General features: G+C 66.1%; 50 protein-coding genes (2 of these 50 running past the window's edge). 17 read left to right on the top strand and 33 right to left on the bottom strand.

Going from position 1 to position 56876, the window contains the following annotated elements:
- Positions 1 to 1359 carry the 3' portion of a caspase family protein gene (locus ACFO5X_RS06620; RefSeq protein ID WP_380716490.1) on the top strand. 234 nt of this gene lie to the left of the window's left edge, so 1359 of the gene's 1593 nt are visible here — the last part of the coding sequence; its start codon lies off the left edge, out of view; its stop codon occupies positions 1357 to 1359.
- A 51-nt stretch (positions 1360 to 1410) separates the two neighbouring features.
- On the opposite strand, the gene ACFO5X_RS06625 is transcribed toward ACFO5X_RS06620, so the two are convergent.
- Positions 1411 to 1995, bottom strand: coding sequence for an HNH endonuclease (locus ACFO5X_RS06625; protein ID WP_380716491.1), 585 nt, complete (start codon positions 1993 to 1995; stop codon positions 1411 to 1413).
- Between the two features lie 231 nt (positions 1996 to 2226).
- Between ACFO5X_RS06625 and ACFO5X_RS06630 the strand changes: the two genes are divergently transcribed.
- Positions 2227 to 2778: a pseudouridine synthase gene (locus tag ACFO5X_RS06630; protein WP_380716492.1), complete on the top strand. Its 552-nt coding sequence runs from the start codon at positions 2227 to 2229 to the stop codon at positions 2776 to 2778.
- A 12-nt stretch (positions 2779 to 2790) separates the two neighbouring features.
- A complete protein-coding gene (locus ACFO5X_RS06635; RefSeq protein WP_380716493.1) occupies positions 2791 to 3213 on the top strand; it encodes a VOC family protein in 423 nt (140 codons plus the stop codon).
- On the opposite strand, the gene ACFO5X_RS06640 is transcribed toward ACFO5X_RS06635, so the two are convergent.
- The 3 genes from ACFO5X_RS06640 to ACFO5X_RS06650 form a co-directional block, all read right to left on the bottom strand.
- Complete coding sequence (locus tag ACFO5X_RS06640) at positions 3210 to 3509, bottom strand: putative quinol monooxygenase (protein WP_380716494.1); 300 nt, start codon at positions 3507 to 3509, stop codon at positions 3210 to 3212. The genes ACFO5X_RS06635 and ACFO5X_RS06640 overlap by 4 nt on opposite strands.
- An 80-nt stretch (positions 3510 to 3589) precedes the next feature.
- On the bottom strand, positions 3590 to 4255 hold the full coding sequence (locus ACFO5X_RS06645) for an alpha/beta hydrolase (protein ID WP_380716495.1): 666 nt from the start codon (positions 4253 to 4255) through the stop codon (positions 3590 to 3592).
- Positions 4252 to 4911, bottom strand: a complete 660-nt coding sequence (locus tag ACFO5X_RS06650; RefSeq protein ID WP_380716496.1) for a DNA-3-methyladenine glycosylase family protein — start codon at positions 4909 to 4911, stop codon at positions 4252 to 4254. Before ACFO5X_RS06650 ends, ACFO5X_RS06645 begins: the two co-directional genes overlap by 4 nt.
- Positions 4912 to 4988: 77 nt before the next feature.
- Here ACFO5X_RS06650 and ACFO5X_RS06655 point away from each other — a divergent pair, with 77 nt between their 5' ends.
- Positions 4989 to 6224 (top strand): MFS transporter, encoded by a 1236-nt coding sequence (locus ACFO5X_RS06655; protein WP_380716497.1) that lies wholly within the window; start codon positions 4989 to 4991, stop codon positions 6222 to 6224.
- A 41-nt stretch (positions 6225 to 6265) separates the two neighbouring features.
- Here the strand turns inward: ACFO5X_RS06655 and ACFO5X_RS06660 are convergent, their stop codons facing one another.
- The 3 genes from ACFO5X_RS06660 to ACFO5X_RS06670 all read right to left on the bottom strand — a co-directional run bounded on the left by ACFO5X_RS06660 (position 6266) and on the right by ACFO5X_RS06670 (position 10741).
- Complete coding sequence (locus ACFO5X_RS06660) at positions 6266 to 8686, bottom strand: GcvT family protein (RefSeq protein ID WP_380716498.1); 2421 nt, start codon at positions 8684 to 8686, stop codon at positions 6266 to 6268.
- A gap of 104 nt (positions 8687 to 8790) precedes the next feature.
- Entirely contained in the window at positions 8791 to 10059 is a 1269-nt protein-coding gene (locus ACFO5X_RS06665; protein WP_380716499.1) for a DUF2254 domain-containing protein, read from the bottom strand.
- Between the two features lie 121 nt (positions 10060 to 10180).
- Entirely contained in the window at positions 10181 to 10741 is a 561-nt protein-coding gene (locus ACFO5X_RS06670; protein ID WP_380716500.1) for an NADPH-dependent FMN reductase, read from the bottom strand.
- Between the two features lie 269 nt (positions 10742 to 11010).
- Between ACFO5X_RS06670 and ACFO5X_RS06675 the strand changes: the two genes are divergently transcribed.
- Positions 11011 to 13419, top strand: coding sequence for a GcvT family protein (locus ACFO5X_RS06675; RefSeq protein ID WP_380716501.1), 2409 nt, complete (start codon positions 11011 to 11013; stop codon positions 13417 to 13419).
- A 52-nt stretch (positions 13420 to 13471) separates the two neighbouring features.
- Positions 13472 to 14071, top strand: a complete 600-nt coding sequence (locus tag ACFO5X_RS06680; protein WP_380716502.1) for a nucleotidyltransferase family protein — start codon at positions 13472 to 13474, stop codon at positions 14069 to 14071.
- Positions 14072 to 14160: 89 nt separating this feature from the next.
- On the opposite strand, the gene ACFO5X_RS06685 is transcribed toward ACFO5X_RS06680, so the two are convergent.
- On the bottom strand, positions 14161 to 16668 hold the full coding sequence (locus ACFO5X_RS06685; protein WP_380716503.1) for a Hint domain-containing protein: 2508 nt from the start codon (positions 16666 to 16668) through the stop codon (positions 14161 to 14163).
- 499 nt (positions 16669 to 17167) lie between these two features.
- Positions 17168 to 18040, bottom strand: coding sequence for a glycosyltransferase family 2 protein (locus tag ACFO5X_RS06690; protein ID WP_380716505.1), 873 nt, complete (start codon positions 18038 to 18040; stop codon positions 17168 to 17170).
- Between the two features lie 90 nt (positions 18041 to 18130).
- Between ACFO5X_RS06690 and ACFO5X_RS06695 the strand changes: the two genes are divergently transcribed.
- The gene (locus tag ACFO5X_RS06695; RefSeq protein WP_380716506.1) at positions 18131 to 18928 is read left to right on the top strand and encodes a hypothetical protein; all 798 of its coding nucleotides are present in this window, start codon (positions 18131 to 18133) and stop codon (positions 18926 to 18928) included.
- Here the strand turns inward: ACFO5X_RS06695 and ACFO5X_RS06700 are convergent.
- Complete coding sequence (locus ACFO5X_RS06700) at positions 18907 to 19887, bottom strand: class I SAM-dependent methyltransferase (protein ID WP_380716507.1); 981 nt, start codon at positions 19885 to 19887, stop codon at positions 18907 to 18909. The two genes, ACFO5X_RS06695 and ACFO5X_RS06700, sit on opposite strands and share 22 nt — an antisense overlap.
- 376 nt (positions 19888 to 20263) lie before the next feature.
- On the opposite strand from ACFO5X_RS06700, the gene ACFO5X_RS06705 reads away from it, so the two are divergent.
- The 4 genes from ACFO5X_RS06705 to ACFO5X_RS06720 all read left to right on the top strand — a co-directional run bounded on the left by ACFO5X_RS06705 (position 20264) and on the right by ACFO5X_RS06720 (position 22720).
- Positions 20264 to 20794, top strand: coding sequence for a hypothetical protein (locus tag ACFO5X_RS06705; protein WP_380716508.1), 531 nt, complete (start codon positions 20264 to 20266; stop codon positions 20792 to 20794).
- A gap of 63 nt (positions 20795 to 20857) precedes the next feature.
- Complete coding sequence (locus ACFO5X_RS06710) at positions 20858 to 21262, top strand: PaaI family thioesterase (protein ID WP_380716509.1); 405 nt, start codon at positions 20858 to 20860, stop codon at positions 21260 to 21262.
- A gap of 35 nt (positions 21263 to 21297) precedes the next feature.
- Positions 21298 to 21960 carry a DNA-3-methyladenine glycosylase I gene (locus ACFO5X_RS06715; RefSeq protein WP_380716510.1) on the top strand — a complete coding sequence of 221 codons (663 nt, stop codon included), beginning with the start codon at positions 21298 to 21300 and terminating at the stop codon, positions 21958 to 21960.
- A gap of 70 nt (positions 21961 to 22030) precedes the next feature.
- Complete coding sequence (locus ACFO5X_RS06720) at positions 22031 to 22720, top strand: eCIS core domain-containing protein (protein ID WP_380716511.1); 690 nt, start codon at positions 22031 to 22033, stop codon at positions 22718 to 22720.
- A 4-nt stretch (positions 22721 to 22724) separates the two neighbouring features.
- On the opposite strand, the gene ACFO5X_RS06725 is transcribed toward ACFO5X_RS06720, so the two are convergent.
- Together ACFO5X_RS06725 and ACFO5X_RS06730 are read right to left on the bottom strand one after the other, a co-directional pair.
- Positions 22725 to 23123 (bottom strand): c-type cytochrome, encoded by a 399-nt coding sequence (locus tag ACFO5X_RS06725; protein WP_380716512.1) that lies wholly within the window; start codon positions 23121 to 23123, stop codon positions 22725 to 22727.
- A gap of 15 nt (positions 23124 to 23138) precedes the next feature.
- Positions 23139 to 23543, bottom strand: coding sequence for a c-type cytochrome (locus tag ACFO5X_RS06730; RefSeq protein WP_380716513.1), 405 nt, complete (start codon positions 23541 to 23543; stop codon positions 23139 to 23141).
- Positions 23544 to 23695: 152 nt separating this feature from the next.
- Here ACFO5X_RS06730 and ACFO5X_RS06735 point away from each other — a divergent pair, with 152 nt between their 5' ends.
- A complete protein-coding gene (locus tag ACFO5X_RS06735; RefSeq protein ID WP_380716514.1) occupies positions 23696 to 24892 on the top strand; it encodes a UbiH/UbiF family hydroxylase in 1197 nt (398 codons plus the stop codon).
- Between the two features lie 13 nt (positions 24893 to 24905).
- Here ACFO5X_RS06735 and ACFO5X_RS06740 read toward each other — a convergent pair whose 3' ends face one another.
- The 4 genes from ACFO5X_RS06740 to ACFO5X_RS06755 all read right to left on the bottom strand — a co-directional run bounded on the left by ACFO5X_RS06740 (position 24906) and on the right by ACFO5X_RS06755 (position 27782).
- On the bottom strand, positions 24906 to 26030 hold the full coding sequence (locus tag ACFO5X_RS06740; RefSeq protein ID WP_380716515.1) for an aminotransferase class V-fold PLP-dependent enzyme: 1125 nt from the start codon (positions 26028 to 26030) through the stop codon (positions 24906 to 24908).
- A gap of 87 nt (positions 26031 to 26117) precedes the next feature.
- Positions 26118 to 26810, bottom strand: a complete 693-nt coding sequence (locus ACFO5X_RS06745; RefSeq protein WP_380716516.1) for a glutathione S-transferase family protein — start codon at positions 26808 to 26810, stop codon at positions 26118 to 26120.
- 64 nt (positions 26811 to 26874) lie between these two features.
- Positions 26875 to 27330, bottom strand: a complete 456-nt coding sequence (locus ACFO5X_RS06750; protein WP_380716517.1) for an Lrp/AsnC family transcriptional regulator — start codon at positions 27328 to 27330, stop codon at positions 26875 to 26877.
- Positions 27327 to 27782, bottom strand: a complete 456-nt coding sequence (locus tag ACFO5X_RS06755) for an Lrp/AsnC family transcriptional regulator (RefSeq protein ID WP_380716518.1) — start codon at positions 27780 to 27782, stop codon at positions 27327 to 27329. Before ACFO5X_RS06755 ends, ACFO5X_RS06750 begins: the two co-directional genes overlap by 4 nt.
- Positions 27783 to 28018: 236 nt before the next feature.
- On the opposite strand from ACFO5X_RS06755, the gene ACFO5X_RS06760 reads away from it, so the two are divergent.
- From ACFO5X_RS06760 to ACFO5X_RS06770, 3 genes are all read left to right on the top strand, one after another.
- Positions 28019 to 29188, top strand: a complete 1170-nt coding sequence (locus ACFO5X_RS06760) for a Hint domain-containing protein (protein WP_380716519.1) — start codon at positions 28019 to 28021, stop codon at positions 29186 to 29188.
- A gap of 138 nt (positions 29189 to 29326) precedes the next feature.
- A complete protein-coding gene (ilvC, locus tag ACFO5X_RS06765; protein WP_380716520.1) occupies positions 29327 to 30349 on the top strand; it encodes a ketol-acid reductoisomerase in 1023 nt (340 codons plus the stop codon).
- 132 nt (positions 30350 to 30481) lie between these two features.
- Complete coding sequence (locus ACFO5X_RS06770) at positions 30482 to 31411, top strand: DMT family transporter (RefSeq protein ID WP_380716521.1); 930 nt, start codon at positions 30482 to 30484, stop codon at positions 31409 to 31411.
- Positions 31412 to 31511: 100 nt separating this feature from the next.
- Here the strand turns inward: ACFO5X_RS06770 and glmM are convergent, their stop codons facing one another.
- From glmM to ACFO5X_RS06815, 9 genes are all read right to left on the bottom strand, one after another.
- On the bottom strand, positions 31512 to 32858 hold the full coding sequence (gene glmM / locus ACFO5X_RS06775) for a phosphoglucosamine mutase (RefSeq protein WP_380716522.1): 1347 nt from the start codon (positions 32856 to 32858) through the stop codon (positions 31512 to 31514).
- Between the two features lie 3 nt (positions 32859 to 32861).
- Positions 32862 to 33857, bottom strand: a complete 996-nt coding sequence (folP, locus tag ACFO5X_RS06780) for a dihydropteroate synthase (RefSeq protein ID WP_380716523.1) — start codon at positions 33855 to 33857, stop codon at positions 32862 to 32864.
- Complete coding sequence (locus tag ACFO5X_RS06785) at positions 33854 to 34771, bottom strand: dihydroneopterin aldolase (RefSeq protein ID WP_380716524.1); 918 nt, start codon at positions 34769 to 34771, stop codon at positions 33854 to 33856. The genes folP and ACFO5X_RS06785 overlap by 4 nt, the downstream gene beginning before the upstream one ends.
- An 88-nt stretch (positions 34772 to 34859) precedes the next feature.
- Complete coding sequence (locus ACFO5X_RS06790; protein WP_380716525.1) at positions 34860 to 36227, bottom strand: multicopper oxidase family protein; 1368 nt, start codon at positions 36225 to 36227, stop codon at positions 34860 to 34862.
- A 183-nt stretch (positions 36228 to 36410) separates the two neighbouring features.
- Positions 36411 to 37058 carry a cell wall hydrolase gene (locus ACFO5X_RS06795; protein ID WP_380716527.1) on the bottom strand — a complete coding sequence of 216 codons (648 nt, stop codon included), beginning with the start codon at positions 37056 to 37058 and terminating at the stop codon, positions 36411 to 36413.
- Between the two features lie 130 nt (positions 37059 to 37188).
- Complete coding sequence (locus tag ACFO5X_RS06800; RefSeq protein ID WP_380716528.1) at positions 37189 to 39810, bottom strand: putative PEP-binding protein; 2622 nt, start codon at positions 39808 to 39810, stop codon at positions 37189 to 37191.
- 51 nt (positions 39811 to 39861) lie between these two features.
- On the bottom strand, positions 39862 to 41943 hold the full coding sequence (gene glyS / locus ACFO5X_RS06805) for a glycine--tRNA ligase subunit beta (protein ID WP_380716529.1): 2082 nt from the start codon (positions 41941 to 41943) through the stop codon (positions 39862 to 39864).
- Positions 41924 to 42484: a DUF6446 family protein gene (locus ACFO5X_RS06810; RefSeq protein WP_380716531.1), complete on the bottom strand. Its 561-nt coding sequence runs from the start codon at positions 42482 to 42484 to the stop codon at positions 41924 to 41926. The genes glyS and ACFO5X_RS06810 overlap by 20 nt, the downstream gene beginning before the upstream one ends.
- Positions 42481 to 43410, bottom strand: coding sequence for a glycine--tRNA ligase subunit alpha (locus ACFO5X_RS06815; protein WP_380716532.1), 930 nt, complete (start codon positions 43408 to 43410; stop codon positions 42481 to 42483). Before ACFO5X_RS06815 ends, ACFO5X_RS06810 begins: the two co-directional genes overlap by 4 nt.
- Before the next feature lie 195 nt (positions 43411 to 43605).
- Between ACFO5X_RS06815 and ACFO5X_RS06820 the strand changes: the two genes are divergently transcribed.
- A complete protein-coding gene (locus tag ACFO5X_RS06820; protein ID WP_380716533.1) occupies positions 43606 to 45423 on the top strand; it encodes a serine protease in 1818 nt (605 codons plus the stop codon).
- Positions 45424 to 45491: 68 nt separating this feature from the next.
- Here the strand turns inward: ACFO5X_RS06820 and ACFO5X_RS06825 are convergent, their stop codons facing one another.
- The 8 genes from ACFO5X_RS06825 to ACFO5X_RS06860 all read right to left on the bottom strand — a co-directional run bounded on the left by ACFO5X_RS06825 (position 45492) and on the right by ACFO5X_RS06860 (position 56608).
- Positions 45492 to 47087 carry a sensor histidine kinase gene (locus ACFO5X_RS06825; RefSeq protein WP_380716534.1) on the bottom strand — a complete coding sequence of 532 codons (1596 nt, stop codon included), beginning with the start codon at positions 47085 to 47087 and terminating at the stop codon, positions 45492 to 45494.
- Positions 47088 to 47257: 170 nt separating this feature from the next.
- On the bottom strand, positions 47258 to 50260 hold the full coding sequence (ileS, locus tag ACFO5X_RS06830) for an isoleucine--tRNA ligase (protein ID WP_380716535.1): 3003 nt from the start codon (positions 50258 to 50260) through the stop codon (positions 47258 to 47260).
- 254 nt (positions 50261 to 50514) lie between these two features.
- Complete coding sequence (locus ACFO5X_RS06835) at positions 50515 to 51816, bottom strand: calcium-binding protein (RefSeq protein ID WP_380716536.1); 1302 nt, start codon at positions 51814 to 51816, stop codon at positions 50515 to 50517.
- 117 nt (positions 51817 to 51933) lie between these two features.
- On the bottom strand, positions 51934 to 52932 hold the full coding sequence (locus tag ACFO5X_RS06840) for a YcjF family protein (protein WP_380716537.1): 999 nt from the start codon (positions 52930 to 52932) through the stop codon (positions 51934 to 51936).
- A complete protein-coding gene (locus ACFO5X_RS06845; RefSeq protein ID WP_380716538.1) occupies positions 52929 to 53369 on the bottom strand; it encodes a GNAT family N-acetyltransferase in 441 nt (146 codons plus the stop codon). The genes ACFO5X_RS06840 and ACFO5X_RS06845 overlap by 4 nt, the downstream gene beginning before the upstream one ends.
- Positions 53366 to 54760, bottom strand: a complete 1395-nt coding sequence (locus tag ACFO5X_RS06850) for a YcjX family GTP-binding protein (RefSeq protein WP_380716539.1) — start codon at positions 54758 to 54760, stop codon at positions 53366 to 53368. Before ACFO5X_RS06850 ends, ACFO5X_RS06845 begins: the two co-directional genes overlap by 4 nt.
- A gap of 94 nt (positions 54761 to 54854) precedes the next feature.
- Positions 54855 to 55496: a hypothetical protein gene (locus ACFO5X_RS06855; protein ID WP_380716540.1), complete on the bottom strand. Its 642-nt coding sequence runs from the start codon at positions 55494 to 55496 to the stop codon at positions 54855 to 54857.
- 125 nt (positions 55497 to 55621) lie between these two features.
- Positions 55622 to 56608, bottom strand: a complete 987-nt coding sequence (locus ACFO5X_RS06860) for a 2-dehydropantoate 2-reductase (protein ID WP_380716541.1) — start codon at positions 56606 to 56608, stop codon at positions 55622 to 55624.
- Between the two features lie 93 nt (positions 56609 to 56701).
- On the opposite strand from ACFO5X_RS06860, the gene truA reads away from it, so the two are divergent.
- Positions 56702 to 56876 carry the 5' end (the start) of a tRNA pseudouridine(38-40) synthase TruA gene (gene truA / locus ACFO5X_RS06865; protein ID WP_380716542.1) on the top strand. Its footprint extends 596 nt past the window's final position, so only the first 175 of its 771 coding nucleotides appear in the window; the start codon lies at positions 56702 to 56704; its stop codon lies off the right edge, out of view.

Here is a 56876-nt window from a genome sequence, read left to right on the forward strand (position 1 = left end):
GAATTCGCGCGCCTGTCCATCGACGCCGACCTGACCCTGTTCTTCTACGCCGGGCACGGCATGGCGGTGAACGGCGTCAACTACCTGATTCCCGTCGACGCCCGGATGGAAGACGCCACCGCGCTCGATTGGGAGGCGGTCTCGGTCGACTTCATCACCAAGCAGATGCAGCGGTCGGACGGCGTCAGCCTGATCTTCCTCGACGCCTGCCGCAACAACCCGCTGGCCCGCACCCTGACGCGTTCGATGGGCAAGCTGGCACGCTCGACCGATGTGTCCAACGGCCTCGCCCGCATGGACATCTCGAACCCGGGCCGCGGCATGGCCGTCGCCTTCGCCACCTCGCCGGGCGAGGTCGCGCTGGACGGCGAAGGCAAGCACTCGCCCTTCACCGAGGCGCTGCTGGCCAATATCGCCGCGCCCAACCGCGACATCACCGAGGTGATGAGCCGCGTGACAGGCCAGGTCTACGACACCACCAAGCAGGCCCAGCGGCCCTGGCTGAACTCGTCCCTCACCGGCCGCGTGATCCTGAACCCGGTCGGCAACCCCGAAGTTGCGCCGTCCGAACAGATCGCACTTGGCACCGAGGAGACACCCGCCGCCACCGGCGGTACCGACCTCGCCGCCCAACGGATGCTGTTCCAGATGGCCCGTGACAGCAATCGGATCGAGGATTATCAGGCCTATATCACCACATTTCCCGAAGGGCTTTTCGTGACGATGGCGAAGAACTCCATCGAAACGCTCGAGAAGGAAAAGATGCAGACCCAGGTGGCCAGCCTGACTCCCCAGGGCACGGTGGTCCCCTATGTCCAGCAGCCCCAGGCCGTGCAGCCGCAGGTCCAGGCCACCGGTCCGGTGCTCTTCGCGGTGCCAACTCCGCAGACGATTGCCCCGCAAGGCACCGTGATGACCCGCGCGATCGACCCGACAGCGCCTCAGGTCACCCCCGAGATGCGCACCCAGCCGGCCAGCGAGTTCACCGAGCAGGCAATGGGCATGAACGGCATCCTGCGGCGTGAGGTGCAGGCCCGCCTGAACCTCGCGGGGTTCAACGTGGGTACGCCCGACGGCTCGTTCGGCCCCCGCACCCGCAGCGGCATCCAGGGCTGGCAGGCCAGCATCGGCCTGGTGCCCTCAGGCTATCTGAACCACCTCCAGTACAGCTATCTCGCCGCCGTTACGGCGCAGCAATATGCCGTCTGGGCCGCCGCCAATCCGCCCCGTCAGGCCAGCTCGGGCGGCGGTGGCTCGACCACCGTGCGCCGCACCAACACCACCACCAGCAACGGCAACGGTGCGGCCATCGGCGCCTTCCTCGGCGGAATGGCCGCCGGCATGGCGATCAAGCGTTGAACCTGCCTCGAGCAGCAGAAAGGGCGCGGCCCCGGCCGCGCCCTTTTCCGTTCAGGCTTCCAGCTCGGCGTCCCAGTAAAGGAAGTCCATCCAGCTTTCGTGCAGATGGTTCGGCGGGAATTTGCGCCCCATGTTGCGCAGATCCTCGGCCGAAGGCTGCCGCGGGGGCTGGCGCAGGTGCATCCCGGCGCGGGACAGCGATTTGGAACCCTTCTTGAGATTGCAGGGCGAGCAGGCGGCGACGACGTTCTGCCAGCTTGTCACGCCCCCGGCGCTGCGCGGCACCACGTGGTCGAAGGTCAGATCGCCCTTCGCGCCGCAATACTGACAGCGGAATTCATCGCGCAGGAACAGGTTGAACCGGGTGAAGGCCGCACGTTTCTGCGGCTTCACATAGTCCTTGAGCACGACGACCGAGGGAATGCGGATCGTGGTCGAGGGACTGTGAACAACCTCGTCATATTCCGCGACGATCACCACCCGGTCGAGCCAGGCGGCCTTCACGGCTTCCTGCCAGGGCCAGAGCGACAGTGGGTAATAACTCAGGGGCCGGTAGTCCGCGTTGAGGACCAGTGCCGGATGATGTTTCAATACGCCGGGCTCGCGCACGAATTCTGTTCGGAAGTCGCCGATCATGACTGTTGCCGCCGTCTTTCCTTCTGCCCTGAGGCCGGAAGGCTGCAAACGATTTCGTCAGCAGCCCGACTCGGAATTGTTAATGACTATATATCGCGTTCGAGACCTGACAAGCTTTCTGTCGCCACAACATCTCGACCCTCGTTTAGGCCCTGCGTGTAACGCACAAATGACGAGCATGCGCGCGGCACCGGGCTTTTCAAGCGCCGGGAGATTGTCTAGGCGAGGCATATGGCCCGGCTGATCCGCTTCAACAAACCCTTCGACGTGCTGCCGCAATTCACCGATGGCGAGGGGCGGCGGACATTGGCCGACTTCATTGTCGCCAAGGGCGTCTATCCCGCAGGGCGGCTGGATCGCGACAGCGAAGGGCTCATGCTGCTGACCGACGACGGGAAACTGCAGGCGCGAATTGCCGACCCGCGGCACAAGCTGGCCAAGACATACTGGGTGCAGGTCGAGGGCATTCCAGCGGACTCGGCGCTTGACGCCCTGCGTGGTGGCGTCACGCTCAAGGACGGACCGACCCTGCCCGCCGAGGTGGAGATGATGGAGCCCCCCGACATCTGGCCGCGCGACCCGCCGATCCGCGTGCGCAAGACCGTGCCCGACAGCTGGCTGTGCCTGCGCCTGCGGGAAGGCCGCAACCGGCAGGTGCGCCGCATGACCGCCGCTGTCGGCCACCCCACCCTGCGGCTGGTGCGCTATGCCATCGGTTCCGTCACGCTGGACGGTCTCGCGCCCGGTCACTGGGCTCCGCTCGACCCTGCCAGCCTGCGCTGATAGGCTGTTGCCATGACACAGATTTCCCCCGTTCCCCGCGCGCTGCTCGAAGCGGCGCTTTACGTCGACGATCTTGATGCGGCCGAGGCGTTTTACGGCACCCTGCTGGGCCTCGAGCAAATCCGGCGCGTGGCCGACAGGCACGTGTTCTACCGCGTCGGCGGCGCTGTCCTGCTGATCTTCAATCCGGCCCGCACGTCCCAGCCGTCGGACAACCCCGCCCTGCCCGTCCCGACGCATGGCGCGCAGGGCCCGGGGCACCTGTGTTTTGCGATGGAACGCGACGAGATCGAGGCACTTCGCCAGCGTCTGGAGACCTCGGGCGTTTCGACCGAGGCCGCCTTCGACTGGCCGAACGGCGCCCATTCACTCTATGTCCGCGACCCGGCCGGCAATTCGATCGAATTCGCCGAGCCGCGCCTCTGGAGCCTCTAGAGGCTGGTCATCGGTCCCGGCTCGAACATCTTGATGTCACGGCCAAAGGCGCCAATGGCGGCCAGCTTGTCGCGATAGACGCCGATATGGGCGGACTTGCCATGCGCCTTGAGGCAATCGACGTCGTCCCACTCCTCGTAGACGCGGAATGTCGTCGGCTCTTCCACGCTCTGCCAGAAGGCATAAACGCGGCAGCCCTTTTCCTGCCGGGTTGCAACGGCGACCTCGGCCGCGGCGGCCTTCATGCCCTCGATTCCCTCGGGCGGCACCTGCATGGTTCCGGTGACGATCAGCATCGACTTCTCCCCCCTCCTGTTCGGCGCCACCCTGTCGCGGCATCGGCCTGACGTCAACGTGCGCCGTCAGGCCGCGACGGTCAGAACCCGACCTTGTCGCGCAGGAAGGCCAACGCGACGCCCAGCCCATCGGGTGCGATACCGTGGCCCGTGCCCTTCATCACATGGGCGAACACCTCGGTGAAGCCCGCCTCCTGCAAGGCTTCTGCCGCCTGCGGCAGGGATTGCGGCGGCACAACCTCGTCCTGATCGCCGTGCACCAGCAGCACAGGCATGCGGCTGCGCGTCTCATCCGCCAGCGTTTCCGGGCTCAGCATCCGGCCCGAGAAGGCGACGACGCCGGCCAGCGGATCCTCCCGGCGCGGTGCGACGTATAGGCTCATCATCGTGCCCTGGGAAAAGCCGAACAGGGCGACCTGTTCCGGCAGCAGATCCTCATCGACCATCAGCGCGTCGAGAAAGGCGTTCAGGTCGTCAGCCGCAGCCGAAAGCCCCCGCGCGGCCTCTTCTTCCGACGACCCGTCAAGCCAGGGAATGGGGAACCACTGGAACCCGAAGGGCGCGCCGGGGATCGACTCGGGCGCGTCGGGCGACACGAACAGCGTGTCGGGCAGATGCTCGCCCAACGCGTCGGCCAGGCCCAGCAGGTCGGCCCCGTTGGCGCCATATCCGTGCACGAAGACCACCATCGAGCGGGTGCTGCCCGACAGAGGTTCCTTGCGTCCGGCGTTCAGAACTCGTGTCATGTGATCCCTTCCCTGTTCTTTGCCACGCGGTAATAGGCCCAGAGGATGCGCGCCGCAACCGAGCGCCACGGGCTCCAGTCCTCGGCCATCGTGCGGAAGGCGCGTTCGCGGGGGCGGTCGTCGAGCCCGAACAGCAGGCGGGCCGATTCCTGCAGCGCCAGATCGCCCGGCGCAAAGACATCGGCGCGGCCAAGCGAGAACATGGCATAGACCTCGGCGGTCCATACGCCGATGCCGGGCACGGCCGTCAGACGCGTGATCACTTCACCGGTCGGCGCGTCGCGCAGGGCATCATAGTCGAGCCCCGCTCCGGCCAGCGCCAGCGCATAGCGGATTTTCTGACGGCTGAGGCCCACCGCCCGCAGCCCGTCTTCCCCCGCGGCGACGACGCCGTCCGGACGGTCCAGCCCCGCCGCCTCGATCCGCCCCCAGATGGCTGCGGCCGAGGCGACGCTGACCTGCTGGCTGACGATCGCGCTCAGCAAGGGGGCGAAACCGTCGGGCCGCAGACGCAGCGGCAGCGGACCGGTTTCCGCAAGTGCGGCGGCAAATCGCGGCTCGCGTCCGGCCAGCCAGGCGGCGCCCTCGACCAGGCAGTCGGGGCCATGGATCAGTCGGCCAACTGCGGTCGAAGGGAGGGATGCGGCAAGGGTCATGGGGCCGGACAGTATCGTTGCGTCCGCCCCACGCAAGCCGCTTGTGCGCCCAAATGTTAGGCGCTACGGCTTGCGCCATGACTTCGCTCTCCGACTCCCCCGCCGCCGCTCACGACGACACCCGCGCCAGACGCAATGTCTGGGTTCTGGTGCTGGCACAGGCGGTTCTGGGCGCCCAAATGCCGATGATCTTCACCGCCGGCGGGCTGGCAGGGATGTCTCTGGCCACCAACCACTGTCTCGCCACCTTGCCGATCTCGCTGATCGTGCTCGGGTCGATGCTGACGGCGACCCCGCTGTCGGCCGCAATGCAGCGCTGGGGCCGCAAGACCGGTTTCTTCATTGGCGCGACCGGGGGCATGATGGGGGGCGCTCTGGGCGCGCTGGGGCTCTATCTCGGGTCCTTCCCGGTCTTCCTGCTCGGCTCGCTGTTCACCGGCGTCTACATGAGCGCGCATGGCTTCTACCGCTTTGCCGCCGCCGATACCGCGTCCGAGGCGTTCCGGCCCAAAGCGATTTCCTATGTCATGGCGGGCGGGTTGCTGTCGGCGCTGATCGGACCGCAGATCTTCAAGGTGACGGCCGAAGCCTTCGTGGTGCCTTTCCTCGGCACCTATTTCGCGGTGATCGGCTTCAACCTGATCGGCTTCCTGCTGTTTCCGCTGCTCGACATTCCCAAGCCGGTGAAGCCGACCGCGGCCTCGGATGCCGGGCGGACGAGATGGCAGATGCTGAAGACTCCGCGGGTCGCAGTGGCTGTGATCTGTGCGATGGTCTCCTACGCGCTGATGAACCTCGTCATGACCTCCACGCCGCTGGCGGTGGTCGGCTGCGGGTTCGAGAAGGGCGATGCCGCGAATATCGTGACCGGGCACGTTCTGGCGATGTATACGCCCTCGTTCTTCACCGGCCATCTGATCGCACGTTTCGGGGTCGAGAAAATCATGGGCATCGGCCTGGCCATCCTGGCCGGCGCGGGGGCCGTGGCGCTTCAGGGGGTCGAGCTCGAGAATTTCTTCGTCGCCCTGATCCTGCTCGGAATCGGCTGGAACTTCGGCTTCATCGGCGCCACGACGATGCTGGCCGGCGCCCATGCTCCGTCCGAGCGGGGACGGATGCAGGGTCTGAACGACCTCTTGGTCTTCGGCGGCGTGACCGTCGCCTCGCTGGCCTCGGGAGGGTTGATGAACTGCTCGGGCGGCTCGGCGGTTGAGGGCTGGACGGCGGTGAACCTCGCGATGGTTCCGGCGCTGGTACTGGCCGGCGGCGCGCTGATCTGGCTGGTGATGCAGCCGAAGGAACGCACCGTCTGACGGATAGGAAGGCGGCGCATCCCAAGAACGCCGCCAACCGGTCAGGCCCGCAGCCGCGCGCCCGAGGGGTCGAAGGGCGGCTCGCTCAGGATCACCGCGCGGTGCGGGCGGCCCAGAACCATGACATCCACCCGGTCCCCCGGCCCCGCGCCCTTGACGTAGCCAAGAGCCAGCGACATCCCGACCGAATAGCCGTAGGCACCAGAGGTGACGCGGCCAACGCCCTGACCATCTTTGAAGATCGGCTCGCCCCCGGTCGCATCGGCCTTCGAGGCGGCGGTATCGCCCTCGTCCAGCGCCAGCACGACCAGATGCTCGCGGGCCTCCTTCGCCATGTTCGCCGCGACGGCCTCCTTATTCAGGAAGTCCTTGTCGAGCTTCACGAGACGATCCAGCCCGACCTCCTGCGGCCAGTATTCCGGCGAATATTCGCGGCTCCAAGAACCATAGCCCTTTTCGATGCGCAGGCTCATCAGGGCGCGGCTGCCCACCGGCCCCGCCCCGAAGGCGCGGCCGGTGTCCAGAAGCGCATCGAAAAGGCGCAGCTGATCGCCCGCGGCGCAATGCAGCTCCCAACCCAGATCGCCGGTGAAAGACACCCGCAGCGCCACGCAATCGACCCCGGCGAGTTCGATCCGGCGAGAGGCCATGAAGGGGAAATCGGCGGTCTCGAGCGAAGCGTTGGTCAGCCGTTGCAGCAACTCGCGCGATTTCGGCCCAGCGACGTTGAAGCCGCAATGGGTATCGGTGAGGCTTTCGAAGGTCGTCCCCTCCGGCAGCGGCAGGGCCCGGAAGAACCGCTGGTGATACCGCTCGGCCATGCCCGAGCCGATGATCCAGAACTCCTCGGGCCCGAGGCGGGTCACGGTAAAGTCGCCCGCGATCCCACCGCGCTTGCCGATCAGCGGGGTCAGGCAGGATTTGCCGACCGCCTTGGGCATCCGGTTGGCGAAAAGCGCGTTCAGCCAGTCTTCGGCCCCCGCACCCGCCACGCGGTATTTGGCGAAGTTCGAAATGTCGATGATCCCGGCATTGTCGCGCAGCATCCGGCATTCGCGGCCCACCGGCTCCCACCAGTTCTGGCGGGTGAAGCCGTTGGTATCCACCGTGCCGGGGGTGTCCGAGAACCAGGCCGGGTGTTCCCAGCCGAAGTTCAGGCCAAAGACCGCGCCCATATCCTTTTGCCGCTGATAGGCAGGGCGGGTGCGCACGGGGCGGCCCGCCGGGCGTTCCTCGTTCGGGAAGTGGATGGCGAAGCGGTGGGTATAGACCTCCTGCACCTTGGCCTTGGTGAACGCCTTGTCGGCCCAGGTGCCGAAACGGGCCATGTCCCAGGGGAACATGTCATACAGCGTCTCGCCCTCGACCATCCATTGCGCCGCGAGCAGGCCCATCCCGCCGGATTGCGAGAAGCCGGGGATGATGCCGTTGCAGCAGAAGTAGTTCCGCAATTCCGGCACCGGCCCAAAGAGCACGTTGGAATCCGGCGACCAGATCATCGGGCCGTTGATGACCCGCTTGATCCCCGCCTGCCCCACCACCGGCACGCGGTCGATGGCGCGCATCATGTTCGGCTCGATCCTTTCAAGATCGTCGGCGAAAAGCTCGTGCCCGAAGCCCGGCGGTGTGCCGTCCTCGGCCCAGAAGCGCATGTCGCGCTCGTAGGCGCCGACCAGCAGGCCCTTGCCTTCCTGGCGCAGGTAATATTCGCCGTCGCGGTCGGCGACCGAGGGCAGCCGGCGGTCCATCGCGGCGATCTCGGGGATGGTCTCGGTGACGAAATACTGGTGTTCCGTCGGTTGCAAAGGCAGCTCGATCCCCGCCATCGCAGCGACTTCGCGGCCCCAGAGACCGGCGGCATTGACGACCCATTGCGTGTGGATGTCGCCCTTGTCGGTGCGGACGATCCACGTGCCATCGGGCTGCTGTTCGGTCCCCGTCACCGGGGTGAAGCGGTGAATTTCGGCCCCCATCGCCCGCGCCCCGGCGGCATAGGCATTCGTCACGCCCGAGGGGTCGACGTTCCCGCCATCCGGTTCCCACATGATGCAGCGGATGCCGTCGAAGTTGACCAAAGGGTGCAGCTTTTCGGCCTCGTCGCGCGAGACCTCGTGGAAATTCATCTTGTAGAGCTTGGCCTTGGCGGCCTGGAGGCGCAGCTGATGTTCACGCGCCTCGGTCTGGGCGAGATAGAGCGATCCGGGCTGGAACACGCCGCAGCCCTGCCCCGTCTCCTTCTCCAGCTCTTTATACAGACCCATCGTGTAGTGCTGGATCCGGCTGATGTTCGTCGAATCGTGCAGCCCGTGGATATTCGCCGCCGCGTGCCAGGTGGAGCCGGAGGTGAGTTCCGACCGCTCGAGCAGCACCACGTCGCGCCAGCCGAGCTGGGCGAGGTGGTAGAGGATCGAACAGCCGATCACGCCGCCTCCGATCACGACGGCCTGGGCATGGGTTTTCAACGCGCTAATCCCTTGTGACGGTTTTCCCGTCAACCATGCACATCGCGACAAGACCGCGGCATGGCAAAAGCCGACATCGGGCGGCTTGCCTGCGGCATCACGGATCAGCCAAGGCGGCAGGCTGCGGCAAGGCGCATACGGTCCGACTCGGCCTCAAGCGCCGCATTCGCGCGCGCCATGGCATCGGCGGCCATCCGGCGCGCGGATTCGGCAATCACCGGGTGCGCGTGACGCACCAGGCCTTCGAGACGCTTTTGAAGGGCGATCTGCACCTCGACCAGACCCGCGCCATCGCGCGCGATGGGCACGAAGGCATCGACGATCAGATCCGCCGGATCGAGAGGCGGCAGCCAGAGGTTCTGATATTCGGGCGGCCCCGCATCTTCGCCGGGGTGAAAATGCCCCAGAACCCGGGTGATGGTGCCCAGCACATCGATGGCCGTACCGGGATCGTTGATGCCGGGCGACAGCGCCTTCGATCCGATCTCGCTCAGCATGATCAGGCAGAACCGCGGGTCCTGATCGGGTGTACGCACCCGGCCGATGGTGATCGCGGCGGCGATGTCTTCCATCAGTTGGTCATCGCCGCCGGCAACGTGGCCGATCACATCGCCCTTGTGCACGAAACGGCCGGCAGGAGCGATCAGATAGACATTCGCATCTGCCCGCGCGGCACTGGCGTTGATGCGCGGCTCGTAGATCGCCTGGACATAGCCGGTGTCCTGCGCGCGCAGGTCACGCGCACCGTCCGGGATCACCGTTTCGACCGTGAGCGGCTGGGCGCCCTGACAGGGCCGCCGCGCGCGCGCCTTGAAGGCCGTCGCGGCCTCCTCTTCGATGGCGCTGGTGGTCTGGATCAGACTGCCCCAGGTCTGAAGATGCAGAATCCACCGTATCATCATCCCGACGATCAGGAGGATCACCAACAGCGTCATGCCGAACAGCACGACAACCCCCGCCTCGCCGAAATAGGGCGTGGACAGCAGGATCAGCGAGGCCAGAGAGTAGATATAGGCCCCGATGAAGGTGGCCAGCACCGTCTGCGTGGGCGAGTCCCGAAGCATCACCCGATGCGCGCGGGGGGTCCATTGCGTGGACGCCGACCGATGGATGGTGACAATCACGCTGAGCGAGAAGGTCGTGACCGCCAGCATCGCATTCGCGATGATGGTCAGCAGCCCGACGAGCGAGTCCGCCCCGATCGATTGACTGAAGCCATCGGGAATAAGATGCGCGAAGAGCTTGGCCGCAACTGCCGCAACCAGACTGAGCGCGGCAATCAGGATCACCCGAACCCACAGCTTGCGCGCGACCTCACGCGCCTTGCGCGCCAGGACCACGGCCATGGCGGACAATTCGCCAATGAAATTCATCGCTGCATTCTCCGCTCTGTCACCGCCCCTGCGCGAAACATGGGGCGGACAGCACGAAACGTCCATCCGCAACCATGGGTGCGGCCGACGTTTTCACATCTGAAACCGCCGGCCACTCGCATCAGCCGCGCATCGGCTTCAGGGCCTTGGCCCATTTCGCGAGTTCCGCGAACATGCCTGCGGCGCCATCCGCCATTTCCTTGTTCGGTGTGAAGGTGCCGTCTTCGATGAATTTCGGGAAGAAAGGCACAGGCACCACGCCCGGCAGGGCAACCATGCTCAGATTGACCATCAGCATCCGCAGTTCCTGCGCCGAGCGAAGTCCGCCGGAAACGCCGCCATAGCTGACAAGCCCGGCCGGCTTGTATTTCCACTCCTGCGACAGGCACTGAAGCGCGTTGACCAGCGAGGCGGGAGGGAAAAAGTCATATTCCGGCGTGACAAAGACGAAGGCGTCGGCGTCGTCGATGATCGCGCTCCACCGCTTGGTGTGGTCCTTGGTGTATTCCTTCTTGGCCGGATGGTTCGGCTCGTCCAGAAGCGGCAGTCCGATATCGGCCAGATCGACCGTTTCGACTTCGAAACCGTCCTGCTTCCTGGCCGCCTCGGTGACCCATTTTCCCACGGTCGGCCCGATCCGACCGGGCCGGGTGGAGCCGATGATGATTTTGACTTTCAACATGTTTGATTTCCTTTCGTCTCTACCGAGTCCTGCGCCCAGGCATCGGTGTGCTGTCGGTTCGTTACCGCCGTGAACCATAGGGCGCATGGCTGCCGCCGCAAGACGGCACATCGGAGATACCGGGTCCGCTCAGGCAACCGCCGAATCCTGCCTCGCCCTCAATGCGAACCGCCAATCTACCCGCAGAAGCGACATACGCTGTCGGAAAACGGCTTGCCCGCGCCCCGGTGGACAGCGACTGTGCCGTCAGATCGAGCTCCGGAGGCCCCATGAAAACCACCACCCGTGTCGTCGTCATCGGCGGAGGCGTCGTCGGATGTTCCGTCCTCTATCATCTGACCAAACTTGGCTGGTCCGACGTCATGCTGGTCGAACGGTCCGAGCTGACTTCCGGTTCCACCTGGCACGCGGCGGGCGGGTTCCACACCCTGAACGGCGACACCAACATGGCGGCCCTGCAAGGCTATACCATCCGCCTTTACAAGGAGCTGGAGGCCATTACCGGCATGTCCTGCGGGCTGCACCACGTGGGCGGGATCACGCTGGCGGACAATCAGGACCGCTTCGACATGTTGCTGGCCGAACGCGCCAAGCATCGGTTCATGGGTCTGGAAACCGAGATCGTGACGCCTGAAGAGATCGCAAAGATCGCCCCGATCACCAACCTCGACGGGATCATCGGCGCGCTCTACGACCCGCTGGACGGGCACCTCGACCCCTCGGGGACGACCCACGCCTATGCCAAGGCCGCGCGGATGGGCGGCGCCACGATCGAAACGCATTGCATGGTGCGCGAGACCAACCAGCGCGCGGACGGCACCTGGGACGTGGTGACGGACAAGGGGACCATCCATGCCGAGCATGTGGTCAACGCGGGCGGGCTCTGGGCGCGCGAGGTCGGGGCGATGGCGGGCGTCTACTTCCCGCTGCACCCGATGGAGCACCAGTATATCGTCACCGACGACATCCCCGAGATCTACGAAGCGGGCCGCGAGCATCCGCATGTGATGGACCCGGCCGGCGAAAGCTATCTGCGGCAGGAGGGGCGCGGCCTCTGCATCGGCTTCTACGAACAGCGCTGCAAGCCCTGGGCGGTGGATGGCACGCCCTGGACCTTTGGGCATGAACTGCTGCCGGACAACTTTGACAAGATCACGGAAAGCATTGAATTCGCCTATAAACGCTTCCCCGTGCTGGAGCGCGCCGGGGTCAAGACCGTGATCCACGGCCCCTTCACCTTTGCACCCGACGGCAATCCGCTGGTCGGCCCGGTGCCGGGTCTGCGCAACTACTGGTCGGCCTGCGGCGTGATGGCAGGCTTCAGCCAGGGCGGCGGCGTCGGGCTGATGCTGGCGCAGTGGATGATCGAGGGCGAATGCGAGCGTGACACCATGGCGATGGACGTCGCCCGCTTCGGCAACTGGATTTCGCCGGGCTACACGCGGCCCAAGGTGATCGAAAACTATCAGAAGCGCTTCTCGGTCTCTTATCCGAACGAGGAACTGCCTGCCGCGCGGCCGCTGCGGACCTCGCCGATGTATGACATTTTCACCGGCATGGGCGCGGTCTGGGGCCAGCAATTTGGGCTGGAGGTCGTGAACTACTTCGCGCAAGGCACTGAGCCGACGTATGAAACGCCCTCCTTCCGCCGCTCTGACGCCTTCGGCGCGACGGCCCGCGAGGTCAAGGCCGTGCGCGAGGGCGTGGGGATCAACGAGGTCCACAACTTCGGCAAGTATCGGGTGACGGGGCCGAACGCGCGGGCATGGCTCGACCGGATCATGGCGGGGCGGGTCCCTGATCTGGGGCGTGTCTCGCTGACACCGATGCTCTCGGCCAAGGGGCGGCTGATCGGGGATTTCACCATCTCCTGCATCAGCGAGACCGAGTTCCAGCTGACTGCCTCATACGGCAGCCAGGCCTATCATTACCGCTGGTTCGAACAGCATGAGGAAAACGGCGTAACCATCGAGAATATCAGCGACAAGCGCACCGGCTTCCAGATTGCCGGGCCGAAGGCGCGCGACGTTCTGTCGGCCTGCACCCGCAGCGACATTTCCGACATGCGCTTCCTCGACGTGCGCCGCATGGTCGTCGGGATGGTCAACTGCATCGTGCAGCGGGTCAGCTATACCGCCGACCTCGGATACGAGATCTACTGCGACCCGATGGACCAGCGCGCGCTGTGGTCGGTGCTGTGGGAGGCCGGACAGGCGCATGGCATGGTGCCCTTCGGGATGCGGGCTATGATGTCGCTGCGGCTCGACAAATTCTTCGGGTCGTGGCTCTCGGAATTTTCGCCCGACTACACGCCCGCCGAGACGGGTCTCGACCGCTTCATCGCGTGGAAGAAGAACGCCGATTTCATCGGCCGCGCTGCAGCCGAGGCCGAGCGGGCCAAAGGCCCGGCGCGGCGACTGGCGGCTTTTGTTGTCGATGCGGACGATGCGGACGTGCAGGGATACGAGCCGATCTGGCTCGACGGCACGGTGCAGGGCTTCTGCACCTCGGGCGGCTATTCGCATCATGCGGGCAAGTCTGTCGCCCAAGGCTTCGTGCCGACCGACCGGGTGCAGGACGGGCTGGCGGTCGAGATCGAGATCCTGGGCCAGATGCGCAAGGCGCGGTTGGTCACAGAGCCTCTGTTCGATGCCGACGGTGCGCGGATGCGGGGCTGAGGCAAGCAAGGCGCACCTTGTCAGGCGGCAGCATGGCCGATAGCTCTTTGCCATGACCGACCTGCCCATCATCCTCCTGGCCGCCGGTGCGTCGTCGCGGATGCGCGGGGCCGACAAGTTGCTGGAGATCGTCGATGGTCAGCCGCTGCTGCGTCGTCAGGCCGAAATCGCGCGCGCCGTGACCACGGGTCCGGTTCTGGTCGCCCTGCCCGCGCCGCCGCATGCACGCTACGAAGTGATCTCAGGCCTGGATGTCACACCGGTCCCCGTGCCTTACGCCAGCGAGGGCATGAACGCCTCACTGCGTCGCGCCTTCGCGGCGCTGCCGCCTCACACTGCGGCGGCGATGCTGGTGCTGGCCGATCTGCCCGAACTCACCGAAAATGACCTGAGGACCGTCGCGCAAGCGGTTGAACTTAAATCCGATATCCTGATCTGGCGCGGCGCGACAGAGGACGGCAAACCCGGCCATCCGATTGTCTTTGCCGCCACACTCTTCCCCGCGTTTGCCACCCTTGCAGGCGATGGCGGCGGGCGCGAGGTGGTGGCCCAGGCCGGCCCCCGGGTGCAGCTCGTTCCGCTGCCCGGCCAGCACGCCCGGCGCGATCTCGACACCCCCGAAGACTGGGCGGCCTGGCGCGCCGGGCGCTGAAAACAGGAACGGGGCGGCGCCCCCGCCACCCCGTCCAAGTCCCGCCGCGCCAGAACGGCGCGCGAGGGCTGCATAACTGTTTAAAAACCTCAGTGCACCAGAAGCTGCGCCTCATGCCGCTTGAGCGAGCGTCTTGCGGCCTGATAGGCGGCCCGTCCCTGGCTGGTCTTCAGCTCGGGAAACAGCTCGTAAATCTCGTTCCGCTGCGCGTTGCCGAGGCCGGACAGCGTCTGATCGCCGGGCTGGAAGCTCTCGGTCCAGACACCGTCCGACAGAACGACCTCGTGCTGGTCGAACATGAAGTGGATGTAGGTCACAGCGCCCGCTCCGGCAAAATCGACGCCTTCCAGTCCCGTCAGATGCTTGGCCGCCACCAGAACTTCGCTCTCTTCGAAGTAGAGCGCAGTCTTGTCGTTGGCGACCAGCACCCGGTGGTTGGGGCTGACGAGCATGTCGCGTTCGGGCAGCCCGTTGCCAAGGGCGCCTTTGCGGATGCGCACCGGTTGCATATGGGCGCTGCGGACCAGTTCCGCCGCCCCGAGAACCCGTTGCCCGACCCAGCGGATGCGCTGGATCCCGTTGTCGCGCGTGATGACCCGGTCGCCCACTTGCAAGGTCTCGACCGCCCGCTCGCCCCTCGGGGTCGCGATCATGGTTCCGGGCGTGAAACAGGGCACCACGGTCTCGATATTCACGAAGTTCATCGAGCCGGTGTGGTTCCCCTGCGCGTCGAAATACTCCACGGTCCCGTCAAAGCCGTTGCCGTCGCTGTCGGGTCCTGTGATGTTCACCTTGAGCGATCCGGTCCCGGCCGAACCGGTCAGATCCAGGGTGTCGAAATCGTCTGAAGGATCCTGTGTAAAGCCCGCCCCGCCATCCACCATGTCCCCGGCGGTGATGTCGGAAAAGGTGTCGCGGTCGTCGCCACCCTCCATCACGTCTTTGCCCGCGCCACCGCTCAGCGTGTCGTTGCCACCCTCGCCATACAGGATGTCGTCGCCCTCGCCTCCGATCAGCGTATCGTTGCCGTCAACCGGCGCGATGACGGTCGGCGTAAAATACACATCGGTGACCGCGATACCGGTATTTCCGGGTCCGTTCTGCGTATGCTCGATGGTGATGCGCGCCACCGGGCCGGCAATCGAGACGTTCAGCGTGTAGGGCGAGGTATCGGGGTCGCCGTAGCCACCCTGGCTGTCAGCCGCATCGTTGCCGGCCAGCGTGTCGGTGTCGAGCAGGGTGAGCTTCGATCCGCCCGTCAGGTTCAGCTCCATCTGGTTGCCGTCGGCATCCCAGGCCTGGATACGCACAACACCATCGCCGTCGATGTCATTGATGTTGAAGGACACATCCGTGACCTGCTGCGAGAATTCGAGCTGATATGTTGCGCAGTGGCCTTCGCCGTTCAGCTCCGACCACAGGCCGCTGTTGTCATCCGCAGGCGCGCCGTCCGTCACGACGCCGTCGACGTTCAGATCCACATTGGTGAATTCGCTGTCGACGCCCGGGCTTTCATGCAGAACTGAATAGGTGACATCCACGCTGCCCGTGTTCTGGGTAAAGCCGCCGGACAGATCGTCGCCGCTGTCGATAGGCGCCGGTCCGTTGGGGTCGGGCGCCTTGTCCCACTCAAAGCTCTCGCGCGGCATGCCGCCGCCACCTGGCAGACTGCTGTCGCCATAAAGGACATCGTTGCCGGCGCCGCCCTCGACATGATCGTCGCCGCTGCCGGCATAGACCGTATCGTCACCCGCCCCGGCGAGGATGGTGTCATCGCCAGCCCCCGCGTCCACGATATCGTCATCGGGCGCCTCGCCCGGCAGAAGGGCATCGCCGTTGTCGATCCTGTCGCCCTCGGGATCGCCGAGATAGGCAATGTCGATCAGATCGTCACCCGCGGTGCCCTCGACGATTCCATCGCCCATCGGGACGGGTTCGTTCTGATAGACGGCGACATAGTCGATGGACCCGTCGAAATGCTGGTCGAACTGGCCGTCGTCCGCCTCGCGCGCGCCGAAGGTAAAGCTTTGGCCGTCGTTGTCGCCGACATCCATGTCGAGACCGGCGATCGAATGCTCCAGCATCTGCGTCGCGCCGGTATCCAGGTTTTCGACCACCAGCTTGCCGCCGGTTGCGGCGTCCCAGCTATAGGTCACCTTGATCTCGTCGCCCGGACAGACCAGCCCGGCATCGGAGGTCAGCAACCCTTCCTTGCCATTGGCATCGTGAAGGACCTGGATGGCGCCGTTCGGCAGAACGGTAATGCCGAAATAGCCTTCGGTTGCGCGGTCGCAGAACTCTCCTCGGCTGACCAGCGTGTCGGGGTCGTGGCCGATCTGGGCGTCCTGCTGAAACTTGATCTCGATAACCCCGGCCGACAGGTCGAAAGGCGCGTCCTGTCCCGAGACATCGAAGCGGTCATTCGACCCGTCAAACCTCGCATCGCCCCAGGCCGCCGACGCCCCGCCGATGAACTGGCCGTCCTGGGCAATGCCGTCGGCCAGGCCCGTGTCCCGCGTTTCTGCACCATGGGCAAAATCCCATAGCCCGATCAGGTTGAAGACCCCGTTCGGATCGAAACCGCTGGATACCGTCATCGTTCACTCCTGGGTTTTGTCCGGGTGCATGCAGCAGACACCTGTTGGGCGCGGGGGATGATCCCGGATGGCTCATCAGGCCCGACCATGAAACGGACTCGTCGGGCCGCGGGCAATTCGAAACTTTTCGCCAAAATCAGGCGGTCGGGCGCATCGGCCGGCGACCGGAACGGACGACGTTAACCTTCTCCCCCGGATTGTTTCCGAAACCGGAAAAGCCCCTCGGGACCATGACCTGCAAAGCCATGTTTCTGAGATGTTTTTAGGCCCGCAGATTTTTGGCAGCGAATCGTTGTTGCGGCGGCAGAAACGTTAACCGGGAAGTAACCCCGCCCGGATCATGCCAAGGTTGCGCCACATTTTAGCCATTTTTTTTCGTCAGACGCGCAACAGTCCGCCAGCACGGTGGCGATTACGGCGCATTTCGCGGGAAATCGGCCGTGCAGGCGGCTGATTCGACTCGTGGCTTGCCCGAATCCACCCGCCGATTCGTGCCGCCTCAGATCAGGCCCACAAACCGCTCCGGTAGCACATACTGGCGCTGTGTCGGCGCGCGCTCGAAGGCCCAATAGCCGGTGTTGCCCCGCGCGCCCCAGGTGCGGTGCATCCGTTTGCGCAGCGGCCCCATGGCAAAGCCGTCCTGCAGCTCCAGCTCGGCGAAGGCCTCGAAGACCGCACGGTCCTCGCCACGCTCTTCCGCGTACCAATGACGCCCGATAGCGGCATCCTTGAAGGACCCGCCCAAGTCTTTGGTGACGGCGTTCCGGCGGTTCATGGCTTCGGCATAGGTTTCGAAGTCGCAGAACTTCAGATGCAGCAGGTAGAGGTGTTCGGGCGTGTGCAGCTTCTGATATTGCGTGAAATGCCCGCCTCGCGCGATCTTGGTCCCGGCCGAAACAACACAGGGTTTCGAATAATGCGGCGCATGGCGGACATGGCGGCGCGGGCCAAGGACGGTGTCGGTGATCGGCTCCTGCTCGATGTCGATGCGGTGGATAACTTCCAGGCCGAGCGGCGTCAGCACCCTGTCGTTCGGCTGATCCTCGAGCCAAGTCTTGAGGTCCGTACCGGCCTCGGGATCGAGCACCACGAGCTCGTCCACGTCGCCCACGATGACATGGGTATAATAACACCGCAGCCCCATGACGAAGTTGTTCAGCATCCGCCAGCGCTTCATGTCGAAGTTGCGGTGCGCATCGCCGGGAATGCCGATGATGTTGCAGCCTTCGGCCAGACGCGCCACCTCGTCGCCGCGGCCATGGTTCACGACATAGCAATTCTCGCGCCCGAACAGCCCGCCGTAATGGCGCAGCCAGGCCTTGAGGAAAAATGCATCGTCGCGCACCATGGTCAGCGCGGCTGCCGTCTGCATCTCTGTCCGCCCCTCGCCCCTGTTTTGCCTTATCCTTAGCCACCCGAGGGGTATAAGAGAATCCACAAGTTTCCATCGGGTGGGCAATCGTTGCAGACCGACCATAGCCAGAGACTCGCGGCCGCGCTGCCCGACAACTTTGCCGAAGGCGGGCTTTTCGTCCGCCGTGCCGGTCCGGTGCCGAAGCGGTACCAGGTCCTGGGCGAACGCTCCTCGGGCACCAATTTCCTGCACCGCCTGCTGCAACGCAACTCGACGTTGGATCCGACCGAGGCGCTGGGGTGGAAGCATGGCCACCCTTCGGCCCTCGCCATTCCGTCCGATGTGGCGGTGATCTGCGTGGTGAGAAATGCCGCCGACTGGGCCTGTTCGATGCATTTCAAGCCCTGGCACGCCGTACCCGTGCTGCAAGAGCTCGACTTTCCCGCCTTCCTGCGCGCGCGCTGGGATACGGTCATCGACCGTCCGCGCTATTTCGGCGGCAAGACCGGCCTGATCGGTCAGCCGCTTCAGGCCGACCGGGATCCGGCGACCGGACTCGCCCCCGCCAACCTGTTCGCGTTACGTCGGGAAAAGCTGCGCGGGCTGCTCGGCTATCTGAACCGCGACTGCACCTGCGCCGTGGTTCGGATGGAAGCGCTGCAGTCCGCGCCCGAGGCCGTGGTCGACCGGTTGGTTGCAGGACTGGGATTGCCCGCGAGAAACAAGCCCTTTCGCGGCGTGACGAAGCGGCTGGGCGCCAAGTTCAAGCCCGCGGTGGCGGTGCGGCCGGTCACACCGTCCGAGCTATCGCCAGCCGACCATGCCTTCATGCTGCAGGAACTCGACCACGCAATCGAAGCGCGCCTGGGTTATATCTATCCCGATCAGGCGCCGCCGGCGTTCTGACGGCGACGTCCCGCGCCGGGACCTTTTCCCCTGCCCGGCCCGCCGGGCCGCTTGCCACCCCCCTTGCCGCCACGGCGGCCGGGTCCGCCGGGCGCGTCCTCGTTCACCCCGCGCCTGCGCCGCACCACACCGATGCGACCCTCATGTGCCACTTTGGCAAAGGTCAGCGGATCGAGACCGGCAAAGACAGCCATCACCCCGCCCCAGTTCTCGTCGACATCATCGAAGAAGAGATAGCCGCCCGGGCGCACCAGCCCCATCAGGCTGGCCACCTCACGGCGCAGATAGCCTTCGGAGTGGTTGCCATCGATCAGGACGAAATCGAATTTCGTGCCGAGCCGCGCGAGGTTCCGCAAAACCTGGGTCGCGCTGAACCCGTGATAGCTGGCATGGCGCGTGGGAGAGGATTTGTCGTTGAGGACACCATACAGCGCGCTTCGGTCCAACGTGAACCCGGTGACCGGCATCCAGTTACCAAGCAACCCATAGCGGGCCATCAGACCCGTCACGAGATCCTGCGGCGAGTCGATGCCGCGATGGGGAATGTTCGGGTCAATGCTGAGCACGACCGAGTCGGCGTGCAATTTTCGCGCGGCATCGGTAATGCAGGCCAGCGAAACGCCCACAAAGTTGCCGATGTGCAGACCCTTGAGCGGCCGGTCGGCGGCCAGGTCGCCCATGTGGCGTGTCACGACCTTCAACGCAGGTTCGGGGATCGACCCTTCGCGGATATCGCGAACAGCACCCGGACGGGCGGCGTTCAGAAATTCCATGGCGTCGGAATAGCTGTAGTCGCAACGCTCGAAAGCTTTGTCGCGCTTTTGCCAGCGGTCCGCGGCAAATCGGGACGTATTGCCCCAGACAATTGGCCAGTTCGCGCGATCCGGAAGCCGGCCCGTGATGCGGTTATACATCCGCACGCCCCGCACCAGAAACGGGGTCAGGATGGATCGTGTCATAATCTCTCTCCGGAAGATCCGCCGGAAATGGCGGTCAACGCCTGCCGGGCGCAGACAATCACGATTTGCCGGCCAAGCCAAGACGGGCCGCACGAATCCGGTTCCCTTTCAACGTATTGCACGCCCCACGCCTGAAGGCTTGAAAGAGATTCGCAACGGCGGAGGCTCTCGGGAGCGTGTAAACAATGAACGATTGAAACGTATCCAAGTTTAACATTCAGAAACAATGCGCCTTACCAAGAGAACATGTTAACTAATTGAAAGAACGCAATCTTCCAAGGCCGCCCTCTCCATCCCCTTCCCGATATCGAAAATTCGCTATGTGTCCCGACACTTTTCCGCCATCTTTTGCCCCCGGTTCGTTCACGGGGGCTTCATGGCCTGTTTCTTGCGCTGCCTTCTGGCGGCTTTGCTGATCTGCGCGGCTGGTGTGGCCGCGGCCAAGCCCAGCCGCTGGTCGATGGTGGGCGAGTGGGACATCTCCTATTACCCGGCCACCGGCGGCTGTCTGGCCTACACGCTCTGGGGACCGACCGCGATGTTCATCGGCTTCGACACCCGCGATGGTGTGACCGCGCTCGACATCACCATACTGGACGAACGCTGGAGCTCGATCACCCCCGGCACGATCTATCCCGTGACCGTCACCTTCGGACGCCGCCTGCCCTGGACGCTCGACATGACCGGCGTTCAGATGGACGGAGCGCCCGGCCTCAACATCCTGGTCAATGCCGAGCGTGACAAGTCCAAGCAGTTGCTGGCCGAATTCCGGCGCGAGACGCGGATGACCTGGGCCTATGGCGAGGCCGAGCTTGGCAGGTTCACCCTGCGCGGATCGCGACGGGCGTTCGACGCGGTGCTGGACTGCCAGCGCCACCACAGCGAACTGACCTCGGCCCGCCCCTAGACCATTGCCTTTTGTCGGCAGCCGCGTCACCTCTTGGAAAAACCGCCGAGGGGGAGACACCGGATGACGCCGCAGGACGCGCACGATCTGCTTGAGAAATACTTCGCCGACTGGGTGCGCGCGCTGGACATGCAGGTGGAAGAGGTGGGGGCGGATCACGTTCTGGTCCGGATGCCGCTGGCGCCCAAGCTGATCCGCGTCGGCGGAATAGTCTCGGGTCAGGCTCTGGCCGCACTCGCCGATACCGCCATGGTGCTCGCGGCCCTGGCGCAGGCCGGCACCTTCCGCGCCTTTGCCACCACCGACCTGCACACCCAGTTTCTGCGCCCCGGCACAGGCAGCGCCATCCTGTGCCGCGCCTCGGTCGTGCGGGCGGGCAAGGCGCTTGTCTTCACCCGCGCCGAGATGAGCGAAGCGGACAGCGGCAAGCTGGTCGCCACCGCCACGGCCTCGTTTTTCGCAGCGTAAACGCCAAACGTTACAGACCGGCCGGAGACATTGCCATGCGCCACTTCGACGAAATCTTCGATATCTCTGCCGGCCGGCACGGCGGCGCCGCCGCGCTGGAGGCGAAGCTGTCCAAGCCGACGCCAGCCGCCGAACTGGCGAAGATACCGGAAGACCGCTGGCTGGCCACCATGACGAAATGCATCTTCCAGTCCGGGTTCAACTGGAAGGTCATCGAAGCCAAATGGGACGGGTTCGAAGCCGCCTTTTCGGGCTTCGACGTCGGCCGCAACGCGCTGATGGACGACGCGACCTTCGACGCCCTGATCCAGGACACGCGGATCGTGCGCAATGGCACCAAGATTTCCGCTGTCCGCGACAACGCCGCCTTTCTGCTGGAACTCCGCGACGAAGGCGGCGCGTCCAAGGTTCTGGGCGGATGGCCATCGACGGATTACATAGGGCTGCTGGACCTGCTCAAGACCCGCGCGGCCCGCATGGGCGGCACGACAGGCCAGTATGCGATGCGCTTTTCCGGGCGAGACAGCTTCATCCTGTCCCAGGACGTGACCGCCCGCCTGATCGCCGAAGGCGTGATCGACAAGCCCGCAGGGTCGAAGTCCTCGATGAAGGCGGTTCAGGCGGCCTTCAATACGTGGATGGAGCAGTCGGGACGCTCGCTTACCGAGATCAGCCGCGTCCTGGCGATGAGCCTGTGAGGCGCAAAATTCCGGTGATCGCGGCTTTGCGGCACTACCCGTTTCACATCCGCGCCGCTAACGTCGCGCCATGATCCTGCGCCTGCTTCTTCTGTCCGTCCTCGCGCTGGCCGCCTGCGGCCGCCCGCTCACCGTCAACGAACGCGCCTTTGCCAGCGCGATCATGGGCGATCAGGTCAACCTCAAACGGGTGCGACTGGTCGATGGCGCGCCGGTCGGGGCCGTCACCTTTCACCGCAAGGCCCGCCCGCGCGTCACCTGCCGCGAATTGATCCTCCCCCCGGTCACCGAGTCGGTTGTCACCGCGAAACCCGCGGCGGTGACGCTGTTCAACACAGTGTTCTTTGCCCGCGACTGGTATACGGACGACTATCTGCGCGGCTATCCCGACCGCATGAACCTGACCGCCGCGATGCTGCTCGGGCACGAGCTGGTCCATGTCTGGCAGTGGCAGAACCGCGCGCGCACCGGATACAGCCCGCTGCGGGCGGCGGTCGAGCATGGCCGGTCCAGCGACCCCTACCTGTTCAACCTCGAAACCTCGCCCGATCTGCTCGACTTCGGGTTCGAACAGCAGGGGTCGATCATGGAGGAATACGTCTGCTGCCGCGCACTGGCGCCCAACGCCGCGCGCACCAAGCGGCTGCACGACATGCTGAGGGCCGATTTCCCGGTGGCCGACCTGCCCCGGAACGGCCGGCGCGAACGCGATGTCATGCTCCCGTGGAAGGGCGCCGAACTGGACGGTATCTGCGACTGAAAGCTCAGCTGCCCTGGATGCTCTCAAGATAGTAGAGAAGTGCCGCCAACGAGCGCGGGGTCGGCGTCATCACCCCGTCCACCTCGACCGGCACCTGTTCGCCCGCCAGCAGCGCGCCGAATTCCGGCATCTGTTCGCGCGGCAGCTTGCCCCGGCCATAGCCGTCGATCTGCGACATCACCATCGCGCGCGGAAAGACCCCGCCATGGCGCGCGGTGATCTCGGTCAGGTTCGGCGCCTTCTTGCGTCCGACCAGAATCCCGCCGCGCGCATCGCGTCCGTGGCAGGACGTGCAGTTCTCGGCGAACAGGACCTCGCCCTCTGACGGTTCCGGCATCGCGTCGACGGCGCATGCGGCAAGCACGGCGGCAACCGGCAGGGCAAAATACAGTTTGAGCAGCATGTTAGGCGCCTCCGATCAGTCGACTTGCAGCGATTCCAGAAAGGCCACCAGATCGACAATCGGCTTGCTGGTCAATATGGGCTGGCCCGCCGGCGTCTTCATCGGCGTATCCTGCCCCTCGAAGAAATAGCCATAGACCGGCATCGGCGACCCATGCGCCACCAGCGGATCGCGCCCGTCGATGCGGGCGACCACGCGCGCGGTCGGGAACTCCCCGCCGTTGCCGGCCTTGAGCTTGGTGAGATTGGTTGGCGGGATCGTCAGAACCCCGGCCATCGGCCCGGTACCATCCGCGTCGAGTCCGTGACAGGTCGCGCAATGGGTGCGGAATACCTCAGCCCCCTCGGCGGCGTCCTGCGCAGTCGCGGAACTGCCGGCTGCCAAGGCCAACCCCAGTAATGCCGCAAATCTCGCAATCATCTTTCCCTCCCCATGGACATGATCTGTAGAGTCAATAATGGATGATTTCCCGGCGCGGACAATGATCGAAATCAACGTCGCCTGCCGGGACAGGATGCCGCTTGGCCTGCCCCGGCCTGTCGGCGTAGTGTCCGGACCGAAAGCGAGGCGCGATGAGAGACACCTGCGATATCCTGATCTCCGGCGGCGGCGTTGCCGGGCTGACTGCCGCCGCGGCCTTTGCCACCTCCGGTTTCCGGGTGATCTGCGTCGATCCGGCGCCGCCCGTCACCGACCGCGAGGCGCAGGGCGCAGACCTGCGCACCACGGCGATCCTGCAACCGGCGCGCGACCTTCTTGAGCGTTGCGGCATCTGGGATCGCTTCGCCCCCCATGCCGAGCCGCTGCAGATCATGCGTATCGTCGATGCCGGCGGCGCGGAGTCGGTGCCCCGCACCGTCAAGGAGTTCAACGCCGCCGATATATCGGAGCAGCCCTTTGGCTGGAACCTGCCGAACTGGCTGATCCGGCGCGAGCTGGTCGCGCAGCTCGCCACCCTGCCCGGCGTCGATTTTCGCCCCGGCACCAGCACCCGCGCCCTGTTCACACGCACGGCCGAGGCGCGCGTGACCTTGTCGGACGGCACCCGCGTTTCGGCCCGGCTGGTCATCGCCGCCGATGGGCGCGACTCACCGATGCGGCAGGCGGCCGGGATCGGGGTCACGACTCATCGCTATGGCCAGAAGGCGCTGGCCTTCGCGGTCACCCATCCCGAACCACATCGCAACGTTTCGACCGAAATCCACCGGTCGGGCGGGCCGTTCACGCTGGTCCCCCTGCCCGATCACGAGGGCAAACCGTATTCCGCCGTCGTCTGGATGGAGCGCGGCCCGCGTGCGTTGGAACTGGCCGCGATGCCGGTGCCCGAGTTCGAGGCGGCAATGACCGACCGCTCCTGCGCGCTGTTCGGACCGCTGACGCTGGCCTCGCGCCGCACCGTCTGGCCGATCATCCTGCAACACGCCGAGCGGATGGCCGGAGAGCGGGTCGCGCTGATGGCCGAGGCCGCGCATGTGGTGCCACCCATAGGGGCGCAGGGGCTGAACATGTCGCTGGCCGACCTGCGCGCCCTGCTCGACCTGGCCGAAGCGCGGCCCGACGGGCTGGGCGACGCGGCGATGCTGGACGCCTATCACCGCGCCCGGATCGGCGATATCCGGATGCGGGTGCACGGGATCGACCTGCTGAACCGCGCCTCGATGGCCGGCGCGCAGCCCCTGCTCGTCGCGCGCGCGGTCGGGCTGAACGCGCTTTACGGTCTGGCACCGGTGCGGCACACGCTGATGCGCATGGGGCTGGGCGTGCGCTGAGGCGCGCGCCCGATCACAGCACCTGATCAACCACCCGCTGCAACCGAGCCAGGGTGCCGTCGACATCATACAGCTTGTCGAGCCCGAAGAGCCCCAGCCGGAAGGTGCGGAAATCCGGGCCTTCGTCGCATTGCAGCGGCACGCCGGCGGCAATCTGCATCCCGAGTGCCGCGAACTTCTTGCCGTTCTGAATGTCCGGATCGCTCGTATAGCTGACCACCACACCCGGCGCACCAAAGCCATCGGCCGCAACCGAGACGACACCCTTGGCCCTGAGCATGGCGCGCACGCCATCGCCCAGCTTCCACTGCGCCTCGCGCAGGCGGTCAAAGCCATAGTCCCGCGTCTCGTTCATGGTGTCGCGGAAATCGCGCAGCGCATCCGTGGGCATGGTTGCATGATAGGCATGGCCGCCGCCCTCGTAGGCCGCCATGATCGACCGCCATTTCTTCAGATCGACCGCAAAGCTGTCCGAGGTCGTCTCTTCCAGCCGCGCCGCGCCCCGTTCCGAGAGCATGACCAGACCGGCGCAGGGCGAAGCGCTCCAGCCCTTCTGCGGGGCCGAGATCAGGACATCGACACCCGTGGCCTTCATGTCGACCCAGGCACAGCCCGAGGCGATGCAGTCGAGCACCATCAGCGCGCCGACCTCATGCGCTGCCGCCGCAAGGGCGGTCACATAATCGTCGGGCAGGATCACGCCGGCGGCGGTTTCGACATGGGGCGCGAAGACGACTTCGGGTTTCTGGTCGCGGATGGCGGCGACCACCTCGTCGATCGGCGCGGGGGCAAAGGGCGACGGAGCCGCGTTGCCGGTGCGCCGCGCCTTCATCACCGTGGCGCTTGAGGCGATGCCGCCAGTTTCGACGATCTGACTCCAGCGGTACGAGAACCAGCCGTTGCGCACCACCAGCACCTTGGCGCCGCGGGCGAACTGACGGGCCACCGCCTCCATCGCATAGGTTCCGCCGCCGGGCACCACCGCAACCGCGTCGGCGTTGTAGACCTCCTTGAGGGTGGCCGAGATATCCCGCATCACCTGCTGGAAGGTCTGGCTCATGTGGTTCAGCGACCGGTCGGTGAAGACGACCGAGAATTCGTCCAGACCCTGGGGGTCGATATCGTCGCGCAATGCCATGGTGTCCTCCGTCGCTGGCCTCGCACAAGCGCATAGCGCAGGCCGCGCGGAACTTCAAAAGCCGAATTCGCCCAAGGCGGCGCGCGCTCACCCGCGCGCGTAGTGCGCCTCGTGTTCCGCGAAGGTGGCCAGCTGGTCGGCGATGGCCTTGCGGTATCCGGGGCGGGACGCGTGCAGCTCGAAATAGGCGGCGATTTCGGGGTGATCCGCCATCAGCCCCCGCTTTTCGGCAGAGACAAGAACTGAAGTCATCATCAGGTCTGCAACCGTAAAGCGGCCCGCCACCAGATGCGACCGCCCGTCCAGCGCCCCGGCCACCCGCTTCAGACGCTGGTCGAAATGCCCCTTCGCCGCGGGGTTCATGTCCTTGGCCGTCTGCGCGTCCTTCAGCCCGAACCGCGCAGGCTCCATCTCGCAGAAGCGCAGGAACCCCAGCATGAAGGCCGCCGGCTCCACCGAATTCAGCGCGGCGAAGACCCAGCTCAGGCAGGCGTCGCGCTCTGCCCGGCCGGACGGCAGCAGGGCCTCGGACTGTTCGGCGATCCGCCAGACGCAGGCGCCGGTCTCGAACATCGTCACCCCGTCCTGCTCCATCGTCGGAATCTGGCCGAAGGGCTGGCGCTTCAGATTGGCCGGTTCGCCCTGGCTGCCCTGCGCGACCAGTTCGACCTTGTAAGGAAGCCCCGCCTCTTCCAGCGCCCAACGCAGGCGCAGGTCGCGCACCTGCCCCTTGGCGATATCGGGAACCCAATCGTAGGCGGTGATGGTGATGGCAGACATCGGACGTTCCCCCCATTTATGTTTATATCAACATAAATGGGCCATCCCCCCAGTCAAGCCTTCCCTACAGGGGTCCCAGCCGCCGCTCCTCGCTCAGCATCACATTGGCCTCCAGCTCGCCCGCGCCCGGCAGGGTCATGATGCGCCTCCGCAGCACACGTTCGAAATCCGGCAGATCGCGCGCCACCACGCGCAGGCGGAAATCGTAAAGACCCAATACATGCTCGACCGTCTGCACCTCGGGAATCGCGCTGACCGCGCGTTCAAAGTCGGCAAAGCTCGCCTGCCCCTTGCGCGCCAGCTTGATGCCAAGGAAGACCGTCACACCGAACCCCAGCGCCTGGGCGTTCAGCCGCAGCCGGCGGCCCTTGATCGCCCCGCCCTCTTCCAGCCGCTTGATCCGCCGCCAGGTCGCGGGCTGCGACAGGCCGAACCGGCGGCCAAGCGCGCCGGCCGTCTGGGTTGCATCCTGCGCCAGCGCGCGCAGCAGCTGGCGGTCGATCTGGTCCAGATCCATCATAGCGGCAGGGTCTCGTCCGATTTCACCCGCGCAATATGCATCAGCGCCTCGACATCGGCGATATGCGGCAGCGTCAGGATACGGTCGCGATAGATCTCCTGATAGTGCGGCAGGTCGCGCGCGATCACCAGAAGACGCAGATCGACGCGGCCCAGAAAGGTCTGGATCTCCAGCACCTCTGGCACCTCGCGCGCCGCGGCGATGAATTCGTCGAAGGCGCGCGGCTGCGTCTTGTCCAGCGTGAAGCGCAGGCTGACCTCGACCCCATAGCCAAGCGCGGCCCAGTCGATTTCGGCCTCGTGGCTCAGGATGATGCCCTGCGCCGTCATCGCCTCGATCCGGCGCCAGCACGACGCGGCGGACAGCCCGCAGCGTTCGGACAGTTCGGCATTGGTGAGGCCCGGGTCCGCCTGCAAATGGCGCAACAGGCGTCGGTCGGTGTCGTCCAGCATGGTTCATCCGGGAATTGTGAATTCAGCGCATGATCATATCGCAGGTGCAGCGCCCGGCGTCAAACCGATCCGATCACGCACAACAGCGCGGATGGGCTGCCAAAATGTCACATCGCGCCATGGCTTCTCAACAATCCCGAAAAATGCTGCACAGCACAAATGCCGTGGGTTAAGTCTTGGAAAACAAGACAACAAACCGGCGGGCAGCAGCGACCGGTCGAGGCAGACAGAAGGCAATGACCGAAAGAACCATCCACGTCTTCGCGAAAAGCGGGATGACGATCGTGCGCGACTCCGGCGCACCCTGCAACCAGTCGGATATCGTCGGGAACGCGCTGAACGGAGACGCCTTCAGTTGGGAGAACCCGACGGATCTCTCGCTCACCTTTCCCTCGCAAAAGGTCGCCATCACCTTTGACGACAAGGATGGCTATCTTACCGACGACCCCTTCGCCGGCTCTACGGTGCACGACCAGCAGCTGACCGAGGCCACCACCATCAACGGCAAGACCTATCAGCCAAGTGATGAACATGTGCGCTGGAAGGAAAATCCGCCGGTCAACATCGAGAATGAATACGAGGTGACCCTCTTCGATGCCGCGGGGAATTGTTACCGCATGGTCGGCGTCTCGATCACCCAGGGCTACAACACCGAAGTCGTCGGGGTAATGTTCGAAGGCCCCGAACCGCCCCCCGGAACGGTGCTGCATTACAAACAGGGCATCTCGCAATACAGCTCCGGCCAGAGCATGGAGATTACCGACGCTGCAAGCACCTTCCAGGTCGTGGTCTGCTTTCTTGAAGGCACTTTGATCGACACGCCCGAAGGCCCGCGCCCGATCGAGGCACTGGCGGTCGGCGACCGTGTTCTGACCCTGGACGACGGCCCCCAGCCGCTGCGCTGGACCGGGCGGTTCGAGGCCTTTGGGCGCGGGGCGCTGGCTCCGATCCGCATCGCCAAAGGCACATTCGGCAATCGCCGCGACCTGCTGGTCTCGCCCAATCATCGCATGCTGCTGCGCTCGCCCGCCGCCGAGCTGCACTTCGGCCAGTCCGAGGTTCTGGTTCCGGCCAAGGCGCTGGTCGATGGCGAGCGCGTCCGGCCGGTTCCCATGCGGCGCGTCGTCTATCACCACCTGCTGCTAGACCACCATGCGGCGGTCTTTGCCGAAGGCATCGCCAGCGAAACCCTGTTCCTGGGCGACATCACGCTGTCCATCGTGGGCACGGCGGCACAGGCGGACCTGCGGGAAAACTTCCCGCACCTCATGGGCATGACATTGTGCCGGAGCAGCCTGACACCCGCCGAGACGCAGGTCATCGGCACATCCGGTTTCAGCGGGATTTCGCGGCAAGGGTCAGTCTCGCCCGCGGATGCCCAAGCCGTTCTCCAGCGGGTCGCCTGACAAGACGCATGAACTTTCCGCAGATCGTGGTTCGGAAGAATTACGATCTCACCTGTCACCCAGTTTCTTCAAAAGATTGCACGAAACCTCTTGGCCTATGCCCTATGGTGCGCGGCATCTGTAGAGAGAGGAACCAACATGCGCGTTTATTATGACCGCGACTGCGACATCAACCTGATCAAGGACAAGAAAGTGGCGATCCTGGGCTATGGCAGCCAGGGCCACGCGCATGCGCTGAACCTGCGCGACTCCGGCGCCAAGAACCTTGTCGTCGCCCTGCGCGAGGGCTCTCCCTCGGCCAAGAAGGCCGAAGGCGAAGGGCTGAAGGTCATGGGCATCGCCGAGGCCGCCGCCTGGTGCGACCTGATCATGTTCACCATGCCCGACGAGCTGCAGGCCGAGACCTATAAGAAATACGTCCATGACAACCTGAAGGAAGGCTCGGCCATCGCCTTCGCGCACGGCCTGAACGTGCACTTCGGCCTGATCGAGCCGAAAAAAGGCGTCGACGTCATCATGATGGCGCCCAAGGGCCCCGGCCACACCGTGCGCGGCGAATATACCAAGGGCGGCGGCGTGCCCTGCCTCGTGGCCGTGCACAACGACGCCTCGGGCCGCGCGCTGGAACTGGGCCTGTCCTATTGCTCGGCCATCGGCGGCGGCCGCTCGGGCATCATCGAGACCAACTTCCGCCAGGAATGCGAAACCGACCTCTTCGGCGAACAGGCCGTGCTCTGCGGCGGTCTGGTCGAACTGATCCGCATGGGCTTCGAGACGCTGGTCGAGGCGGGTTACGAGCCGGAAATGGCCTATTTCGAATGCCTGCATGAGGTGAAGCTGATCGTCGACCTGATCTATGAAGGCGGCATCGCCAACATGAACTACTCGATCTCGAACACCGCCGAATATGGCGAATATGTCAGCGGCCCGCGCATCCTGCCCTACGACGAGACCAAGGCCCGGATGAAAGAGGTTCTGCGCGACATCCAGACCGGCAAATTCGTCCGCGACTTCATGCAGGAAAACGCCGTCGGCCAGCCGATGTTCAAGGCAACCCGCCGCCTGAACGACGAACACCAGATCGAACAGGTCGGCGAGAAGCTGCGCGCCATGATGCCCTGGATCTCCAAGGGCAAGATGGTCGACAAGGCCAAGAACTGATCCGCGAGACCTCGCGACAGTCAGGCGCTCCGGAGACATCCGGGGCGCCTTTTCCGTTCAGGGGGCGATGCTTCGCTGCCGGGCGAAGGGATTGCGATTGACCCGGGCGCCGCGCCGCGCTTTGTCACGGGCATGAGCGATACACCCAATATCACCCTCGCCAGCTGGATCATGATCATCGCCCTCGGGTTTGTCTGGGGCGGAACCTTCATGGTGCAGGCGATGGCGCTAGAGACCGAGCCGCCGCTGTGGGTCGCGGCCGGGCGTATCACATTTGCGGCTGTCATCACCGGGGCGGTCTGGATCGCGCGGGGCGCGCGGATGTTCACGACGGCACAGCGGGACTGGCCGGCGCTGGTGGCGGCCTCGGTCCTGTCGGCGGCGGCGCCGTTCATGCTGCTGGCCTGGGGGCAGCAATATGTGACCTCCTCCTTCACCGGGGTCAGCATGGCGGCGGTCGCGCTCTTCGTGCTCCCGCTGGCCCATTTCCTGCTGCCGGGCGAGCGTCTGACGATGCGGCGCGCGATCGGGTTCCTGATCGGCTTTGCCGGTATCCTCGTACTGATGGGGCCCGAAACCTTTGTCAGCACCGGTGCCGGGATGGAGCCGTTCGGCCGGCTCGCCTGTCTGGGCGCGGCGGCCTGCTATGCGGTCAGTTCGGTGCTTCTGCGCCGCCTGCCGCCGCTGGATCCGGTGGGGATTTCGGCGGCGACGCTGCTGATTGGCTCGGCGGTGGTGGTGCCGCTGGCGCTGGCGAGCCACGGTCTGCCGGCGGATCCCGGCCCGCGGGGGCTGGCCCTGATCGCCCTGCTGGGGCTGCTGCCCACGGCGGCCGCCAATCTGTTGCGCATCATCGTGGCCCGCACGGCGGGGCCCGTGTTCATGAGCCTGACGAACTATCAGGTGCCGCTGTGGTCGGTCTCGCTGGGCGTGATCTTCCTGGGCGAGCCGCTGAAGTTGTCCCTACTGCTGGCGACGGCGCTCATTCTGGTGGGTGTGGCGCTGACCCAATGGGGGGCGCTGGTCCGGCTGTTTTCGCGCCAGAACAGGCGTCCCAGCTAGGACGGGGGGTCAAGGTATTGAAATCCCGTCAAAAAAGAGGAGTGAGGATCCGGGACAGGATTTTGAGCGACCCGGAACCCCTTGGGGCACCGCCGAAAATCTAGCGTGTCGCCTCGCTCACCGCGGCCACGATCTCGTCGACCGTGCGGGTCAGGATCGCCTCGTCTTCGCATTCGGCCATCACGCGGATCAGCGGCTCGGTGCCGGATTTGCGGATCAGCAAACGGCCCTTGCCCGCCAGCGCCGCCTCGGCCCCGGCGATGGCCGCCTTGACCGCATCGGCCTCCAGCGGCGTCTGACCGGCGGTGTAGCGCACGTTCTTCAAAAGCTGCGGCACCGGCGCGAACTGCCGCGCCAGGGCGCTGGCCGGCTGGCCCGAGCGGACCATCTCGGCCAGGAAATGCAGCCCCGACATCAGCCCGTCACCCGTGGTGGCATAGTCGGTCATCACGATATGCCCCGACTGCTCCCCCCCGAGGTTGAAGCCGCCCTCGCGCATCCGTTCGACGACATAGCGGTCGCCCACGGCGGTGCGCTCCAACCGCAGCCCCTGCCCAGACAGAAACCGTTCGAGCCCCAGATTCGACATCACCGTCGCCACCAGCGCGCCGCCGGTCAACCGGCCATCGGCGGCCCAGCGGCTGGCCAGCAGCGCCATGAACTGGTCGCCATCGGCAATCGCGCCCGTTTCGTCGATCATGATCACGCGGTCGGCGTCGCCGTCCAGACAGATGCCCACGTCCGCGCCCTGCGCCACCACCATCTCGGCCGCCGCCTGCGGCTGGGTCGACCCGCAGCCACGGTTGATGTTGTGACCGTCCGGCGAGACTCCCATCGGGACAACCTCGGCCCCCATCTCCCACAGGATTTCCGGCGCGGCGCGGTGGGCGGCGCCATTGGCGCAGTCGACGACCACCTTCAGCCCGTCCAGCCGCAGATCGCGCGGCAGCGAGGACTTGATCCGTTCACCATAGCGGAAGCGCGCGTCGTCGATGCGCTTGGCGCGGCCGATACTGGCGGCCTCGGCGGGGTCGACGCCCGCGTCGATCAGCGCCTCGATCTCGGCCTCGGCCTGATCGGACAGCTTGAAACCGTCGGGGCCGAAAAACTTGATGCCGTTGTCCGGCGCCGGATTGTGGCTGGCCGAGATCATCACGCCAAGATCGGCGCGCATGGAGCGGGTCATCAACCCCACCGCAGGCGTCGGCACCGGGCCGAGCAGCAGAACGTTCATGCCGGTCGAGGTGAGGCCGGCGGTCAGCGCGCTTTCGAACATGTAGCCCGACAGGCGGGTGTCCTTGCCGATCACCACGCGGTGGACGCCGTCGCTGTCCCGGCGGAAGTAGCGCCCGACCGCCGCGCCGATGCGCAGCGCCATCTCGGCAGTCATGGGATGGGAATTGGCCGTCCCGCGCACGCCATCGGTTCCGAACAGTTTTCTGGTCATACCTTACCTCACCGCTTCCCACAGGCGGACGGCCTGGACCGTCTCGCGCACGTCGTGCACCCGGAGGATTTGCACGCCTTGCGCCAGGGCTGCAAGCCCCACGGCGATGGAACCGGGGGCGCGGCGGTCGGCCTTGGGTTCGTCCGACAGCGTGCCGATGAAGCGCTTGCGCGAGACGCCCAGCAGGATCGGCGCGCCGAGGCCGTGGAACAGGGCGATGTCCTTCAGCAGCGCGAGGTTGTGGTCCAGCGTCTTGCCAAAGCCGATGCCGGGGTCGGCGAGGATCCGGGCGCGCGGAATGCCCTGCGCTTCGAGGGCCGACAGGCGCGCTTCGAGATGGTCGTAAACGTCGAGCAGCACATCGTCATAGCGGGGCGCGGCCTGCATCGTCTCGGGATCGCCCTGGGCGTGCATGACGCAGACCGGCAGCCCGTGTTGGGCACAAAAGGGCGCGAGCGTCGCGTCATGGGAGAAACCGGAGACATCGTTGATCAGATCGGCCCCGGCGGCCAGAGCGGCGCGGGCGACGGCGGTCTTTCGCGTATCGACCGAGATGGCGATGCGGCTGGCGGCGCGGATGCCTTCGATCACCGGCAGGATACGGGCGATCTCTTCCTCTGCCGGCACGGTCGCGGATCCGGGCCGGGTGGATTCGCCCCCGATGTCGAGGATCTCGGCCCCGGCCGCGACCATGTCGAGCGCCCCGGCAATGGCGGCCTGGGGGTCAAGGTGGACGCCGCCGTCCGAAAAGCTGTCGGGGGTGACATTGACGATGCCCATGATCCGCGGGCGGTTCATCGAGAGGTTCAGCACCGGTGGCCGGACCGCAGTCAGCCGGGCCAGCGCGCCGGGGTCCACGGCGTCAGCCGGAACCACGGTCGGCTGGGCGTCGCGTGACAGGCGTTCGGCATGGGTGAACCAGAGCGGGCCGCCGCCGAGCAGCCGCGCGCCTTCGGGCCGCGCGGGACCGTGCTGGAGCAGCGGGCGGAACCGGATCAAAGCCGCTCCTGCGTGACCGGCACGGCGCGCAGCGGCACGCCGGGGTTTGCGGACAGCTCGGCGCCGACGACCAGCATCTCGCCGGCCGAAAAGGTGGCAGCGAACCAGGCGGCAAGCCCCACGGCATCGGCGGGTCCGACCGTGGGGCCGTCGATGGCGTCGAGCACGATCTTGGAGGGCGCCCAGACGCTGATCTGGCGGTGTTTCATCGCCCAGTCGAGTTCGGTGCGGGTGGCGACGACGACACAGCGCGGATCACGTGCGGCCAGCACCCAGGCGTTCTGTTCGATCGCCAGCAGGTCGATGCGGCGCTGGGTCATGCGGTGTCCGGTGCGCGGCAGGGGCTGGTCGTGCGGTCCGACGCAGAGGATCAACGGGCGGTCGGCGTGTTCCATCTGGTCGAGCCAGCCCGCCAGCAGCGGCGAGGCGATGGCATCGTTCGACAGATACATCAGCCGGGGATGCGGGCGGTCGTCGTCCTGCGGGGCGCTCTGCGCGGTCTTGGAGCGCACGATCTCGACTCCCAGCGCGCCGGGGCCGCGATCCAGCTTTTCGATCCGCACGAAGGCGCGCACGGCCTGGGGTTCGAGAAGGATGCGCTCGGCAACCCGCTCGGCCAGGGTTTCCAGCAGGTTCAGCCGTTCCGCGGCGAGTTCGTGGGCAATCGCCTCGGTCACCCGGTCGTAGCTCAGGATGCGGTCGACGTCGTCGTCGACCGGCTCGGCCAGCGGTCGGACCTCGACCACCACGTTGAAGGCGATGCGCTGGCGCTTGCCGCGTTCGGACTGGAAGGCGCCGATGTCGACCTCGACCACGTGGTCGCGCAGTGAGATGCGGTCGAGCGGACTATCAGGGGCGCTGGCCTCGGCCCGTTCGGCGGGATGCGCGAAGGCGAGGCGGATTTCATGGCTCATCGGCGGGGCCTTTCCTGTTCTGGGCGGACCCTAGGGCGCAAGGGTCCGGTCGGACGGTCCACGGACGCCGTCCCGGCGGCCAAAAGCGTCAGGCGACGCGGAACCAGCTCATCATGCCCGCAGCGGCATGTTCGAGCATGTGGCAGTGCAGCATCCAGTTGCCGGGGTTGTCGGCCACCATCGCCACCTGCACGGATTCGCCCCGCTGCACAAGCAACGTATCGCGCCAGGGGCCAAGGGTGCCATCCCCGCCGATGGCGCGGAAGTGGTGGCCATGGGTGTGCATGCCGTGGGCGAACATGGTGTCGTTGACGAAGGCGATGCGCAGAGTCTCGCCCCGGGCGGCGTCGATGAAGGGCTCGTGCGCCATGTCCACCTGCCCGTTCAGCGCCCAGAACTTGCCAAGCTGGGCCAGTTCGCGGGCGGGCATCGTCGTCGTGCCGAGCGTGGCCTCGGCCATGCCGCTCATCATGCCGCCCATCAGACGCATGGTGTGCAGCGGCGCGGCGGCGGGGTTGGCGATCTCGGGCATCGCGTTGGGCGGCAGCGGCGCGGGCGCCGGACGTCGGGTGGCACTGCCGCCGGCGACCGCGAAGCGCATGAGCCCATAGCCGCCGTCCGGTTCGATGCTGAGCAGGTCGGCGGCCTCGCCCGTCACGTCGACGATCAGGTCGGCGCGCTGCGCCGGGGCCAGCGAGAAGGCACCGGTGACCGGCACCACGGGATCGAGCGGCATCCCGTCGAGCGCCACCAGCCAGCCCTCCAGCCCGTTGAGACCGATCTCGAACACGCGGGAATTGGCGACATTGGCCAGCCGCAGGCGCAGCCGCTCGCCGCGCGCCACAGTCAAGGACGGATCGAACTGGCCGTTCACGGTCAGCAGATTGCCGAGCCGGCCCTCGTGCGAGAGGTCATGCATGTTGTCGAAATCACCGCTGAGCGCGGCGGTCTCGCCTTCCAGCCGCCAGTCGTCGATGGCCAGCGGCAGGTCGTGGTCGACGTCGGGACGGTCGGACTCGTCGACGATCAGCATCCCGTGCAGCCCGCGCGCCACCTGTTCGTTCGACCGGTTGTGCGCATGATACCAGTAGGTACCGGCGTCGGGGGCGACAAAATCGTAATCGAACCCCTGCCCCGGTTCGACTGCCGCCTGCGTCAGATGCGGCACCCCGTCCATCGCGTTGTCGATGCGGATGCCGTGCCAGTGCACCGCCGTCGCCTGCGGCAGGTCGTTGACCAGCCGGCGCTGGATCCGCTCGCCCTGCGCGACCCGGATCAGCGGCCCCGGCGCGGTGCCGTCATAGCCCCAGATCTCTGTCTCGGGAAAATCGCCCGGCGCCAGCTTTTGCCGGCCGGGCCGCGCCTGAAGCAGCGGCAGCGGCGTGGCGAGGGCAAAACGCGGCGGCAGCGCGGCCGCGGCAAACGATCCAAGCAGGGCACGACGGGTCAGAGGCATGACGGGACTCCTTGTCTGGACATCCCAATACTCTGGCGCGGCGCGCACGTCATCCTTCGGGACAGGCCGATCACGCAAATGTCGGAGAGGCGGCCAGGGTGGGTTCGGGGGCTCTGCCCCCGCCGCCCGTGCCGGGCGGCCCCCCGAGGTATTTGTGAACCAGAGAAGACTGGAGCGCGTGCGTCACTCGTTGCTGGCGGTGACGTAATTGCCGTTCTTGTAGAAGACATGCACCCCGATCCGCGCGGTCTGGGTATAGACCCGGGCCCAGCTCGGGCGCACGGCGAGGGTGTGGTAATGCGTCGCCCCGCCGGTCAGACCGCCCGACAGGCCGTCGATCACGGCGCGCGCCACCTTGGCGACCTGCCGGAAGGCCTGAGGTTCGGCGATGACATCCTTGTGCCCGTCGCAGGTATAGGTGAACTGGCACTGGTAGAGCCGCCCGGTGCCCTGCTTGACCACGCCGCAGGGCGTCGTCGGATAGCGCGCGCTCTTGACCCGGTTCATGATGACCTCGGCCACCGCGAACTGGCCCTTGACCGTCTCGCCCCGCGCCTCGAAATAGAGCGCCTCGGCCAGGCAGCGCCACTGCGCGTCGCCCTCGGCATCGGGCTGGCTGTCGAGCCAGCCTTGCGAGTAGGTCATCGGCTCCGGGCGCACCCGCGCCCGCGGCTTTGAGACCGTGAGCATCGACTTCAGGTGACGGTCCGGCATGCTTGCCAGTGTCGCCTGTTCGCGCTGGAACAGGTCCTTCAGCTTGGCATCCGCAGACACGGATCCCGGCAGACAAAAGCTAACGGCCATCGCGGCCGCGATCAGTATTCGGTTCATGGCTACCCCCAGGGAACGGCCCTTTTTGCGGACCCTTCGGCGCTATGCGTCGGGATGCGAATAGACGGTTTTCGTCAATTGGTCCACATTTGGGCGATTCGGTGGCGGAAAGCGGCGAATTTACGCGCGTTCACTTTCTTCCGCGACCGCGCCATTTCCACAACATCTGCGCAAGGGTCGACTTGTGGTCGCCCATCTTGTGGTTGATGGCCAGTTGCGCCGCCGCGATCCGGGCGACCGGAACGCGGAAGGGCGAGCAGGAAACATAGTCGAACCCGACCTCGCGGCAGAAGGCGATCGATTCGGGATTGCCCCCGTGTTCGCCGCAGATCGAGAGGGTGATTCCCGGCCGCCCGGTGCGGCCACGTTCGGCCCCGAGCTTGAGCAGCTCGCCGACGCCGTCCTGGTCGAGGACGTGGAAGGGATCCTCGCGGAAGACGCCCTTCTGCACATAGGTCGACATGAACCGCCCCGCGTCGTCGCGTGAGAGGCCGTAGGTCATCTGCGTCAGGTCGTTGGTGCCGAAGGACATGAATTCGGCATGGGCCGCGATCTCGTGGGCGCGCAGCGCGGCGCGCGGCGTCTCCATCATCACGCCCAGGCGATAGTCGAAATCCTGGTGCCGTTCGGCCCGCACCGCAGCGGCGACCGCATCGACGCGGGCGCGCACCAGCTCGACCTCGCGCTTGGCCGAGACCAGCGGAATCATGATCTCGGGCACCACCGGCGCGCCGTCCTGGCTGGCCTCCAGCGTGGCCTCGAAGATGGCGCGGGCCTGCATGTCATAGATCTCGGGCACGGTGATCCCGAGGCGGACGCCGCGCAGGCCGAGCATGGGGTTGTATTCCCCCATCTCGGCCACGCGCCGGGTCACGTCGCTGACCGGCAGCCCCAGCGCCTCGGCCAGTTCGCGCTGGCCGGTGCGCGAGGTGGGCAGGAATTCGTGCAGCGGCGGGTCGAACAGGCGGATGCAGACCGGCTGGCCCTCCATGATGCGGAACAGCTGGACGAAATCGTCGCGCTGCATCGGCAGCAGCCGTTCCAGCACGGCGGCGCGGCCGGCCGGAGTTTCGGCGAAGATCATCTCGCGCATGACGACCAGGCGGGCCGGTTCAAAGAACATGTGCTCGGTTCGGCAGAGGCCGATGCCGCCGGCGTTGAAGTTGCGCGCGGTCTGGGCGTCCTCGGGCGTGTCGGCATTGGCGCGGATGCCGATGTCGCGTTCGGCGTCGGCCCAGCCCATCAGCGTCTGGAAGGCGTCGTCGAGCGCGGCCTCGAGCATCGGCGGTTCGCCGACCAGAACCTGCCCGGTGGTGCCGTCTATGGTGATCACGTCGCCGCTGCGCAGGATGCGGCCGTCGGGCGCCTTGATCTGCTGGTTCGGGATGTCGAATTGCAGCGCCGAGGCGCCGACGATGCAGGGCAGGCCCATGCCGCGGCCGATCACGGCAGCGTGCGAGGTGATGCCGCCGCGCTCGGTCAGAACGGCGACCGAGGCGTGCATCCCGCGGATGTCCTCGGGCGAGGTCTCGCGGCGCACCAGCACGCAGGCCTCGCGCCGGGCGGCGCTGGCCTGGGCCTCGTTGGCGGTAAAGACGATGCGGCCCGAGGCGGCGCCGGGACTGGCGGCGATGCCGGTGGCCAGCACGTCGCGCGGCGCGGTCGGGTCGACCTGGCGGTGCAGCAGTTCGGTCAGCTGGTTCGGCTCCACCCGCATCAGCGCTTCCTGCGGGGTGATGATCCCGTCCTCGGCCAGCCGCACGGCGATGCGCACGCTGGCGCGCGACGAGCGCGGCACGCGGACACCGTCGAGGATATGGACCTGGCCGCCCTCGATGACGAATTCGACCTGCATCTCTTCGCGCAGCTTCTCGCGCATCAGCGCGGCATTGGCCTTGAGCTGGGCAAAGGCCTCGGGCGCCACATCCTCCAGCGACGGCCCGCGCGGATCCTTTTCGAGGTAAAGTGCCGCCGCCCCTGCCCCCAGCGCCTCGCGGTGCTGGCTCTGGCTGAGATAGCGGCCGGTGATCTGGGGCATCCCCGTCACCGTGTTGATCAGCTGCAGCACGCCCGAGCCGCATTCGCCCTGGCCGAACCCGGGGATCATCTGCTGGACCACCAGCCCCAGGCCGGCATCGGCTGGCGCGCCCTTGGCCTGGCGCAGCAGGCGCGCCGAGGTGCCGTCCCAGGCCCGCGCCATGGAACGCAGCACGGCCGAAAGCTGTTCGCCCGGGTCCTGCGGGAAGGGTTCGTCGGTTTCGTCCTCATAGGCGCGTAGCATCGCGGCGAGGCCCGCGCCGTCCTGATCGGCGTCGTCGAATTCGTCGGGGTCGAGCCGGGCGACGTGGACAGCGTAGGACTGCACGAACCGCGCATAGATCGCCGCCGCCGCCTCGGGTCCGAGGGTGGCCGACAGGTCGCGCTGGCGGGCGGCGTTCATGCCGATGTTCAGCACCGCGCCCGGACCGCCCCAGTCGGGGTCTTCCGAAGAGGGCCGCACGCAAAGCAGCGTGTCCGGCGGGAACTGTTCCACGATGCCGGCCACGTCGGGCATCTGGCCCTCGGCGATCTTGCGCACAGCGTCGAAGGACAGTGCCACGGTCAGCGGCACCGGCAGGTCGAGCCGCACCAGCCGTTGCAGGCATTTCGCCCGCCCCCCGTGGGTTTCGGTCTGCACCTGCGCCTTGGGCGTGATCAGCGTGGTATGCGGGTTATTCTGCACTGCGGCACCTCGGAACTGCCCATGCACCATAGGCCCGCTGCGCCGCCGCGCAAGGGTTGCCTTTGCCCCTATGCCGTCGCCCTAGCCCTCGACGCGGGTCAGGTCGGCGACGGCCGAGCAGACCTTGCGGATCTCGCTGAGCAGGTTCAGGCGATTGCGGCGGATCACGGCGGAATCGTCGTTGATCTTCGCCGCTTCGAAGAAGGCGTCGATGGGCGCGCGCAGGGCGGCCATGGCGGCGACGGCGGTGGCGAAATCCTGTTGCTCCAGCGCGGGCCGGATGGCCTTTTCGGCCTCGGCCAGCGCGTCGAACAGCGCGGATTCCTGCGGCACCTGCGCCAGCTTGCGGTCGGCGCCGAAAGAGTATTCGACGCCATCGGTCTCTTCCGCCTGGGTCAGGATGTTATTGGCGCGCTTGAAGCCCTGCAGCAGGTTCTCGCCCTCGGGCGTGCTGAGCACGGCATTCAGCGCCTCGGCCCGCTTGACCAGCGGCGTGAGGTCGTCGTTGCCGGGCATGGCCAGGCAGGCGTCGATGATGTCGTGGCGGATGCCCTGGTCGCGGAGGTAGACCTTGAGGCGGTCGTGGAGGAAGGCTAGGAGGTCGTCAGATGTTTCTTCGTAGTCGCGCGACTCTGGAGTTGGGAGCATGTCGAGGTGAGAGTGGAAAATCTCCCAGAGTTTGATTGATTTATCGGAAACCAACCGAATAACCCCCAACGCCGCCCGCCGCAGCGCGAACGGGTCCTTGCTCCCCGTCGGCTTCTCGTCGATGGCCCAGAAGCCGGTCAGCGTGTCGATCTTGTCGGCCAGCGCGACGGCGACCGAGACAGGCGCGGTCGGCACGGTGTCGGACGGCCCGAGCGGCGAGTAATGCTCCTGCGCGGCGGCGGCAACTTCGGGGTCGCCATCGGTGGCGGCGATGTAATAGCGGCCCATGACCCCCTGAAGTTCAGGGAATTCGCCCACCATTTCCGACCGCAGATCTGCCTTGGCCAGCCGCGCGGCGGTTTCGGCCTTGTCCGGGTCAGCGCCCACCATCGGCGCCAGTTCACGGGCCAGCGCCGCGATGCGTTCGATGCGCTCCGCCTGTGACCCAAGCTTGTTGTGGAAGGTCACGTTCTGAAGGCCCTGCAGCCAGTCCTTCATGCCCGCCCTGGCCACGCGCAGGTCGTTCTCCCAGAAGAACCGCGCGTCCGACAGCCGCGCCGACAGCACGCGGCGGTTGCCCGCCAGCACGGTCGCGCCATTGTCCGCCGTCTCTCGGTTCGCCACGGTGATGAAGCGCTCGATGCGGCCCGTCCTGGGGTTCTTCACCGAGAAGAACTTCTGATGCTCGCGCATCGAGGTCTGCAGCACCTCCGCCGGCAGGTGCAGGAACTCTTCGCCGATCTGTCCCATCAGCACCACCGGCCATTCGACCAGCCCGGCGACCTCGGCCAGAAGGCCCGCGTCCTCGACCACCTCCAGCCCGGCGGCGAAAGCCATCTGCTGGGCGTCGTTCCAGATGTGCTCGGCGCGCTCCTGCGGGTTCAGGACAACATGGGCGCGCTTCAGCTTTGCCGCGTAATCCTCGAAGGACGATACGGAAAACCGCCCCGGCGCCATGAATCGATGACCTTCGGTGGTGTCCCCCGAAACGATCCCGTCGATATCGAGCGGCACCACCTCGGCGCCCGCCTCGGTGGTCAGGATGCAGAGGATCGAATGCAGCGGACGGACCCAGCGCAGCGTCCCCGACCCCCAGCGCATCGACTTGGGCCAGGGGAAATTGCGGATCGTTTCGGCCAGAACCTCGGCGATGATCTCGGACGCGGCGCGGCCCGGCTTGTCGATCACGGCAAACAGCATCGCGCCCTTGGGCGTGTCGCGCTCCTCCAGCTGGTCCCGCGTCAGGCCGGTGCTTTTAAGGAACCCCTCGATGGCCTTTTCGGGCGCATCCGCGCGCGGCCCCCGCCGTTCCTCCTTCAGCGCGGGCGAGGCGGCCAGCAGCCCCTCCACCGCCAGCGTCAGGCGGCGCGGCGTGGCAAAGGCGGCGGCGGCGGCATAGGTGAGGCCAGCCTGCACCAGCCCCTCGGTCACGCGCGCCTTCAGGTCGTCGGCGGCGCGCGCCTGCATCCGGGCGGGGATTTCCTCGGAGAAAAGCTCAATCAGCAGGTCGGGCATCAGGTGCGTCTTTCGGTTGATCTTCGGGGCGGGCCGGGCATTCCTCGCCCACAACGGTGCCGTCATAGGCCTTGCTGCCGCAATCGTTCAGGTCGTTCCAGACATAGCCGCGCCCGTCTTGGGTGATCGCGACGATCTGGTCGACCCCGTAGTGAATGTTCTTGTGCCCGAGGAAGGCGATGGCGGTCCCGGCCTCGAGCTCGGCCGCGATCTTCTCGGCATCGAAGCAGTCGAACCAGCCGGGGCCGGTCCTGGGCTGCGGTTTCGTGGCCGCGACATAGGTCTCGCTGAGCAGCGCCTGGGTCATCGTGGTGGTGAAACAGGCGCGGTAGCGGATCGGCGAGCTGTCGGCGTCGATGGCGCGGAAGTTGTCATAGAGGATCGGCTCGGGCTCCTGCGTGGCGAGGCTGACCAGGGTTACGTCCTGCCCGGGCACGGCCTGCACCTCGGTGTAATAGCCGTAGACCTGCAGGTAATAGAGCGCCCCGCCCGCAATGGCTCCTGACAGGATCAGCACGATTGCTATGACCTTTCCGTTCACGCCGCGTATCCGCCTGCCTTGGTGGTGACGAAGGCATCGGCGCACTGCTTGGCCAGCGCGCGCACCCGGCCGATATAGGCCTGGCGTTCGGTAACCGAGATCACGCCGCGCGCGTCGAGCAGGTTGAAGATGTGGCTGGCCTTGATGCATTGGTCATAGGCCGGGTGGGCCATGACGATGCGCTTGCCGGTCTTGGGGTCGTTGGCGGGCTGGTCGAGGATGGCGCGGCACTCGGCCTCGGCCTCCTCGAAGTGACGCAGCAGCACCTCGGTATTGGCCACGTCAAAGTTCCAGCGGGCGTATTCCTCTTCGGTCTGCCTGAAGATGTCGCCATAGGTCAGCGGGATCGGCGACTGCGGATCGTTGAAAGGCATGTCCATGACGTGCTCGATGCCAAGCACATACATGGCGAGACGTTCCAGACCGTAGGTGAGCTCGCCCGAGACCGGCGTGCAGTCATGCCCGCCGACCTGCTGGAAATAGGTGAACTGGCTGACCTCCATGCCGTCGCACCAGACCTCCCAGCCCAGGCCCCATGCGCCCAGAGTCGGGCTCTCCCAGTCGTCCTCGACAAAGCGGATGTCGTGCAGCGCCATGTCGATACCGATGGCTTCGAGGCTGCCCAGATAGAGGGCCTGCAGGTCGGGCGGCGAGGGTTTGATCAGAACCTGATACTGGTAGTAATGCTGCAACCGGTTCGGGTTCTCGCCGTATCGGCCGTCGGTCGGCCGCCGCGAGGGCTGGACATAAGCCGCCGCCCAGGGCGCGGTGCCAAGCGAGCGCAGCGTGGTGGCCGGGTGGAACGTCCCTGCCCCGACCTCCATGTCGTAGGGTTGCAGCACGGCGCAGCCCTTCGAGGCCCAGTAGGCCTGGAGGCGCAGGATGATTTCCTGAAAGGATTTCGGGGCGTTCGTCGTCTGTGTCATCGTCTTGGTCCTGCGCCGGTTCCGCGCAGCCCGGGGCCGCGCGCGGCTCCTTCCTATGCGCAGCGTGGGATGCGGTCAACGTCATGCGGTCACAGAGGCAACAGGGCGCGATTTTGGGCCCGAAGGGCATGGCATTCGCGCATGTTTCCTGATTATCTGCGCCGGATGTTGACAACGATTATTACGGGACGAACGATGAAAAACCTGATTGCCGCGGTCATGGTGCTGCTTGCCCTGACCGCGACCAGCGCCTCTGCGCAGACCGGCGACGATGTCGTATGGGTTCAGATCGAAGCGCATCCGAGCCTGCGGGTCGCCCAGGAACGGGCGCAGCTTTATTCCTCTGTGCTTGCCGATGTGAACGGTTTCGCGCTTGGCGGAAGCTGGTACGGGATCGTGCTCGGCCCCTACAGCCGGGCCGACGCCGACCGCGTGCTGCAGGTCTATCGCAGCCAGCAGCAGATTCCGCAGGACAGTTTCATCGCCTATACCCGCAACTTCGGACAGCAATACTGGCCGGTCGGCGCGAATGCCCTGGCGCAGACGCCGGTGACGCCGCCGACCGAGGCGCCGGTGGCCGAGAGCGCCACGCCGACGCCGGTGACCGAGGCCCCTGTGGCCGAGGCTCCGGTCGCCGAGACCCCTGCCCCGCAGCCGGAACCGACAGTCGCGGTGCAGCTGCCCGAGCGCGATCTTGAAAGCCCGGCCGAGGCCCGCCGGTCCGAGGCGGCGCTGAGCGCGGACGAGCGCAAGGCGCTGCAGATCGCCCTGGCGGCGGCAGGCTTCTACAACTCGTCCATCGACGGCGCTTTCGGCGCCGGCACCCGGCGCTCGATGGGGGAATGGCAGGCGTTCAACGGGCTGGAAGCGACCGGCGTCCTGACCACCCGACAGCGCCAGATGCTGATGGACCAGTACAACGCCCCGCTGATCAGCGTCGGCATGGCGCCGCACACAGATGCGCAGGCCGGGATCAGCATCGACATGCCGATGGGCGAAGTCACCTTTTCCCGCTACGAGCCGCCCTTCGCCCATTACGACGCCAAGGGCGACCTCGGCGCGCGGGTGCTGCTGATCTCGCAGCCGGGCGACCGCAACACGCTCTATGGTCTTTATGACATCATGCAGACCCTGGAGATCGTGCCGCTGAACGGCCCGCGCGAGAAATCGGGCGACAGCTTCACGTTGGAAGGCCGCGGCAGCAAGATCGTCTCCTACACCCAGGCCTCGCTGCAGAACGGTGAAATCAAGGGCTTTACCTTGATCTGGCCGACCGGCGACGAAGAGCGGCGCGCGCGTGTCCTGGCGGCGATGAAAGCCAGCTTTGCCCGCACCACGGGCGTGCTGGATCCGGCGGCCGGGGCCGACAGCGAGCAGCATATCGACCTGGTGTCGGGGCTCGAGGTGCGGCGGCCGAAGATGTCGCGCTCGGGGTTCTACATCGACTCCAAAGGCACCATCGTGACGACGCTGGAAGGCGTCCAGCAGTGCGGACGGATCACGGTCGAGCAGGATCACCGCGCCGAAATCGTGGCGCAGGATTCAACGCTGGGCGTGGCCGTGCTGCGCCCGACCGATCCGCTCGCGCCGATCGCGGTGGCCAAACTGCGCGAGGATACGCTGCGGCTTCAGTCCGAGGTGACGGTGTCGGGCTATTCCTACGAGGGCGTGCTGGGCGGGCCGACGCTGACCTTTGGCACCCTGGCCGACATCAAGGGCCTGAACGGCGAGCCGGAGCTGCAGCGGCTCGCACTGGCCGCCCTGCCAGGCGATGCCGGCGGGCCGGTCATCGACATCAGCGGCGGGGTAATCGGGATGTTGCTGCCGCCCCCCGCAGGCAACCGCGTTCTTCCCGAGAACGTCAGCCTGGCGGCCGATGCTTCGGCGCTGAAGACCCTGCTGGCAACCGCCGGCGTGACCCCGACCGAAAGCACCGACCGCGGCGCGATCAGCCCGGACGAAATGAACCGCCTGGCCGATGGCATGACCGTTCTGGTCAGCTGCTGGGAGTGAACGGAAAGCCCCCGCGCCTTGCTGGGCGCGGGGGCTTTGACCTTTGATCTGCTTCAAAGCGTGGAAGGTCAGTCGCGGATGACGCTGACGTCTTCCCAGGGCAGTTCGATCACGCAGTGCAGACCGTCCGGCATCAGCTCGCGCCTGAGATGGCCGCCCAGCTGGCGTTCGACCATCAGTTCCTGGAGCTTGGATCCGAAACCGATGTCCGACAGGCCGTCGACATCGATCGTTTCAGGGCAGGTTTCCGTCCAACGGATGCACAACTGGTGTTCCGGCGTCAGCTCCCAGTGAACCGAGACCTTGCCGCCGATGTCCTTCAGCGCGCCGTATTTGGCGGCGTTGGTCGCCAGTTCGTGCAGCACCATGCCAATCGCCTGCGACGCGTCCGAGGTCAGCTCGATCTCGGGGCCCTCGAGGTCAAGCTCGGTCTTGTCGTTGCCCTTGTAGGGGGCAAGCTCCTGATCCAGAATCTGCCGCAGGGTGACCCTCTCCCAACTCCGGTCGAGCAGCAGCGAGTTATTGCGCGACAGCGCCGCGATGCGATCCAGCAGCTTGGAGCGCATGACATCCGGGGCCTCGACACGCGACAGCCGCACCATGGCCGTCACGACCGCCAGCAGGTTGCGCGAGCGGTGGTTGATCTCGCGGTTCATCAGCGTTGCCCGCTCGGCCGCGCGGCTGCGCTCCATCATCATCATCATGCGGGCAAGCACCGCTTCGACCGTTTCGATGTCGATCGGCGTCCAGTGGCGCGGGCGGTAGGAATGGACAAAGAGAATGGCCACCGTTCGGCCGTCCTCGACCCATGGCACGGCAAGGGCAGCGGCACAGCCGAGCTTTGCAAGAATGTCGCACTCTCGCGAGTGTCGTGTTTCATCGGTGCCGTCCAAACGGATCACATGACCGTCCAGGAGTTCGTTCCAGATGTCCTCGTAAAAGGGGGCACCGCCGGACGTCTCGATGATGGGGGCAATGCCCTTGGCGGACCATTGCGCAATGATGGGAAACTGGTTGTCGCTCCCGCTCGACGCGATACGCAGACCGACGCGATCAGCGACCAGCTGCTCGCCCAACAGTTCCAGCGATCGCGCGCAGACCTCTTCGATATTGGAATTGTTACGGTAGAGGTCGCTGAGGTCGAGCAGCAATTGCGCCTTTTCATGCTGCAAGACCTGTCGTGTGGTCTCACTGCCCGAATTGAAGATGCCGCCGATGGATCCGTCGTCCAGCAGGATCGGCGTGAAATTATAGGTCCAGTAGGTTTCCTCATCGACCCCGAACCGGCGCATGGGCAGCAGCTGGTCCTGCAGATGAACGCCCTGACCCGTTGTGATGACCTGGGCGAATTGCGGCTCGATGATGTGCCAGATGTCGGACCAGACCTCTTCCGCAGGCTCGCCCAGGCAGGCCGGATGTCGCGGACCCGGGATGTCGGACCAGCTGTCGTTGTAGAGCAGGCGTAGTTCGGGGCCCCAGTAGATGCAGGTCGGAAAGGCCGAATTCAGCGCGATGCCGAGCGACAGCCGCAGGGCCGGCGGCCAGGTTTCCGGAGACCCGAGGGGGTGATCGCTCCAGTCAAAGTCGCGGATTCGCGCTGCCATTTCGCTGGGGCCGGAGAGAAACGAGGACTTGTCGTGGTGGGGCGACTGACGGCGAAGCAACGCATTCTCCAGGAGGGATAACAGGCAACGGGCGCGCGACACGACCCATCCGTCCGGCCGACCGTCACCGGACGACGTTATGACGCAAAGGATTTGCCACGCAATGCAAATCGCGCGGGGACGCGCGTAAACCAACGGACGGCCGCGGTTCCCGCAGCCGCCCGGATTTGTCAGCCAAGCGCGCTGTTGCAGCGGGCACAGACGCCGGGATGCGTGTGGCTGCCGACATCGGGTAGGATCTTCCAGCAGCGCTGGCATTTCTCACCCTCGGCCTTCTCGAACACCACGCCGACGCCGTCGACCTCGGGAAGCCGGAAGGCCTCGGCCGGGGCCGGGTCGGCGGTCAGTTCGATCCCCGAGGTGATGCAGATATCCTCGAAGCTCGCGGTCTTCAGTGCGGCAAGAGTCGACGCATCAGCGACATGGACCACCGGTGCCGCTTCGAGCGAGGCGCCGATGACCTTCTCGGTGCGCTGCACTTCCAGAGCGGCGGTCACCACGCGGCGGACCCGGCGGATCGCGCTCCACTTCTGCGCCAGCGCCTCGTCGCGCCAGCCGGCCGGCGTGGCGGGCATGTCGACCAGATGCACCGAGCTGTCGTCGCCCGGGAACCGTTCCAGCCAGACCTCTTCCATCGTGAAGACCAGGATCGGTGCAAGCCAGGTGGTCAGGCGGTGGAACAGCAGATCCAGCACCGTGCGCGCGGCACGGCGGCGGGCCGTGTCGCCGTCGCAATACAGCGCATCCTTGCGGATGTCGAAATAGAAGGCCGACAGATCCACCGTGGCGAAAGTGAAGACCGCGCTGAAAACGCCCTGGAAGTCGAAGGCCGCATAGCCCTTGCGCACCGTCTCGTCCAGTTCGGCGAGGCGATGCAGCACCCAGCGTTCCAGCTCCGGCATCTCGGTCGGCTCGACCCGGTCCTTCTCGGAAAAGTCGTTCAGCGAGCCGAGCATGAAACGCATGGTGTTGCGCAACCGGCGATAGCTGTCGGCGACACCTTTCAGGATCTCGGGCCCGATGCGCTGGTCGGTGGTATAGTCGGTCTGCGCCACCCAGAGCCGCAGGATATCGGCGCCGTATTCGTCGACGATCTTCTGCGGCGCGATGATATTGCCCAGCGACTTGGACATCTTCATGCCCTTCTCGTCGAGCGTAAAGCCGTGGGTCACCACATTCCGGTAAGGCGCGCGGCCGATGGTGCCGCAGGCCTGCAGCATCGAGGAATGGAACCACCCGCGATGCTGGTCGGTGCCTTCCATATAGACGTCGGCGATCCCATCCTTGGTTCCATCCGGACGGTCGCGCAGCACGAAGGCATGGGTCGAGCCGGAATCGAACCAGACGTCGAGAATGTCGAAGACCTGATCATAGTCCCCGGCATCGTGATCGCTGCCGAGAAAGCGCTCCTTGGCCCCAGGTTTATACCAGGCGTCCGCGCCTTCGGCCTCGAAGGCCTCCAGAATGCGAGCGTTTACCTTGGGATCACGCAGCAGGAAATCGGGATCGGTCGGCTGTGCGCCCTTCTTGGTGAAGCAGGTCAGCGGCACGCCCCAGGCGCGCTGGCGCGACAGCACCCAGTCCGGGCGCGCCTCGATCATCGAATAGAGCCGGTTGCGCCCGGTCTGCGGCGTCCAGTTTACCAGCTTGTCGATGCTGGTCAGCGCGCGTTCGCGGATGGTCTTGCCATAGGTGTCCTGCCCGTCGTTGCAGGGACGGTCGATCGCGGCGAACCATTGCGGCGTGTTGCGAAAGATCACCGGCGCCTTCGAGCGCCAGGAATGCGGGTAGCTGTGCTTGATCTTGCCGCGCGCCAGCAGGCCGCCGACCTCGATCAGTTTGGCGATCACGGCGGCGTTGGCGTCGCCTTCCCACGATCCGTTCTTGGCCTTGGACCGCAGGATGTGCTTGCCGCCGAAGAACGGCAGATCCGCGCGGAAGGACCCGTCTTCCATCACGTTGTAGGTGATGACCTGTTCCAGCATCCCGAGATCGCGGTAAAGCTCGAATTCCTCCATCCCGTGGGACGGTGCGCAGTGGACAAAGCCGGTGCCCTCGTCATCGGTGACGAAGTCGGCGGCGCGGAAGTCGCGGGGCGCGTCCCATTCGCCATTGCCGCCTTCGGCCCCGGCCAGCGGGTGGATCAGCGTCATGCCCGACAGCTGCGCCGGGGTCACATCGCGGACACGGCGATACATCGTCTCGTCCAGCCGCGCGCGCGCCATCACGTCGGCGGCGCGGTCGTCGGCCAGGATGAACCGGTCGCCCACATTGGCCCAGCATTCCTCGGGCGTGCCCGTGACCTCGTAGAGGCCATAGGCAATCTTCTCGCCAAAGACGACGCCCTTGTTCGACGGCATGGTCCAGGGCGTGGTCGTCCAGATGACGACATATGCCCCCTCGAAATCGCGCGTGGCGGCGGCCTTGGCTTCGGCCACCGCCTGGCTGTCCTCGGCGCGGGCCTCTTCCCCGGCCACATCGGCATCGGGCAGGTCGAAGTCGGAAACGCGGAACTTCACCCAGACGGTCGGGCTTTCCTTGTCGTGGTATTCCACCTCGGCCTCGGCCAGCGCGGTCTGTTCCACCGGCGACCACATCACCGGCTTGGAGCCGAGATAAAGCGTGCCGTTCATCAGGAACTTCTGGAATTCCTCGGCGATCACGCGCTCGGCGTGGAAATCCATCGTAAGATAGGGATCGGCCCAGTTGCCGGTGACGCCCAGCCGCTTGAACTCTTCGCGCTGGATGTCGACCCAGCCCTCGGCGAACTTGCGGCATTCCTGGCGGAAGTCGACCACGTCGACATCGTCCTTGTCCTGCCCCTTCTCGCGGTATTTCTCCTCGATCTTCCATTCGATCGGCAGGCCGTGACAGTCCCAGCCGGGGATATAGCGGCTCTCATACCCCATCATCTGGTGCGAGCGCACGATCATGTCCTTGATCGTTTTGTTCAGCGCGTGGCCGATGTGCAGGTTGCCGTTGGCATAGGGGGGGCCGTCGTGCAGCGTAAAGGGCGTGCGGTCGCCGGCCGTGGCGCGCAGGCGGTCATAGATGCCGATCCGTTCCCAGCGGGCCAGCCACTCGGGCTCGCGCTTTGGCAGGCCGGCGCGCATCGGGAAATCGGTTTTCGGCAGGTTCAGGGTGTCTTTGTAGTCAACGGTCTCGGCGCACATGGCGGCGTCCTTCGGATGGTCTGTCGGGAGCGGTTTGGTCGGTGCGATGCTCGGACACCTTCGCCCGGCGCCTGTTATGTCAGAGCGCCGGGGTCATAATTCGCCGTGGAATGCGGAAACACCTGGTCATGGCGCGCTTATAGGCGCGCGGCTGGGGGTGGTAAAGTGGGGAAGGCATCGCCCTGCCCGCAACGGAAACGGGCCGGCGCGAAGGCCGGCCCGTCCCGCATTGTGCGCTGACGCAAGGAGGAACGTCAGAACACGAAGTCGCCCGAGTCGACCATCGCGGTGGTCACGTTCTGCAGCAGGATGTGGGTATTGCCGAACGAGATCATCGACGACGCGCCCGCCTGAGCCTCCGCGACCGTCACATCGTCGAAACCGATCCCGAGGGCCGAGAGGTTGATCAGGTCAATCCCATCCTCGAAGTCGCGGATCAGGTCGCGGCCTTCGCGCATGTCGGTGTAGATGAACTCGTCCCATCCGACGCCGCCTTTGAGGATATCGCGTCCGTCACCGCCGGTCAGGAAATCGTTGCCGTTCTGGCCCACCAACCGGTCGTTGCCCTCGCCGCCCCAGATCGTGTCGGCGCCGAGATTGCCGAACAGGAGATCGTCGCCGGCGTCGCCCAGCATCACGTCCGCGCCCTTGCCGCCACGCGCGGTGTCATTGCCGTCGCCGCCGGCCAGACGGTCGTTGCCGGTGCCTCCGAACAGCTGGTCGTTGCCGCCATCGCCCCGCAGGACATCGTTCTCGCCGCCGCCATAAAGGCGGTCATCGTCCGCGCCGCCATTCAGGCGGTCGGTGCCGCGATAGCCAAAGACGACGTCATTGCCGAGGCCCGCGTCGAGTACATCCGCGCCACCGGTCAGGCGGAAGGTGTCCGAGGCGATCTGGAACTGGTCCTCCAGCAGGTCGAGCGCCTGGCGAAAGTTGGTTCCCTCGATCTCGCCCGCGGCGACGGGCAGCAGACCGACATAACCGTCCTGCATCCCGTTGATCTCGCCCCCGGTTCCGGCGCCAAAGCCCGAACCGACCACCTGGCCGTGAATGACGATCTCGCGCAGGGCGAGCGGCATCAGATCCTCGGCCGTGTAGGAATTGCCCGAGACCGGGCTCATGAAATTGCTGTCATCGGCCAGGTTGTAGCTCTGGATGAAGGTCAGCTGACCATTGGCGTCGGGCATCGGCAGGTCCTTCGCCGCATCGACCAGCGGCAGCAGGATGTCGCCATAGGCGGCGAGGCCTTCCAGCACCTCGACAAAGCCGTCGCGGTCCGCGTCGTCGGCAATGACCGGCATCCGCGCGTCGGTCGGGTTGCCATCGGCGTCGAAGGTGCCGTGCACGTGCTGGGCGTGCTGGACACTGGGGGTCAGCCCCTCGGCGGTCATCGAGATGTTGAGATAGCGGGTCCCGTCCATCTCGGTGTTGATCGACAGCACGGCGGTGCCGGTCACGCCGGAGTTGTTCATCGCTGCCAGATCGACCGACCAGAAGGCATCGGCGCCGCGCAGGAATGTCTCGTAGGATGCGTAGGATGAGGCAAGATGGGCCATGACGTGTACTCCCTGTTTACATGTTGCAACAGGGCAGTCACGGGCGGGCGTCCGAGTAAGTTTCAGAAATATGCGCGGCGGGTCATGACATGACCGTTACCGGCGCGTGATCGCTGCTCAGCCCTCGGACTTGCCGAACAGGCCCGTCAGAGCGCGCCGCACGATCCCGCGCACCGAGGGGCGGCGGCCGGGCCCGAAGGGCAGCGGACGGCAGACCTCGATCGCGGCAACCCCGACGCGGGCGGAAAGCGCGCCGTTCACCAGCCCCTCGCCGAACCGGCGCGACAGCTTGGTGAGAAGCGATCCGCCCAGGATCGGCTCCAGAAAGTCGTCGCCCACCGCCACGGCGCCGGTGGCCACGAGGTGGGTGAAGACCGCGCGGGTCAGCCGCCAGCTGCCGATCAGGCCCGAGCGGCCGCCGTAAATCTCGGCGATGCGGCGGATCATCCGCAGCGAGGCGGTCAGCGCGGTGACGACATCGGCCAGCGCCAGCGGCACCAGCGCTGTAACCGTCGCCACCTGCCGCGCGGCCGCCTCGACCTCGCGGATCGCCGCCCGGTCCAGCGGGTCGAGCAGCTCGGCCTCGGCCAGGTGCAGCACGGCCGAGGCGTCGAACTGGTCCTCCATCCGTTCGGCCAGCCGGTCACGGCCCCAGCTGGTGTCGGCACGGTGGCCGTAGAAGGCCACCAGCCGGCGCGCGACCTCGCGGGCGGCGGCCAGATCGGCATCGGCCAGCGCGCTGTCGGCGGCGCGGCGCAGGCTGTCGATGCGGCCGAGGCGCGAAATCGCCACCAGTTCCCGCAGCGCGATCAGCAGCGCGACGACCAGCAGCGCGACAAAGATCGCCGTCACCGCCCAGCCGATCACCGGCATCCGGTTCAGCAGCGACAACGCAAAATCCCAGGCCGCGAGCGAGATCACCGCGCCAAGCGCGGCGGCGACCAGCCCCCAGAACCAGCGCGCCAGCCGCGAGGACGGGCGTGCCGCGACACGGGCCGCCATCACCATGGCCTGCCCGCGCGCCTCGGTCAGGGTCGGCGCGTCATCGGGCACCGGCGGGGCGTTGGCGACATCGGCGGCCTCGTCGACGTCGATCAGGACCGGACCTTTGCTCATATCGCCTCCTCGGGCCAGACATAGGTCAGGCCGGGCAGATTGTCTTCGGTGGTTTCGGCCGGCCCCGCCTCCACAAAGCCCTGCGCGCGATAGAAATTGCGGGCGGCGGTGTTCGGCTCGACACAGCGCAGTTCCAGCCTGTCGCGTTCCGACTTGGCCTGTTCGATCAGCAGGCGTCCGGCCCCCCTGCCCTGAACCGGCGCGGCGACATAAAGGGCATAGACCTCTTCCCCGTCGAGCGCGAGAAAGCCGCCGACCCGGCCGCAGAGTTCGGCCACCGTGCACCAGCCGCGCGCGACCATTTCGGCGCAATAGCCCAGGCATTCGTCAAGGCTGTAAAGATAGGGCATCCAGTCGTGCTGATGCTGGAACTGCCAGAGGATCCGGGCCATTTCGGGGGCATCTCCGGGGTCGGCCGGGCGCAGGACGAGGCTCACAACCGGTCTCCGATCAGGAATTGCGCGGCGCGGTCCAGCCGGATGTGCGGTGGCCCGTCGCCCGGGCGCAGCGTCATCGGCGCCGGGGCGAAAGCCATCGACTGGAACCCTTCCAGCGTGCTGTCGCCGGCGAGGATATGCGAGGGATCGGCGGGCAGTTCGCCCGGATAATAGGCCGCCTGCCGGCCGTCCTTCAGCAGCCGGCCCCGCACCATCTGCAGCTTGGTGCCGTTGTGCTCGCGCTCTTCCTCGGTCGTGGCGCGCAGGGCCGCGATCGCCATTGCCGCCGTCTCGGCCCCGGCAAAGCGCGCGCGTTCGGCCGCCTGTTTCACCAGCGCCTCCATCAGCTGGGTCAGCCGGGTGTGCTGGGTGTAATGCAGGTGGTCGGCCTTGGTCGCGGCGAAGAGGATCTTCGACACCCGGTGCCCGCCCAGCAGGCGTGTGAGAAAGGCGGCGCGGCCGGGGCGGAAGGCCCCCAGCGTCTCGGCCAGGGTGGCGCGCATGTCGGCGACGGCCGCCGGGCCGCGCTGCAGCGTGCCCAGCACATCGACCAGCACCACCTGCCGGTCGATCCGCGCAAAGTGATCGCGGAAGAAGGGCTGCACGACCTGCGCCTTGTAGGCCTCGAACCGCCGCTCCATCTCGCGTGCGAGCGAGCCGCGCGGCGCCTTGGACGGCGGCAGCGGCGCGAAGGTCAGCACCGGCGACCCGGCCAGTTCGCCCGGCAGCAGGAAGCGCCCCGGCGCGAGGTCGGACCAGCCGGCGGCGCGCGCGGCCTGAAGATAGGCGGTAAACGTCGCCGCCAGCGCCTGCGCGCGCGGCTCCGCCAGCTTCGCATCGGCGTCCTCGGCCTGCGCCAGCGCGAAATATTCCGCCGCCTCGGGGCGGCTGGCCAGCTTTTGCAGGGTCAGCGCCGACCAGTCGGCATAGGATTTCTCCATCAGGGCGAGGTCGAGCAGCCATTCGCCGGGATAATCCACGATATCCAGATGCAGCGTGCGCGGCCCCTGCAGCCCGGCCAGCAGACCGTTTGGCCGCACCTTGAGGGACAGGCGCAGTTCGGAAATCGTGCGGGTGCTTTCCGGCCAGTGCGGCTCCGGCCCGGTCAGCGCGGCGATGTGGCTTTCATAGTCGAAACGCGGGACCGTGTCGTCCGGCTGGGGCTGCAGATAGGCGGCCACGATCCGCCCCTCCTGCGCCGCGGCAAGGCCCGGCATCCGCCCCCGGTCGATCAGATTGGCGATCAGCGAGGTGATGAACACCGTCTTGCCCGCCCGCGCGAGCCCGGTCACGCCCAGGCGCAGCACCGGTTCGAAGGCGCGGCCCGTCACGAGATCGCCCAGACGGTCGGCAGAGCGCACCACGCCGTCGGCTATTGCTGAGATCACCACGCTTGGACGTTCCTCTTGCCTGTGCGGTCAAGATAGGGCCGCGTGAAGGCCGAGGGAAGAGGAACGAACCGAGGGAGCGGCTTCACCGGTCCGATCAGTAAAATCCGATCACATCGACAAGATCATCCGTCATCTTGAAATTTGTGAGATAGACATAGTGGCTTTCGGTAAATTTCAGCAGATAGCCGGCCTCTTCAAAATCCCAATGTATCGCCTGACCATTTCCCGGCGTGAAAAAAGCCCGGTGTCCTGCAGGCAATGCATAGGCGTCCGCCACGATTTTCTCAGCCGCAAGGGTAGGTTCAAAATTAGCATCAAAGATAATCTTGTCTTCTTCGACGTTCAGGCCATCAATCGTGTCGACCTCAACTGAAATCCTGTAATCGACGGATACCTGCATATCGAGTGCGACGACCCTTCCCGGCCGCCGAGTCTCGCCCCCGATATTAAGGATAACCTCTAATACATCATCAGTTGCAACCAGGGATGTCGCGACCTGGCGGTCCATGATTTCCAGGGCAAATTGACTCAACGATCCTTCGTTCGTGCGCTCCAACGTCACGCGATACTGGCCATCCTGATCGAAATTCAACCAGAAACTGTCCCTGTCCCACCGTTGATTTGGATCAAGCGTTCCTAGAAGGGTCTGGCCAACCGAAATCGAAAAGGCCGAAGCGGGCAAAGCTCCCAGAAGATATCCAGGCAGGTCAATTTCTTCTTTTACCACGACACTCATATTGTCATTACCATTTAGCCGCCATTCATTTTCCGGATGACATTATATGGAATCGGACGGCTGTCCATGACGGATTCGTCGGATTTACTGCAAAATCCGAGCTATTGAACGAGGCGCAGTATCGCTCACCCCATCACCGCCCGCATCAGTTCCGGCGCGTCGAACCGTCGCCGTCCACCGCTCTCGGCGGCGTGGATCAGGCGGACAAGGGCGTCGTTCACCGGTGTCGGGTGGCCACAGGCGGCTCCGATGCGGCAGATTTCGCCGTTGATCGTATCAACCTCCGTGGGCCGGCCCGCGGCAAGGTCGGCGGCGAGCGAGGTCATCGAGGCCGGATCCAGCCCCTGCCGGTTCAGCACGACGCGCCGGAACAGCCAGTCGGGCGCGCGCAGGACCGGAATGCCGATACGCGGGCTGGTCGGGCCGACCTTGTCCCACCGCACGCCGGCCGCGGAATAGGTCGCCAGCGCCTCGGCCAGGGCGGCAGCGTAGACGCGGCGGTAGCCGCGCTGCATCAGCGTGTCATAGAGCGACAGCCCGCTCAGCGCATTGACCGCGCCGACGAGGTTCAGCAGCAGCTTGCCATGCTGGACCCGCACCAGATCCTCGTGCAGGTCCAGCCGCGCGCCGGTTCCGGCAAGCCAATCGGTGAGGTCGTGGCGCTCGACCGCGATCTCGCCCGCGCCGGTGCGGTGCAGCGTCGCCGGACCGCTCCAGACGATGTTGAAGGGCACCATTCCGGCGATCACCGCACGGTCGGGAAAGCGGGCGCGCAGGCGGCGCACCGGATCAAGGCCGTTGAGCAGCGACAGGAGCGGCGCGTCGGAACGCGCATGGGTGGCGATCTCCTCCATCGCGGCATCGAGCGCATGGGCCTTGACCGCAATCACAACCGCATCGGCATCCGCCATCGCCGCCCCGTCCTCGGCCAGCGTCAGGGGCCCGGCCGCCATGCCATCGGCCCGCAGCGGTTCCGCCCGCAGCGGTACCAGCACACGCGCCCGCCCGATCAGGGTGATCTGCCCGCCCGCCGCCGACACCGGGCCGGACCAGGCCGCGCCGGCATAGCAGCCTATGGCCCCGGCCCCCAGGATCGCGATCTTCATCGTCATGTCCTTGCCCTCCTCCGGCGGATGCGGTCTAGCACGGAACCGCGCCCCTGTTGATCCCTTGCCCGCCCCCTGCCCCCGCGCTACCAGAGCGCCATGCCCCGCTATGCTCTCAAGGTCGAATACCACGGCGCCCCCTTCGCGGGGTGGCAGCGACAGGCCGACCAGCCCTCGGTTCAGGGCGCCGTCGAGGCCGCGCTGGCCCGGCTGGAACCGCGCGCCCATACCATCGCCGCCGCCGGGCGCACCGATGCGGGCGTGCACGGGCTGG

It is taken from the genome of Seohaeicola nanhaiensis, assembly GCF_042654245.1.
In the GTDB taxonomy this organism is placed as follows: domain Bacteria; phylum Pseudomonadota; class Alphaproteobacteria; order Rhodobacterales; family Rhodobacteraceae; genus Seohaeicola_A; species Seohaeicola_A nanhaiensis.

Excerpts from the sequence above, each read along its gene's own strand:
- ACFO5X_RS06625 (WP_380716491.1), bottom strand. The coding sequence starts at position 1,995 with ATGATCGGCGACTTCCGAACAGAATTCGTGCGCGAGCCCGGCGTATTG.
- ACFO5X_RS06630 (WP_380716492.1), top strand. The coding sequence starts at position 2,227 with ATGGCCCGGCTGATCCGCTTCAACAAACCCTTCGACGTGCTGCCGCAA.
- ACFO5X_RS06635 (WP_380716493.1), top strand. The coding sequence starts at position 2,791 with ATGACACAGATTTCCCCCGTTCCCCGCGCGCTGCTCGAAGCGGCGCTT.
- ACFO5X_RS06640 (WP_380716494.1), bottom strand. The coding sequence starts at position 3,509 with ATGCTGATCGTCACCGGAACCATGCAGGTGCCGCCCGAGGGAATCGAG.
- ACFO5X_RS06645 (WP_380716495.1), bottom strand. The coding sequence starts at position 4,255 with ATGACACGAGTTCTGAACGCCGGACGCAAGGAACCTCTGTCGGGCAGC.
- ACFO5X_RS06650 (WP_380716496.1), bottom strand. The coding sequence starts at position 4,911 with ATGACCCTTGCCGCATCCCTCCCTTCGACCGCAGTTGGCCGACTGATC.
- ACFO5X_RS06655 (WP_380716497.1), top strand. The coding sequence starts at position 4,989 with ATGACTTCGCTCTCCGACTCCCCCGCCGCCGCTCACGACGACACCCGC.
- ACFO5X_RS06665 (WP_380716499.1), bottom strand. The coding sequence starts at position 10,059 with ATGAATTTCATTGGCGAATTGTCCGCCATGGCCGTGGTCCTGGCGCGC.
- ACFO5X_RS06670 (WP_380716500.1), bottom strand. The coding sequence starts at position 10,741 with ATGTTGAAAGTCAAAATCATCATCGGCTCCACCCGGCCCGGTCGGATC.
- ACFO5X_RS06675 (WP_380716501.1), top strand. The coding sequence starts at position 11,011 with ATGAAAACCACCACCCGTGTCGTCGTCATCGGCGGAGGCGTCGTCGGA.
- ACFO5X_RS06680 (WP_380716502.1), top strand. The coding sequence starts at position 13,472 with ATGACCGACCTGCCCATCATCCTCCTGGCCGCCGGTGCGTCGTCGCGG.
- ACFO5X_RS06685 (WP_380716503.1), bottom strand. The coding sequence starts at position 16,668 with ATGACGGTATCCAGCGGTTTCGATCCGAACGGGGTCTTCAACCTGATC.
- ACFO5X_RS06690 (WP_380716505.1), bottom strand. The coding sequence starts at position 18,040 with ATGCAGACGGCAGCCGCGCTGACCATGGTGCGCGACGATGCATTTTTC.
- ACFO5X_RS06700 (WP_380716507.1), bottom strand. The coding sequence starts at position 19,887 with ATGACACGATCCATCCTGACCCCGTTTCTGGTGCGGGGCGTGCGGATG.
- ACFO5X_RS06705 (WP_380716508.1), top strand. The coding sequence starts at position 20,264 with ATGGCCTGTTTCTTGCGCTGCCTTCTGGCGGCTTTGCTGATCTGCGCG.
- ACFO5X_RS06710 (WP_380716509.1), top strand. The coding sequence starts at position 20,858 with ATGACGCCGCAGGACGCGCACGATCTGCTTGAGAAATACTTCGCCGAC.
- ACFO5X_RS06715 (WP_380716510.1), top strand. The coding sequence starts at position 21,298 with ATGCGCCACTTCGACGAAATCTTCGATATCTCTGCCGGCCGGCACGGC.
- ACFO5X_RS06720 (WP_380716511.1), top strand. The coding sequence starts at position 22,031 with ATGATCCTGCGCCTGCTTCTTCTGTCCGTCCTCGCGCTGGCCGCCTGC.
- ACFO5X_RS06725 (WP_380716512.1), bottom strand. The coding sequence starts at position 23,123 with ATGCTGCTCAAACTGTATTTTGCCCTGCCGGTTGCCGCCGTGCTTGCC.
- ACFO5X_RS06730 (WP_380716513.1), bottom strand. The coding sequence starts at position 23,543 with ATGATTGCGAGATTTGCGGCATTACTGGGGTTGGCCTTGGCAGCCGGC.
- ACFO5X_RS06735 (WP_380716514.1), top strand. The coding sequence starts at position 23,696 with ATGAGAGACACCTGCGATATCCTGATCTCCGGCGGCGGCGTTGCCGGG.
- ACFO5X_RS06740 (WP_380716515.1), bottom strand. The coding sequence starts at position 26,030 with ATGGCATTGCGCGACGATATCGACCCCCAGGGTCTGGACGAATTCTCG.
- ACFO5X_RS06745 (WP_380716516.1), bottom strand. The coding sequence starts at position 26,810 with ATGTCTGCCATCACCATCACCGCCTACGATTGGGTTCCCGATATCGCC.
- ACFO5X_RS06750 (WP_380716517.1), bottom strand. The coding sequence starts at position 27,330 with ATGATGGATCTGGACCAGATCGACCGCCAGCTGCTGCGCGCGCTGGCG.
- ACFO5X_RS06755 (WP_380716518.1), bottom strand. The coding sequence starts at position 27,782 with ATGCTGGACGACACCGACCGACGCCTGTTGCGCCATTTGCAGGCGGAC.
- ACFO5X_RS06760 (WP_380716519.1), top strand. The coding sequence starts at position 28,019 with ATGACCGAAAGAACCATCCACGTCTTCGCGAAAAGCGGGATGACGATC.
- ilvC (WP_380716520.1), top strand. The coding sequence starts at position 29,327 with ATGCGCGTTTATTATGACCGCGACTGCGACATCAACCTGATCAAGGAC.
- ACFO5X_RS06770 (WP_380716521.1), top strand. The coding sequence starts at position 30,482 with ATGAGCGATACACCCAATATCACCCTCGCCAGCTGGATCATGATCATC.
- glmM (WP_380716522.1), bottom strand. The coding sequence starts at position 32,858 with ATGACCAGAAAACTGTTCGGAACCGATGGCGTGCGCGGGACGGCCAAT.
- ACFO5X_RS06785 (WP_380716524.1), bottom strand. The coding sequence starts at position 34,771 with ATGAGCCATGAAATCCGCCTCGCCTTCGCGCATCCCGCCGAACGGGCC.
- ACFO5X_RS06790 (WP_380716525.1), bottom strand. The coding sequence starts at position 36,227 with ATGCCTCTGACCCGTCGTGCCCTGCTTGGATCGTTTGCCGCGGCCGCG.
- ACFO5X_RS06795 (WP_380716527.1), bottom strand. The coding sequence starts at position 37,058 with ATGAACCGAATACTGATCGCGGCCGCGATGGCCGTTAGCTTTTGTCTG.
- ACFO5X_RS06800 (WP_380716528.1), bottom strand. The coding sequence starts at position 39,810 with ATGGTGCATGGGCAGTTCCGAGGTGCCGCAGTGCAGAATAACCCGCAT.
- glyS (WP_380716529.1), bottom strand. The coding sequence starts at position 41,943 with ATGCCCGACCTGCTGATTGAGCTTTTCTCCGAGGAAATCCCCGCCCGG.
- ACFO5X_RS06815 (WP_380716532.1), bottom strand. The coding sequence starts at position 43,410 with ATGACACAGACGACGAACGCCCCGAAATCCTTTCAGGAAATCATCCTG.
- ACFO5X_RS06820 (WP_380716533.1), top strand. The coding sequence starts at position 43,606 with ATGAAAAACCTGATTGCCGCGGTCATGGTGCTGCTTGCCCTGACCGCG.
- ileS (WP_380716535.1), bottom strand. The coding sequence starts at position 50,260 with ATGTGCGCCGAGACCGTTGACTACAAAGACACCCTGAACCTGCCGAAA.
- ACFO5X_RS06835 (WP_380716536.1), bottom strand. The coding sequence starts at position 51,816 with ATGGCCCATCTTGCCTCATCCTACGCATCCTACGAGACATTCCTGCGC.
- ACFO5X_RS06840 (WP_380716537.1), bottom strand. The coding sequence starts at position 52,932 with ATGAGCAAAGGTCCGGTCCTGATCGACGTCGACGAGGCCGCCGATGTC.
- ACFO5X_RS06855 (WP_380716540.1), bottom strand. The coding sequence starts at position 55,496 with ATGAGTGTCGTGGTAAAAGAAGAAATTGACCTGCCTGGATATCTTCTG.
- ACFO5X_RS06860 (WP_380716541.1), bottom strand. The coding sequence starts at position 56,608 with ATGACGATGAAGATCGCGATCCTGGGGGCCGGGGCCATAGGCTGCTAT.